The organism is Photorhabdus sp. HUG-39, assembly GCF_963878365.1.
GTDB classification, from domain to species: domain Bacteria; phylum Pseudomonadota; class Gammaproteobacteria; order Enterobacterales; family Enterobacteriaceae; genus Photorhabdus; species Photorhabdus kayaii.
The window spans coordinates 1-57,671 of sequence record NZ_CAWNWY010000027.1 but is presented as its reverse complement, the minus strand read 5'-3'; the positions used below and the strand labels follow the sequence as shown (position 1 = coordinate 57,671).

Here is a 57,671-nt window from a genome sequence, read left to right as displayed (position 1 = left end):
GTTGAATCTAAAGGTTCCGAATATTTTGACCTAGTAAGCCCGATCACAGGTGAAATCTATGCGCGTTCTCCTAACGCGACTGTAGCGGATGTTGATGAAGCTTATGCATCGGCTAAAGAGGCATTCAAGATCTGGGGGCGCAGCACACCGTCAGCACGTCAGCAGGCGTTGCTGGCATTAGCCGATGCGGTGGAAAAAAACTCTGAACGTCTGATCGAAGCGCAAAGCCGCAATACAGGGCAGCTCAAGCATCTGATTGCCTCTGAGGAAGTTGCGACGTCAGTGGATCATATCCGTTTCTTCGCTGGCGCCGCCCGTTTTCTGGAAGGTAAAGCGACTGCTGAATATCTTCCTGATATGACGACCAGCATCCGGCGCGAACCCCTGGGTGTGGTGGGGCAAGTTACACCGTGGAATTACCCGCTGATGATGGCAGTATGGAAGATAGCGCCTGCGCTGGCAGCGGGTAATACCGTGGTACTCAAACCGAGCGATACTACGCCGGAAAGTACTCTGTTGCTGGCTGAACTGGCCGCTCCGTTCTTCCCTACAGGTGCATTCAACGTGGTGTTGGGTAATGCCAGCGCGGGTGCTCTGGTCGTTTCACACAAAACGCCAGCCATGGTTTCCATCACGGGTTCCGTGCGCGCAGGTTTGCAGGTTGCCTCTTCGGCGGCGGCTAATCTCACCAGAGCACATTTGGAGCTAGGTGGCAAAGCGCCAGTGGTTGTTTTCGCCGATGCAGATATGGACAAAGCGGTGGAGACCATTGCTACCGCGGGGTATTTCAATGCGGGTCAGGATTGTACGGCAGCCTCGCGTGTGCTGGTGCATGAATCTGTTTACGATACCTTCGTCGCCAAACTGGTGACGGCAGCTAAAGCTATCCGCTTTGGCTATCCGGAAGATGAAGAGGCGCTGTATGGGCCGCTCAATAATGTTCGTCAGCTGGAACAGGTCAAAGGGTTCATTGCACGTTTACCCGCGCATGCCTGTATCGAAACCGGAGGCCGTCAGGCCGAACGTTCGGGTTATTACTTTGAACCTACGGTAATTACCGGTCTGGAACAGCACGACGAAGCAATCCAGACCGAGATTTTCGGCCCGGTTATCACGGTGCAGAAGTTCCACGATGAACAGGATGCCATAGAGAAAGCTAACGACGTGAAATACGGACTAGCCTCCAGTGTCTGGACCCGCGACCATGGCCGAGCATTGCGCCTGTCACGTGAACTCGATTTCGGTACCGTCTGGATTAACACCCATATTCCTCTTACGGCAGAAGCGCCGCACGGCGGCTTCAAGAATTCCGGATATGGTAAAGATCTGTCGGCTTATGGCTTCGACGAATATACGCGTATCAAACACGTGATGAGTTCCAACGACTGACACAGGACATCCGTAATGATTCAGAATAGATCTCCACGCGACTTGGTGTCGCGTGCGCACCACGAGCTGTTTACTAACCGTGATGTAGGGGCACTTGAGCGTTATTTTGCGCCACATTTCATCGAACATTCCCCGTTGGTCAAAGATGGTCTTGCCGGATTACGTGAGCTGGTTTGGACACATCCTGAACTGCACCACGAAACGTATCGTGTATTGCAAGATGGTGATCTGGTCGCCATCCACGGTCGTTTTACGGGATTAGACGACTGGCCGTTGGTTGGTTTCGATCTGTACCGGGTTGCCAGCGGCTTAATCGTAGAGCACTGGGACGGCTTGGTGCCGCAGGCTGCACCCAACGTCAGTGGCCGGACTCAGTTAGACGGCCCGACTGAAGCAGGCGATGACCATGACCGAGAGAAGAATCGCGAGCTGGTGGTCAACTTTTTTACACGTACCCTGATCGAGGGTCACTACGAAGAGTTTGGAAACTACACTAATGGTGAATTGTTTCGCCAGCACAGCCCCGATATTCCCGATGGTACGGCGGCACTCATCTCGTTTCTTAAGCAACTCAGGGATGAAGGGCAGGGGCTGCATTACACTAAAATTCACCGTACGGTAGCCGATGGGCAGTTTGTTCTGACCCATTCGGAGGGAAGTATCGTCGGAGCGCGTCACAGCTACTTCGAGCTATGGCGCATTGAAAACGGCAAAGTGGCTGAACTTTGGGATGCTATCACCCCGGTACCGGAGGATGCGAAAGCGCTGCATCGCCACGGTATTTTTTAGCGTTGATCGATACCCGGCGCGAAGCTTGTGGTCGCGCCGCAACCGGATGCCCATACACAGGAAGATATGCTGGTTTCGACGCTGGATCGGTTACTTCTACCAGCTCTGGGAGCTATTCACATCGGGTGTTTGTCTGTTGAAGCTCGCTTATTTCAGATTGCTGTTCGGCCCGCTGGTTAGCGACGTTTACCGTGTTCCCGCTGACCATGATACTCACAAGAGGGGATAACAATGCACTGGTATTTAAATGTATTAAAGAACTATGCATGTTTCAAAGGGCGAGCCAGGCGTAAGGAATTCTGGTATTTCTTTTTGTTCCAGATATTGGCTGTATTTATTATCTCTTTCCTTGAAAGCTACTTTGCCGTTGCCAATCCTGAAATTTATATGGGCTGGTTCAGCGCTGTCTATCTGCTGCTCACGTTTTTGCCCGCGCTAGCAGTGAATGCCCGCCGCCTGCACGACATCAACTGTAGCGCTTGGTGGTTACTGTTGCATTTCATACCGTTTATCGGCACTGTTATTCTGCTGATTCTAGCCGGTCTGAAAGGGAACTCTGGCAGCAATAAATACAGCTCAGATAGCCGGACTCACTCATAGGGAAACTCTCCAGACCAAGCCAGCAGGTGATTTCAAGATCATGACAGGAGTGTTGAAATGACAATGAATAGAAGAGACTTTATTTCTACCGTCGCGACGCTCGCGGGGGCAGGAGTGCTTTCATCCGTACTTCCCAACTTATCCCTGCTCGCCCAGACCTTAACCGCAGCCGATGCTCCGGCCGTCAATGTTGATAAGCTCCGGCCTACACTATTGGAGGATGCACAGCATAGAGCCAGCCGGTTGGGGCTGGATCCGCGCATCTGGAGCTGGCATAAAGACGCTGCTGCTGGCGCCATGCCAGCCAATTATTATGAAGCTTCTTTGGCTGATTGGCCAACTTTTGGAAGCCTGCCTGAAGACCAGAATTGCGAAGTTGTGGTTATCGGCGGTGGGTTGCTGGGTGCTTCCACGGCATTACATCTTGCTGAAGCGGGAGTGGACGTGATTCTGGTTGAAAAGGATAACATTGGTTCAGGCGCTTCTGGCCGCAACGGGGGACAGATAACCCCTGGGCTCGCACGCTGGGAAGCTAAAACCATACTGGAAAAACTTTCATTCGATGAGGCTAAACGCTTATGGCGTTTTGCCTCTGTTGAAGCGATGAATCTCGTGGATGAACTCCGTGAGCGTTATAGTTTCGAATGTGACCGCAAATATGGTCATATCACTGTTGCGGTGCGCGCAGGTCACATGGGGCCGCTGGTGGCTAATGCCGATGCCCGGCGTCAACTGGGAGACACGGCGATGAAGGTTATCGGACCGCACGAATTGCAGGAAAGGTATGTGCGCTCGAACATCTACCATGGAGCAAATATCGACAGTATCGGTGGGCAGGTTCATCCTCTGGCACTGTTGCGTGGCCTGGTTTATGGTTTCGCCAGACTGGGTGGGCGAATCTATGACAGCACGAAAGTGAAGGGCATCAGGCAGGATGCTGGTGGTACAGTCGTAGAAACTGAGCGGGGGGTTATCAGGGCAAGTAAAGCTGTGGTGTTGGGTGTGCATGTCTCCACGGGTGAGTTTATCTCCGGCCCTTCCACCACAGTGCCTTTTTTCTCCTACGTGGCGGTAACGCCGCCGTTGCCAGTGGATGTCAAAGATCTGATCCCGTCGAATCTGCCGGTCTACGATACACAGTTACAGGTTGACTACTATCGTGCAGTGCGCAACAACCGCCTGCTGTTCGGTGGGCAGGGTACTGGCAATTCTTGGTCACCGCGTGATGTGAACAACTATCTGCTTGAGCGTATCAGAACCGTGTTCCCGCAGTTGGAAAAAGCCGAACTAGAATATTCTTGGGGCGGGATTAGCGATCTGACCCTAAACGGTGCCACCGATGCCCGTAAGAGCGGCGACAGAGTACCCGTGTATATGGTACATGGCTGGAGTGGTCATGGAGTGGCGCAGACGGTGCGCATTGGCAAAGCTATCAGCGACGATCTTACCGGACGCAACGACGACTTTACCATGCTTACCTCCATTAACCACACGAGTATCCCGCTGGGTTCCTATCTCTCTCCGGTAGCCATTCCGTTGGCTAAAGGTATTCTGGGAGTGATAAGCACGCTTAATCCGGCAGACATAGTTTCGTTCTGAGCAACGGGGCGTAGGGTTTCGGGAGCCAAATGAGGAACATCAAATGGACCGTATGCTAGAAGGTAAGGTTGTTATTGTCACTGGCGGCGCAAGTGGCATCGGAGCAGGCATTGCTTTAGCTGCGGCGCGTCATGGCGCAGCAACCGTAATTATTGGCGATATCACTGATCAACCTAGAGAGGGCGGAACACCAGTGCTCCAGCGTCTTAATTCGCTTGGTACAAAAGCCATATTCCACCGATGTGATGTTACCTCACGGAGCAATATGGACGCATTGGTCGATGTCGCTACACCGTTCGGCGGTGTTGATTTGATGGCTTGCAATGCAGGAATTGCATTAGCTACCGATGGCCCACAGATTAGTGCAGATGATTTTCACAAGCTGCTTACGGTCAACTTGGATGGCGTTCTATTTGGCGCACAGGCTGCTGCTGAACAGATGATAAAACTAGGTAAACGCGGAAGTATTGTGGCAACGTCAAGTATGGGGTCCATTAGAACAGGACAACTTACAACCGCCTATTCCACTAGCAAAGCTGGCGTGAATATGATGGTGGCTGCACTGGCCGATGCCTTCGGGCCGTCAGGTATTCGTGTTAATGCAGTCTGCCCAGGTCTGATCAATACAGCACTTCCTCTTTCCTCGCCGGAAGTGGCGAAAATGTTTGATGGGTTACGGGAAAGGATGCCTCTCCGAAGATTGGGAGAGCCGGAAGAGGTAGGAAATGCGGTCGTATGGTTAGGATCGGATCTCGCATCGTTTATAACCGGCGTATCACTGCTAGTCGATGGCGGACAAACGGTAGTACTGTGAGAACACGCATTTTTGAGCAGTTGATATATTCCAAAGGAGGGTAGGGTAAAATGGCTGTTTTTTAATTATATGCTGGAATTTTTTATATAGAATCAACAGAACCGAACATTTTCGCCAATTTTATCAATTGAGCAATTTCATCATTGGAGGCGCCATTTCTGAGGATATCCAGTACCATCGTGGATTCAGCCAGATCGATACCAAGATTAAATGTCTTGATTTTACGCAAGAAAAAGCCGCACTTTTTTACACCACTGACTGGACCTAGATTAGCCAGTATTTCTGGGACACCTTTTAAATATCCTTTATTGCTAGTTTTTTTATTTACTGAAAACTGAAATACAGGATATAAATTCTCTATTCCCCAATTTAATACAATGAGTTTATGATTTTCACCATACTTATTTACTGTCGGGCGGGTCACTCCTAATATATCAGCAACCTTACTGGACTTATAAACACCACCATATTCCCCAAGATGGGCAAGAAAAGCATTTCTAGTTTCGATAAATTCTTCGTGTTCCTTCTTTTCCGGTGTGATATTTGCCACTATTTCAATGTAGTTAGCTCGTCCTTTGACTTCTGTCCAAAATTCATCATCAGAGAGGGTTAATAACTGGGAAATACTTTCTGAATCTTTATTTTTAAGCACATTAATAAAATGATCAGCAAGATTGATGATGCGTGCTTTGACCAGTTCAGACTGATCAAATCCGCTTTTCAGTTTTGCTGTCCGGTCATTGGGTTGTTTTGCTGATGTTTCCATTAGCACCTCAATGGTATTTTACAATTTTGAAAATTAGCTTATAGGAAATTGTAAGATAGGAAAGCTTTTTCACCAATCTCTTTTTAAACAGTCATATTAGTTGGTGATGTGGTTCAATTCTTCTAACTCAGTACGGTTTTCCTTTTACCACTTTGATATTTCTATACGAAAACATACTCTATGGGAAAAAGCATAATAATTTAATCAATTCCAGACTGAAAACAACTTGCAGGTAAATTATAGTTGACTTGGGCAAGGTTACAACTGATCCTTAAAATGCCAAGTTATCTGGCAAAATGGAAAAACCGGTTTAAATCTCACTTATCATATTAAACATAACCCAATAAAAAGGATCGTCAAAAGAAATAAGAGGTATATATGCATAGCCAAATTAATTCATTGCCCCAATATATGTTAGCGATCAGCATTATCAAGCCCGGAGGCCCGGAGAAATTGCATCTGGTTCAGGTTCCGCTGCCGCGGCCAGGAAAAGGCTACTTGTTGGTAAAAGTAGCTGCGGCAGGTGTTAATCGGCCTGATATATTTCAGAGAATGGGTTCTTATCCACCACCCCCTGATGCATCACCATTACCGGGTTTGGAGATTGCAGGAGAGGTGGTTGCCAAAGGTGAAGGTTGTGAACGCTGGAACCTTGGTGATAAAGTTTGTGCCCTTGTTGCCGGAGGCGGTTATGCCGAGTATTGTCTGGTACATGACTCCATTGCCTTACCCATCTATAGCTTGGATTTTGTTCAGGCAGCCGCATTGCCAGAAAACTTTTTTACCGTCTGGGCTAATGTTTTTCAGACTGGCAAACTGAAACAAGGAGAAAATTTGCTGATTCATGGTGGTACTTCTGGGATAGGCAGTGTCACAATTATGTTAGCAAAAGCCTTTGGCGCCAAAGTTATTACTACCGTCGGCTCTGATGAGAAAGCTAAAGTTGCACACAGTTTAGGTGCTGACTTTGTTATTAATTACCATAAAGAAGATTTTGTTGATCGAGTATTGAAAATCACAGGTAATCATGGGGTTGATATGGTTGTTGATTTAATCGGTGGTGATTATGTCAATAAAAACTATAAGGTTGCTGCTAAATTCGGGAGAATTATTCAGATTGGTATGATGAAAGGAGACCCTGAAAATCTTAATCTGATGCCCTTAATGCGAAAACGTCTGACTCACACAGGTTCTACATTACGTTCTCGCAGTGTAGAGGAAAAAGCGGAGATAGCCAGGGAATTGGAAAAACAGGTCTGGCCATTATTGAAATCAGGAAAAGTCAGTCCACTAATTTGTAAAGTATTTGATCTGAAAGATGCTGCTGATGCGCATCGAATGATGGAAGCCGGTGATGTTATCGGCAAGGTTATGCTGGTAAATGTATCATCTTAATAGTACTTCTGCTTAAATCAGGGCTATTTTAACTTGTAGCCCTGCATTCTATCTATTAACCTCTTCATGTTAGAATAAACACTTATATTTAATAAGGTTAATGACCAATAAATCTCTATTTTTTGATTGGTTTTTATTCGTTCTTTGTCCTTGCGCACAAAATTAGAATTTATATTTAACGTCATTGTTAATATTTTAACAAATATAGTCTATATCTATTAACAAATGATCGTTTATAGATATGTTAATGATTAATCTATTACACCTGATGGATTTTTCTGAATATCTAGAATAATGAGGTATGACCAACTATTGATAAGTTAGGTGGCATACAATTTTCTGTCTGCCTATCAGAGGATGATAGTGATTTCATTAACAAATAAAGAATTTCAGAATCTCTCTGTTGCTGACAGCCGTTTTTGTTAGTTGGAAAAGGGTATGTGATTATGACCAAACAGTTTACTTCGCACTTAAACATTGATGCGTTGTTTTTAGGCCCTAAATCAGAAAATGCAGTTTTTTTTAGAGAAATGATGGAATATGCCGTAAGTGAGCACATGCACTGGCGTTCTGATTTTCACCCAGAAGATCCCGCCTTAGTAACCTCAGTTGATCGTTACGCACCTGATTATAGAGAAACCCTTTATCGGACAGAGGGTATTCTGAACCAGCTATCTGCCAAACTGAAAAACACCTCTGTTCCCTGGTTTTCTCCTCGTTATATGGGGCATATGAATGCCGATACCTTGATGGTTTCCAATCTCGCTTATGTTATGGCTATGATGTACAACCCGAACAATTGTGCCCACGAGTCATCACCGACAACAACGGAGCTAGAAATTGAAGCAGGGCTAGATTTATGTCAGATGTTTGGTTATGACCCTCGCCGAGCTTGGGGACATATCACATCGGGAGGAACTGTCGCCAATTATGAAGGGCTATGGGTTGCGCGTAATTTAAAAACCATTCCTCTTGCCATTGCACAGCACCCGCAATCCAGGGATTTGGTTGCAAATAAATCAGAACAACAACTGTTGAATATATCGCCATCAGACATTCTGGATTTAACGGATGAATTAAAAAAGCGGGGCATTTTCGAAGAAGTTCGTGAACTTTCTTGCCGTGGTGTTGGGATAAAACAGGGAATGTTTGGCAAAGTCTTGGTGCCACAGTCGAAACATTATTCATGGATGAAAGCAATGGATGTTCTAGGGATTGGTCAACAGCATATTGTGCCATTGCCGGTCGATGCAAATTATCGTACCGATGTTGAAAAAATGCGTGAAATTACGTTCAGTCTGATAGAGCAAGGAGAACCTATTCTAGCTATGGTAACCGTAGTTGGAACTACGGAAGTGGGTGCCATTGATCGAGTTGATGAAGTTATTGCGTTGCGTAAAGAGTGTGAAGAGCGTTATGGCGTCTCATTTTATGTGCATATTGATGCTGCTTATGCAGGTTATGCCAGCGCAATGTTCCTTAACGAGCGGGGAGAGTTTATGGAATATGATGAACTTATCCGCCGTTATCGTGAATTGGCAATCATTCCGGAAGATATTATTTGGCCTAAACCTGAAATTTATCAAAGTTTCCGGGCCATGTGTCAGGCTGATTCAATCACCGTAGATCCTCACAAAGTTGGATTTATTCAATATGCAGCCGGTGCAATATGTATGAAAGATAGGCGTATTATTGACCTAATTTCCTACCGTGCAGCTTATGTTTTTGAAGATGTTGATACTCAACAGGATCAAGCCGTTAACCGGCGTGTCGTGCTCGGTGCATCTATTATGGAGGGATCTAAAGCCGGAGCTATCGCCGCCGCAATTTGGGCTGCGCATCGATTGGTTCCACTTAATATCAGTGGCTACGGAAAAGTCATTGCTGCCGGTATTGTGACGGCCAATTGGATGGTTAAAAAACTTTTAACCACAGAACCTTTGGTTGTTGATAAACGCCGGTTTGAAATTCATGCTATGCCGAATCCTGATTTCCATATGGTCAATTTTACTTTTAAAGAGCAAGGAAATGATGACTTAATGCATCATAACCGTCTTAATAAACGGATGTACGAACTTTGTTCATATGCCTCTGGACGCACTTACACCAATGATTTTTTGACTTCTTCCACCTCTCTTAATTATGAAGAGTATGGTGATACTCCCTGGCATTATGTTGAACGTTGCGGTTTTGCCCAAGAAGAATGGCAGAAAGTCCACAGTTTATATGTCTTACGTGCTGCTGTGATGACTCACTGTTTACATAATGCTGACGATTTTGACGAGTATTGGGAAAGGCTCCAGAAAATTTTCATTCAAAAACTGACTCAAATTGTTGATGAAGAAGAAAAAAAGAAAGTAGCCTGATTTTCTATTATTAAATATTTGCTGTTAATTCGAAGGGAAAAAACGTGAAGAACCGTACTTTTGGCAGTACTTTTATCATAGCAGGAACAACCATCGGCGCTGGTATGTTGGCCATGCCATTAGCAACCGCCGGTGTAGGATTTGGCGTAAGTTTGATCATGTTGGTTGGCTTGTGGGTTTTGATGAGTTACACCGCGTTATTGCTGGTTGAAACTTACCAATATGAATCCCCTGATACGGGATTAGGGACACTTGCTCAACGTTATCTTGGCAACAGTGGCAAAATGTTAGCCGGTCTCAGCATGATGTTTCTAATGTATGCATTAACATCAGCCTATATTAGTGGCGCCGGGGAATTACTGACAGTCAGCCTCAACAAATGGCTGAATCTATCTCTTCCTGCCTCAATAGGTGTTATCCTGTTTACAGTGATTGGCGGAGGAATTGTTTGTATTGGCACCAGTTCAGTAGATATGGTTAATCGGGTTATTTTCAGTGCAAAAATTATTTTCTTAGTATTGATGTTGGGGATGATGATGCCATATGTTCAGCATATTAACTTACTGACCATGCCATTAGAACAAGGATTAATACTATCTTCAATTCCTGTGATATTCACATCGTTTGGTTTTCACGGTAGTGTTCCCAGTATTGTGAAATATATGGATGGCGATATTCGTCGACTCCGCTGGGTGTTTATCATCGGCAGCGCAATTCCGCTATTTGCTTATATTCTCTGGCAATTGGCGACACTCGGAAGTATTAATTCCAGCACATTCGTCGATATCTTAGCTGAAAACGCAGGGTTGAATGGCTTATTACACAGCATTCGCGAAGTTGTTGCTTCACCGAAAACTGAGCTTGCAGTACAAATGTTTGCCAACCTGGCGCTCGCAACCTCATTCCTCGGTGTCACACTTGGCTTGTTTGATTTTCTGGGTGATCTGTTTAAACGCAAAAATAGCGTAGCCGGGCGTATGCAAACTGGTTTGTTAACTTTCGTTCCGCCGTTGATTTTCGCGCTATTTTACCCAAAAGGATTTGTGATGGCGTTGGGATATGCCGCGATCGCGCTATCAATTTTGGCGTTAGTATTGCCTAGTCTCCTGGCCTATAAATCCCGTCAACAAAATGAACGTCGATATCGGGTACCTGGCGGTAAACCTGTACTCTTGCTGGTATTTACCTGCGGTATTGCAGTAATAGCAATCCAGATTGGCATAGTGAGTGGAATGTTGCCGGAAGTAGGGTAAACATTCACAGTAAAAAAACTCAGGTCCCGGTCATGTTACAGATAAGCATTTTAAAAACAGAATAAAGAAAAATTAAAAGTTATGATAACTCTCTCTGTTAACCCTGTAAAAAACTAATATTGATTATAAGGAGTTAAATCATGGCGAAAGAATTATTTACTGCCACAGTAAAATCTGTAGCTGGATTGAAAGTTGAATGTACATCAAGAGATTTCTCCTTTTATTTAGATGAACCTCGTCATTTAGGTGGTACTGATCAGGGGATGAATCCAGTTGAAGCTTTACTCTGTTCTCTTGGGGCCTGTAAATGTATCGTAGCAAAGGCTTTTGCTAAACTGCACAAAATTAACTTAATTGATATTCACGTTGATCTGGAAGGTGAGCTTGATACTGATGGTTTCACTGGTAGAAATAAACAAGCGAAATTAGGTTTCTCCAAAATAGTGACAAAATTTCATATTAAAGCTGATAATAGTGAAGAAGAAATTCATGCCTTTGTCGACTTTATTAATAGAACCTGCCCGGTTCATGATACTATCGAAAATGCACCAAGTTTTGTCACTGAAATATATTGTGAATAATCGGCATGTGTTGAAATAATTCAACAAAGTAAAAGTTATTTAAGTTAATTTAAAAATCCCTCTATTTTCCAGTAGAGGGATTCGTCATAAAGTTAGGTAAATCAATGTTTATCTATCTCTTTATCCCATTGATAACAGCATAAGAAATAATTACTATTGTTTAGTGACGTAAACTGTAGTTATATTACAACTTACATTTTCTATACCAACTTTAATATTTAAACCCTGTGCATAAGCCTGGCTTAATAGCTTGTTAATGTTTTCAGCGCTTGATCCTGACCAAATATAACCTGGTTTTCCACAGTTACCAGCTAAGCTTCCGTTGAATGTATAAAAATAATGTGCAGGATTGTTCCAATCAGCTTTAATTTCTGCGACTCTGACAATGCCACTATTCGTTTCCGCAGAGAATGCAGGGGCGCTAATCATACCAACGAGAATAAATAACATAGATATCAATTTTTTCATAAATAACTCCTGATTAATAATAAAGAAACTTTAGTGTGTTTGGAGTGTAAATTATGAAAACAATATTTGCATTAGTTTTGTGTCACTATAAAAGGTGTTCTGTCTGATAAATAATATCTGGATATTTCCTCATTTACAATCGTGAACTATATGTAATTAATCATTACCATTTATGAGCAAATAATTTTTCGAAGTCGCATTTATGGATTACTTGAAGAGAACACCGTCCGATTTTTTCGATCTGAAAATTTATTATATAATCTCAATCACCAATATCTCCATGCCGAGACACTCAATATAATATTTTGTTTTTATTGGTTTATTCTCCTTTGCCGAATAAAATATAATTCTTGCAATAATGTTGATATGAAACTATAACATGCAATCATTATTGTTAGTTTATATGGCATCTACTCTAATAAATGAAGTTTTTGACAGTCACTTCGGTTAATAACTTTTTTAAATTAAAAGTATATGTTTCAGGAGCATCCCATTACACTATTAGATAGTTAATATACATATTGTTATTCTATTAAAGGGTTTCATCGATATTATGAATAAATCATCGTTCAATTCAGAGTCAAAATTAAAATCTTGTTTAGCCATAGGAGATACAGGAGTATCTGATAACCTTTTAGCAATACTTAAAAGCAATTGTGGCAATTACCTGTCATCAGTAAAAAAATTCATAGAACTTCTTAAATATATTCAAAATAATAATATTCATACGAAATCATTTAATGAATTAGTTGCGCTTCATGAACTTGTAGCTCCACATGATTGCGCTGTAGTTTCTATGCTATCAATTCATTTTAATTTAGCCATCGGAACTATCACTAACTTAGGAGTGCAAACTCCATATGTGGAAGATCTTTACCAAAAACTTTGTTCAGGTCGTGCCATTGGAGTATATCTGGCGACTGAGCTAGCTCACGGGAATGATCTAATCGCAATCGAAACACAGGCTAATTATCTGCCGGAAAAAGGCGTATTCATGTTGAATTCACCTGGCCCAAATGCATATAAATTTATGCCTAATACCATGCCTTGTGAATTACCTAAAGTGGCTGTAATTTTAGCTCAGTTAAATGTATCAGGAAAGAAATATGGTATTTTCCCATTTATTCTTCCTCTATCTGCAAATGGAAAATTAACTCCTGGAGTTAAAATTGCATTATACTTAAAAGAATTAACAAGAAAAGTTTCATCTATATTATCAGAATCAGTTAAAAACTTTAAGTTTTCAGATGAACTACTTATTGAAATCATTACTAGCAAGTCCCTGTGCACATGGCGTACACAAGAAATATTAATTAATTGTCGTGAGCGTTGCGGCGCACAGGGATTATTTTCTGTTAACAAGATATCCCCTTATTTAATATCTAATTTTGGTACGATTACTTCGGAAGGTGATAACCTTGTATTATCACTAAAAGCCGGAGGGATGATCATTCTCAATAAGATGAAAGAAATAGACAAAACATTTTTCCAACATAACCTATTTCCCATTTTAAATAATTATATGAACTTTTTATATAAAAAACTAAATGGATTAATAGTGAGTAACAATAAAAAAATAAATTTAGATATGCTTAATAAACATAGTAGGGATTTTTTAGAACTAAGCCAAACATATGCCGTTTTATCCGTGGTGACGACAACTATTGATACATATCATGATAATAATAATGATGATCTTGGTATGATCATCGAAGGTTATCTTCTCGACTGGATTCATCGTAGCATGAGCAATCTCCTGAGAAGTGAAGTGATCAATTTACAAGAATCTAAAAAAATAGACGAGAGACGCATTGAGTATATACGTCAGCATGCAGACAGAATAAATAATTATATTTCCAGTTTTGGCGTGGATAAAATTGGAATCGAGACACCAATATCAAGTAATGATTATATTTCCTGGTATGCAGATAATCACCATCAGTTAAAAAACAATTAACCATAGGCATGGGAAAACAAGCAGAAATGCGGGGTGAGCGAGTGCAGCCAACAAAGAGGCAACTTAAAAGATAACGGGTATAAAATATGTTGTACATTGATTGCGGATATTATAACTTTGGCAATGAATGGCGATGACTAACTGATAAGATAGAGAAACAGATTGTGGCAAAGAAAGAAAAACGGCCTCACCATGACGCGTTATTCAAGCATTTTTTAACGCAGCCCGAAACGGCCAGGGAATTCTTATCCCTTTATCTGCCCGAAGAAATCCAGTTGTTGTGTGATTTAGCCACATTGAAACTGGAGCCCGGCAGTTTTGTGGATGAGCATTTACGTCAACTGCACAGTGATGTGCTGTATTCGGTTGAAACGGCCCGGGGGCAAGGTTATATCTATTGCCTGATTGAACATCAATCCACCCCTGACCCATTGATGGCCTGGCGGCTGATGTATTATGCCATGTTAGCCATGGCGGCTCACCTGAAAAAAGGCCATACTGAACTCCCTTTGGTGGCGCCTCTGCTGTTTTATCATGGTGAGGTTCGGCCGTATCCTTACTCAAACCGGTGGCTGGATTGTTTTACGCTCCCTGAACAGGCTGCTCGCTTATACCGCCAGGCGTTTCCGTTGGTGGACGTCAGTGTGCTCAGCGATGAAGAGATCCTGACACATAAAGGGGTTGCCCTGATGGAGCTGGTGCAAAAACACATCCGCTGCCGGGATATGCAGGAATGGCTCCTCCAATTGGTGGAACTGTTGAATGCAGGGTATAATACAACCGAGCAGCGCAATGTGGTGTTACGCTATATTTTACTGAATGGACATACGCTGGATCTCTCACACTTTGTCCATCAACTGATTGAACAATCTCCGGAGCATGAAACGATGTTGATGACTATTGCAGAACAGCTTGAACAAAAAGGGCGCGAGCAAGGTATCAAGCAAGGTATTGAGCAAGGTATTGAGCAAGGTATTGAGCAAGGTATTGAGCGAGGTATTGAGCAAGGCCGAGAGGAAGGCCGAGAGGAAGGTAAACTGGAAACGGCTCGTGCTTTATTACGGCATGGCGTGAGTTTGGACATTATTGCCACCAGTACCGGACTGAGCCGGGATAAAATTGGTGCATTAAAGCATTAAATTAATCTTCTGTTTCATAGCAAAATGCCGATATTCAAGATCGGCATTTTTGTTATTAAACTCAGGTGGTCAGTAACTCAATATTATGTTTCAGATCCATTTTTCTCCTCAGCTAATTTATCAGGCACTTCTTTAGCAAACTAATTATCACTATCAGCACTTTTTAGTACCTGATCAATAATTTGTTTATGATCACCAATCCATATTTCTGTCATGAGTGTATACGATTAAAGGGGCATAAAAGGGGTTGATATCGTACTATTTATATGAGACAACTTCATTCGAGATCCAACCGCAGTGACGAAATTCATTTTCACTGTCCGGTCAGCGATCTTCATACGGACATGATTTGCATGGAATCAGGATGATGACTCATCATATAGACCAAACTGCCAATAAAAGTAAAAGACTCTCTGCCTTAACGGATGCGAAGCAATTCGCCCTGTATGCGCTTCCTGATTTTGATGAATGCCTACAGTTGGAATTTCTGTCGCTGTCAGCAAGAGAACTGGAGCCCACTACAAACCGGTCGGGTTTGTATTCCCAAATTTACTGTGTCCTGCAAAGCGGTTATTTCAAAGTTAAACACGCTTTTTTCTGTTTCGCCAAATGTCCGGACACTACGCTATCGAAATGCCTGCGTCCGTTCCAGCTGACATTCGATACTGATAAAAAACCAGTCGGTCTACATGTTATTTTTAGAAGGATAAAAGTAAATGTCTTATATTCAATCGCATTTGAAGGGAGGGTGTTGGTTTACCCTCGGTGACAGTATAACTGAAAGAGGGTGGTATCAACCAATAGTGACTAAACATTTAGATCTAAAAGAATGGAAAAACTACGGAATAGGAGGAACATGCATAGCCCAAAAAGATAAAAATGACAATTCAGCCATGTGCTTAAGATATGAAAAAATGGCAAGCAATCCAGATATTATTACAATATGGGGAGGGGTAAATGATTTTGGATTTGATTTTGGCTCCAATGGAGGAGTGGAAATAGGTGATTATAAAGACAAAACCCCTTTAACATTTATTGGCGGCATGAAATTATTAATGACTGGAATTACAAAAAAATACCCATCAACGAGAATAGGGTTTATTATAACAACGCCAATATCAGTACAAAGAGGCATGAACAGTAAAAACGCCAAAGGGTATTACTTGTCTGACTATTGCAGCGTTTGTCGGGAAATTTGCGAAAAATACTCCATCCCATATCTGGATTTGTTAAAACAATCTGGATTCAATGAAGGAAATATCGATATTATGACCAGCAATAGCTTGGGCACAGTGTCCGATGGTTTGCATCCATCAAAACTAGGTATGACCAGGCTTGCCCCAAAAATTTCAAACTTCATTTTATCTATTTAAGAGACAAAAAATGAGAATATTAACCATAGATTTATTAAAGATCGTTTCTATATTTTTCGTTGTAATTTCTCACGTTACTTTATTTTTCTTGTTGCGCAATGATAATGACGTGGTTTTGTATTTTCTTAGGCAGGCCGGTCAGTTGGGGGTCTCGTTGTTTTTTATGTGCAGTGGCTATTTCTTACTAAACAACAAGCATGAAAAGCAGGTGGATTACATCATTAATAAATCAAAAGGGATATTAACTGTATTGTTGTTTTGGCTTATATTTTATTATCTGTATGACACATATTTTATCAGTAAATTTACAACAGTGCCTGATATTGATTTTTTAAATTATGTTAATGTTAGTATAACCACATCAGATGCTACCCATTTATGGTTTATATTTGCAATTGTCTCTCTCTATATATTAACACCACTAATGCGTAACACATTTAATGAAACAAATGCAAAGGGGATTAAGAAAATACTCGTTATAATGCTTATAATTTCTAATCTTACATTGCTGAATGCACTAACAGATTACAAATTCTCTTTTTCCCTAATCCCATTCAATATTTTGTTTCCGTTCCAATCTGAGGGTTTGATTAGTTTCTTGATAGGTGGATATATAGGGCTAACGAAACCTAAAATAAAGGCTTTTTCCTGTAAACATATAATACTTCTGGTGTTTTTTATTATATCATTGATATCTTTATCAATCATTTCATCCAAGACGGGGATGACTTTCTTTTATGGGAAGTTTTATAATGTATTCCTTCAAGCTTCTTCGGTGTGCCTGTTTTTATTCTTGGTTAATTTGAATGTCAGAGAAATACCATTCTTAATAGATGACATTAGCAAGAATATACTAGGAATATATCTTGTTCACAATATTTTTGTTATTGAAATCCATAACGAATTTATCCATAATTTCTTATTAAAAAAATTTAATTATATAAATGTATATGTTTACATAATAGCCTATTCTTTGCTGGCTTTTATCCTGTCATATATATTATGCGTTTTGTTACGGAAATCAAAAATAACCTCAAAAATTATAACCATCTAACATTATTGTCAGGGAGAGCCGGTTTCTCCTAGCTATATTTTCTTGTTAGTAAAGTGTATTAGCTAAATGGAAGGCGTTTTACAATTATCACAGACCACAACAGTGGTTTGAAAGGTAAAACGCCTTATGAAACTCCCGTTGAAAAAATGAGAGCTTAAAAATGTTCTGTCAATCAAAGCCAGAGATCACACATCATATATTTTTATAATGAGTTCCAACACTATGAATCGTCATTGTACTGTCAGTATTATTTAGATTGAAGGTTACCCTGTCTTTTTGGCTTAGCCTCACACTATATAAATTATTCGGCAGTTTTTCCAAGTTACTGCCGCTTGCTGTACCAATACTTTTTGCTGCTGTCAGTGGATCGTTCCCCTTTTGCACCTCTTTTATAAATGAGCTATACTTTTGTTTTGCAGCACCTTCCATATTAGTAAATCCATTCCTGGATTTGTTATTTTTAAGTTCTTGCAAACTAACTCTCCATTTAGGCGGTTCTGTTGGGCTGGCCAAGTAACCTATTCTGCCATCAGGTAATTTCTGCGGTGGTCGAAAGAAAGGTTTAGAAAGCTTTTTTCTCTCAATATAATTCTCTAATGATTTAGACTCTAACCCATTGTAAAAGTTTTTTGAAAAAATCCTCCTTCCTAGTGAAGTTACAGCAGATAAGATAAATAATAAATCAATTAATTTAAAAAATCTTGCGGTATTTGATTGTTGATTTTCCTCCAGTGGAATTTCCTGTGCAGCAAAAAAATATAGTGCTAATAATTTATCGTCATCTGAATAAGCACTCAATGGTTTATTTTCAAGATCAGGAATATTCCAAATGTTTTGAGGATATTCACCTTCAAAATCCAGTTCATTCTTGTAAAAACCATCTGCCATATCTTTAGAAATTTGATCACCATTTTCACCTAATAGTGCAGATGAAAGATTAGACATATATTCTTGATAAATTCTTTCAGCAGTCTCTTTATTCTTATAATAGTCACCAGGAAGATGAGATACATCATGAATACCACTTACAGCTAAAGCGTACGCTAATATTATTTTCTTAGCTCGATATTCAATTCCATGTGATGCAGTATAACCCTCATCTGTTTGCTTAAAGTTTAGTACACGTATTATATCTCCTGCTATTTGCGTTTCAACGGGTGGATATCCACTTCTATCATCAGGTGTTAATTGTATTAGACTAGAAGCTGTTGCAGATTTTATATCCATTATATTTCTCCATCATGTTAGTGTTTATTGAACTATGAATCTTCTGGCAGAGAGCGCCTAAATTTATCGCTACCAATATAAATTTAAGCTTTAAATATAGGGTTTTCTCTGTCTTTTTAATCATTAATTTCAATATAAAATTACTTTACATGAGAATTATTAGCAAGCTTTTATTTTCACATCTTATGTTGATATTTTTCTATTTAAATCATTATGTTAAGATTAGTTAAATAAATAATGGAATAAGTGAAAGAAAAAAGATAACGCACTAAAGCCAAACGAACTTGGAGAATAGGATAACTTTATGTTAACAAAACGTTTTTAAATGGTCACGGCAGGTTGTATAAGTGTAAAATAAACATTAAACATGACAGGGAATAAGGCGCTTATTCTTTTAACCCTTGGCTGACCTAATTACCGATAAAAAGGTGGTTTTCGATTACCGAAAAAGGGAAACAAAAGTAATAAGAGAAAGTTAATCATATGAAAAAATGATTAACCTGTAAAACGATTATCATTTACAAGATTTTATATTCTTTTAATTAAACTAACATATACCCTATGGATTTCAAGATGCATCGCGACGGCAAGGGAGCGAATCCCCGGGAGCATAGATAACGATGAGACCGGGGTGAGTAAGTGCAGCCAACAAAGAGGCAACTTGAAAGATGACGGGTAATAGGTTTTCAATACACCACAAAGTGTAATATCTCAAGCCCTACGGCGCGATATAACTAGCTTATCCTTAGGACGGTCCACCCAATCGGAGGGATTATTGTTGAAGTTATCCGCAAGCAGATAAGACGGCGTTTTAGCTAACCAATCAGAAAGTGAAATATCTTGGTAGATACCGTTATCTAATACAACCAGTACTTTAAGGTCATCGTTGCCAATATTTTCGATATAGTGACCAAATCCCTGAAGAACGTAACCGACGTCGGTCGGCCCATATTTTGCAGTTTGTGCGTGTCCATGAGAACTAAACACGGTCATACGTCCTTTACCTGAAATGTAGTATTGCCACTCGTTGGCATTAGGATGCCAATGTAGCTCACGTACTGCGCCAGGTTTGATGATCTCGATGAGACCAGTGATAGTTGTAGAAATGGGAAATTCCTTCGATGATGCCCGATAAATACTCCCAGAGTCGTTCTCGAAGAAAGGTTTATTTTTCAAGAGCTCATAACGGTGGGTGAGTGGAGCATCGTTCAATCCGCCATCGTCAGCAGGTAGGGGAAGTTTTGGCGGGATAGCTCCACCGACAATGTAAGCTTCACCCTGTTTGATTTTAGAAAAAACGGATGCTGGCATGTTGACACTTTTCTCAAGCACCTCTTTCGGCATATGTGTTATCCAATCAGTGATGCTGAAAGTGCCAAATTCCGAGAAGTGTCCGTCATCAAAAGTCAGAATAAAATGCGCACCATCTTCAAGTGCCTGAATGGAATGACCATGACCTTTGGGAAAATACCATACATCGCCGGGACCAAAATCAGCTACTTCACTTTTGCCCTCCGGATCGATAATGGTAATACGTGCGTGCCCTTCAAGCATATATGCCCATTCAGCGGCAACAGCATGCCAATGGAGTTCACGCACGCCACCCGGTTCAAGCATCATATCAACACCCGCAATCCCTTCAGATATCGGGAATTGTTCTATCGTAGCTTCCCGTGCCCATCCATTTTCCAATACCCGTTTTTTACTATCTGTGAATTTATATTTATACAAACTTTTAGTATTTATTGGCTGTTTATTCTTGCCAGTAGTGACTGTATTGTGCTGTTCATCAGCAACAGCGGATTTAATCATACTGCCCATACTAGCCGCCGCCGCGCCAATTGCGGATGCCTTCAAGATATCACGACGAGAAAACATATTTATTGCCTCCAAGTAAAATGGGTACCAGCAAGATATAGTTGCAAGCTGATATCTATTTGTTTGGTTTTTTTAAGTTAATGGTTGTCACGGAAGGAAAAATTAGAGGTGACTAATTAAGCATAGTAGAAAATTAGTCGTCTAGGGAAAATCAGAGACAACTCTGGTTTTCCCTGAAATGTTATTACTTCATTTACTCTTTTTTGCCAGAGCAAGGGCGAACGTATTTCATAATGCAGTCAAGTTTTTCACAAGTTTCCTGCCATTCTCTTTCTGGTTTTGAATCTCTGACCAATCCTGCACCAGCCTGGAGCCAACAGCGCCCTTGATGCTGATAGAGAGAACGTAATACCAGCGCTGCATCCAGTTTGCCTGAGCTATCCAATAACATGACACAACCACTATAAAGCCGGCGTGGTTCATCTTCATAACGTGAAATTGCCTGTAAAGAAGGTTTTTTCGGTATTCCCGAAGCGGTTACGGCCGGGAATAGGGCGATGAACGCATCCCAACGATTTTTGTCTGTTTGTAGTAATCCTTTTACTCGTGATGCCAAATGTTGTACTGAACCTCGTTCACGAATCGCCATAAACTCTGATACACAAAGTGTGTCAGCCTGACAAATCGGTGCCAGTTCCTCTAATGCTAATTTAGCCGAAACAGCATGTTCAGAGATCTCCTTCGGGTCAGAAAGCAAATCTGCTCTCAATCGTTGATCCTGATCTTTATCATGTGTCAATGCTCTGGTACCAGCCAATGGTTGCGTGCTAATCCAGCCTGAACCATCCGCTTCAACTACGGTTTCCGGGCTAAAACCATAAACAGAGAAATCTTCATCACGTAAGAAGAAGGAGCGAGCAGGTGTGTTAGCTTGGCGGCCTAACCAGTAACTGTGTGGCATATCAATATCCGAGCCAAGTTCAACCCGACGTGACAGGATCACTTTTTGATAGTGGCCAGAAGCAATGTCCTTAACCGCATTAGCGACATTATCCTGATAACGTTTCGCGGCGTCTGATGTACTGATAATTTCCATATCTTTTATCCACGGGAAAACAGGTGTACTTAATTGATCAACCCGGCTAATTTTTTCCTTCAATATGGTGAGTTGACTCTCTTCAAGAGTTCGTATCAGAACCTGTCCTGGAGTTATACGAAATTCATGCTGTGGAATAGTGATTTTTATTAATGCTTCGTTTTGCTGTGCTAATGGCAACCCATATGTCATATGGGAGAATTCAAATAAAGTTCTGCCATAAGCCCGCCAATCCTGAATAGGAAGAGCATTGAGCGCCTGTTCAAGTTTTTGACTTAATGTGCTGATATCGTATGGATGACGATTACCTTGTGGATCAATTAATTGTCCCGATGCATCTGCACTAATGGTTGCTGCACAGCCTATCCCCAATGACCACTCACCTTTTGTTTCATAGAGCATATAAGGTTGTGCATCGTCGTCTGAAAGCAAATGTGTGATCAAATCTAACGGAGTGCTGGTAATAACAACAGTTTGTTCATGATATTGCTGCATTGGGCGGCTATGTTCTGCTTGTGCCATCTGTACCAAGCGGCGTTTATCAATTTTTCCCACGGTGGTAAGTGGCCAATATGGGACAAACAACCATTGGTCAGGAATTTTATGACGCTGAACCCCTTTCTGTTGTAGAAATTCCGCTATCTGCATCGGTTCCGGTTGATTGCCGTTGTTAGGTAAACAGGCGCAGGTTCGTTCACCCAACAGTTCATCAGGCACAGAAATGACAACGGCATCATCAATGTCAGGGTGTTGCAGCAGCAAGGTCTCAACTTCTTGGGTCGAAATTTTCTCACCACTGCGGTTAATCTGCTCTTTAATTCTGCCCTCAACGATCAGGTTGCCATCTGAGGTCATACGAACCAGATCGCCGGTGCGATAGAACCCATCGGCGGTGAAAGCCACGGTATTATGCAGCTCTGCACGGTAATATCCCGTAATGGTGTAGGGACCACGTGTAATCAGTTCTCCTACCTCACCGGGTACTACAGGTTGTAAATTGGCATCAACAATTTTGATCTCATCTTCTTCTGATAACGGACGCCCTTGGGTATTAATGATGACCTCGTGGGGATCATCCAATCGGGTATAACAGAGTAATCCTTCCGCTGTACCAAACACCTGCTGCAAAGGCCCAAGGCGTGCTATTACTTGTTCCGCTAGTTCTGGTGTTAACCTGCCACCACCCACTTGCAAACAGCGTAAGGATGAAAGATCGCTTTGTTCCCAGTCGCGAGCCTGTTCCCAGAGCCGAGCCAGAGCCGGTACTAATGCCAGATGGGTCACTTTGTATTGCTCGATTAGCGGCATGGCCTCGTCAAAACTGGCGGTATCACTCAGAAGGACACTTCCGCCTTGGGAAAGGGTACCCAAAATACCTGGGCTTCCTAGTGTGAAGTTATGTGCCACAGGCAGTACGGCTAGATAAACACTTTCTGTATTTACCGTACATAGACGGGCTGACAGCACAAAATCATAGGTATAAGCATCGTGAGTACGGGGAATGAGTTTCGGTGTACCGGTTGTTCCGCCCGAAAGCAGCAATACAGCAATATCACCATAACTTGGGCCGGGAATATTTACCGGTTCATCATCAATGGATGCCAATGCGGTAAATTCTTCCGCTTCTCCATCAACAATAATGTGTTTTAGATCGGGGCAAGATGCCACAATTTCTCGTGCCATTTTTCGGTAGTCAAAATCATGGAAGCAATCGGAGATAATGTAAGCAACCGGGCGTGCAATCTGGCAAAGGGCATGAACATCATGAGTCCGCTGTGTCGGCATTAATAACACCGGATGAGCGCCTAGCCTAAACAGGGCAAAACAGGTAACGACAAAGGAGATACGGTTAGGCAGTTGTACCATAATGTTATCCCCACGACGGATCCCACGACGAAACAATCCGCTGGCCAATCTCTCTGCGGATTGGTGCAATTCACGGTAAGTTAGTTGTTGTTCTTGATAGATCAGCGCTGTTTTATCGCCCCAAATACCAGCCCACCCGGCAAGTTGTTGGTCCAGCGTTTTGCCATTCCAAAGGTAGTCTGGCGTCATAGTAATTGTTTTCCCTAGAATAGAAAAAGGTGCCATTATGCGGACTCCTGTAAACAAACATATTGTATAAATTGTGTAACGTGACGAATAAAATTCTCAGGTTCTTGAGTAATATAAAAATGGTCGCCTACAATCTCCTTGTAGCGATATGAAAGGTGTTGCTCTCCGTCTGCAAGCCATTGTTGCCACTGCTGAACTTCTATCGCAGAAGCCTCTTTATCTTCACTGCCATAAAGCAGTAATGTTGGTGTTTGCAGTTTTACCGCGTCAGTCTGAACGAGCCGGTGATAATGTTCCGTAGCAAGAAAATCAGCCCGTAGCATTGGTAAGAACAGCGCAAGCAAGCCGGGGTCTTCTCGCAAAATCGGGCTACAACCGCCGATATCAATCAATTGTTCAATAAACTCATGATCAGGTAATCCGCTAAGTTGGCGGCGGGATTGAAGATGAGGTGCATGGCACCCCGAAAGCACCAGTGCCTTGGGTGAACAATTTTGTTGTTCAAGACGTTGGCAAGTTTCAAAAGCAACTTGGGCCCCCATACTATGACCGACAAGTATCAGATTCTCTCTCTGTACGGGGGTGAATGACACCATCAGGTCAGAAAGTGATTGCGCCAATGGCGCAATATTGGTAGCTGCCTTTTCCGCCATACGGCTGTCTCGTCCGGGGTAAATCACTAGTGAAACCGCTATATCTGAATTTTCTAGCGTGGCCCAGTGGCGGAATGCACTGGTACTGCCCCCGGCAAAGGGGCAGATTAACAGCGTGTATTTGGGTTTACCGTGAGTCGTCAGGCAAGGACGAATCATCGGGTGTGCAGGGAGTGCCCACGTCATCAACATTCTTCCTTAGTTAACATCAATTTTGCTGGCTCAATCCAAACAGGGGCCGATAAATCCTGAGTAACAGGTTCTCCCATGATACGCAAAATTTGTTGCCATAAACCTGCTAACCGCAGTTGGTAATCGTAAGCAAAAGCAGGTGGGCAGAGGGCACCGTTTAATACAGAACCTAAGGTATTGAGCAGAAATGCCACACCTTTAGCACCATCACATTCAAATGCTGTCATCCAGTTTTTGGTTGCCGGACAAAGAATTTGTGATGTTGCTTGGTGCAGATAGTTATCATCCGGCTGACTGGCATTCAGGTAGAGGCTTTGCTCGTTGTTCAGATGATCAGGTGCATGAAGGACGGGTGTCCAGATGACCGGCCCGTAACTGGCTTCCTGCGTAAGATAACCGACAGGCCAGATCAGCGTCATTTTATGCATGACCAGATTGTGCATATCGGGATCTCTCGGGTCCAGATAGGATTGTACATTTAATGTTACTGTTGTCCCTGCGAAGCTAAGTTCAAAGCAATGAAATGCACAGCTTCGCTGACCGACATAGACTATCTCCATCTGTTCCGGACAGTGACATGCCTGTAACAACAGATCGAGCGCGGAAAATAGCAATTGGCGACTGGTTGTCAGATAACCACTTACCGGACGTTGCTGTGATAAGTGAGTGATTTGCCGCGCTGCATGTAACCAACTTCTTCCAGCATGACATTGGCTATAAAAGCTATTTACCCAAAACATTGCATCATGTTTGTTTGCGGTTAATTGATGTCTTTTAATGGCTTCGGCATCAAGGGGGTGTTCCTGAATGACAGAAATTCCACGCGCCAAAAGTGCCTGAGTGAGCTGATCGCCTTTGCCGCCAATAACCTCCGCCCGTATTACCACGCAGGCAATATCAATATCATCTGGTAGTTCATCCAGTGAGCGGAATAGGGGCACATTAAAATCACAGGCAAGTTGCTGCGAGCGAGCACTGCCCTGTGCCAAAATACCGGCTAATTCCAAACCAGACTGAGGTTGTAAGAACGCATTAAGATATAATTCGCCAAATTTCGAACCGACAATCAGAACCCGCCGTGGCTTTATCATATGTTCTCCTTAACAAGATTAGTGGTTGGTACTGAATTCAAGATATCTTTCAGACAAGTCACCAATGAGCCAACATGTTCATGTTGGAACAAGGTGTAATGATCGCCCGCAAGTTGTGTCACATTGACTGGCCCAAAAGCCTGCCAGCCAAGATCGATTGAGGCGATAGTGGTTGGATCGAGATAATCCATAAAATCAGGTAGTTCCTGTGCTGCCCGTATAAGCCAGAAAGGCTGTGAAGTCTGCGGCGGACAATAGTCAAGCAACGCGTTCAGGTTATGGCGCCACACGTCATAAAGTGCGGTCAGCGAGCTATCAATCTGGGCAGATTGCGGTAAGGCATCGTGCAACGCATTAAGGAAAGTCTTAGTATCAGCAGTGATAACATGATTATTCAGCGTCAAACCAGGGAATTGCCCCTGCAAATCGAGCAAGAAATGACGATGACAAAATGTTTCATTCAGCGTCAAATCGGTGCGCACATTTGGCGCAAAGCTGTCAATCAGGATACATTGAGAAACTCTTTCACCCACCGCACGTAATTGATGAGCCATTTCATAAGCCACCAATCCACCGAACGACCATCCTGCCAAGGCATAAGGTCCTTGTGGCTGGAACGCTCGGATTTGACTGATATAGTCAGCCGCCAACGCTGCCACAGAAGGAGTATCTGTATTTAAATTATCTGGCGAAAATGCCAACCCAATCATGCGTTGGTCACCAAAATTGGCTGCTAAATGACGATACCCCAACAGATGTCCACCAATAGGATGGACGATAAACAGGGCAGGTTGTTCAACGCTTCCCTCATTCAATATCACCCCTTGGCAAGGGTTTTCTGGCTGATGTTCAATGAATTCAGCCAAAGAGTGTACGGTATCGTAAGTTTGTAACAGGCTGAGTGGATATTGACGGTCAAAAGTCTGATTGATTTTCACCATTAACCGTACCGCTGCTAGAGAGTCTCCACCTAACGTAAAGAAACTCTCATGCACACTGATAGCTTGTTGTTCCAATACTGATTGCCAAAGGTTCAACACAGCTTGTTCTATCACACTGCAAGCAACTGATATTGGATTGATATCCTGTGTCGCTTCCTCAACCAAAGCTGCCAACGCGCGTCGGTCAATTTTGCCGTTGTCGGATACAGGGATCGCATCAAGAATGATAAATCGCTGTGGACACATCCAGACGGGCAAGGTCTGTTGCAACCAATGAGGCAGAACCGGTAAAAGTTCTGTAGATAGCGGGGCTTCGTCAGATAAACGCAAACCTGCGACAAGTTGCAATGCACCGGTTGACGTAGTATGTGCAAATGCTAATGCTTGTTGTATATCCGGATGCTCGCATAAGCGATGTTCGATCTCGCCTAACTCAATCCGATAGCCACGAATCTTAATCTGATGATCATTGCGTCCCAGAAACTCAATATTACCGTCTGGCCGCCAACGCCCTAAATCACCAGTGCGGTATAACCGTTCACCGGTTTGAGGATGGGTAATAAAGGCTTGTGCAGTTTTTTCTAAATCAGCCCAGTAGCCTAGCGCTAACCCTTGTCCACCAATATAGAGTTCCCCCGTTACCCAAACCGGGCAGGGGGAAAGCGTTGCATTAAGCACATAGAAAGTCTGATTAGCCAGTGGTTTTCCATATGGAATGCTGCGCCAGTTTGGATCAACTTGAACGATAGGATAGGCAATAGACCAGATTGACGCTTCAGTTGCACCGCCCAAACTAAGAATATTCAGGGCAGGGTGAAGGGCAGATAATCTTTCTGGCAAACTGGTTGGTATCCAATCACCACTCATCAATATCCAGCGCAGATTCTCTAAGGAGTGCGGATAATCTCTGGCGTACTCCTCAAGCAGTTGTACAAATGCCGGAACAGAGTTCCAAACTGTGACTGATTCTTGTTGTAACCACGTTAATAACTTGTCAGGTTGTCGTCTGTCACCAGAAAAAGGAATAACTAGTTTTGCCCCACAACTTAAAGTACCGAACAGATCATAAACTGAAAGATCGAATGTTAATTCTGATATTGCCAGTACGCTATCGTGTTCATTGAGAGCAATGCGTTGGTTAATATCAAGAATGGTATTAACCGCACCTTGATGATCTATCATCACCCCTTTCGGTTTGCCGGTAGAACCTGATGTGAAGATCACATAAGCCAAATCCTCAGGATGGGCAGACAAACGCTGTCCACCGGTATTTTTCGGCAAGCGGTTAAGTAATATTTCATCCAGAGAGATAACCTGTACACCATCAGGCCAACTCAGCTGTTGAGCAAACTTAGGTTGAGTTAATACAATATCAACTTCCCCTGATGCCAATAGCTGATGGATGCGTTGTTGCGGGTAGCTGGCATCAATAGGTAGATAAGCCCGTCCCGCCAATAAAATCGCTATAACCGCGATAATCTGTTCCCAACCTTTTTCCATCACCACGCCAATCAGAGGCGAATGCTGATTTTCTTGTGCTTGTAGATGGGCAGCCAGCGTCAGGCTTTGTGACCACAAAGTGCGGTAATCGATTTGACGATAAACATCGACTACAGCGGTACGTTGTGGGTAGCGATTTACCGCCTGCTCAATTAACGAACAGAGCGTATGGGGCGGAAACACATTCTTTGTCGCATTACTATCTTGGCACAAAATCTGATCACTTACCGGGAGCCACTCTGGAAGTAAGGCGCTCCATTGGTAATCGGGTTCAAGCAGGGAGACGACACTAGCCTGATAATGCGCAAACATGTTTTCTGCAACTTGTGGCTGGAACAGTTGCGGCAAAATTGCCCATTGAATGATAACGCCACCATCTGAACCGGAAATCAGCATACAGTCGAGATAAACATGCGGTGTTTGCGCACCAAAGAGATTCAGCGTTCCCAATCCTGCCGGCCCTTGACCCGCTGTACCGGTTGTATCGTTGAACACAATCGGCATACCGGCGTTTAGATTGTGACGGTGCTGATTTTTCTCTCGGAGTACCAGTTGTCCGTCAAATAGAGCATGTTGCAGATCAGCTAACCACTGTTTCTGTATCCGACTTAGCGCATCACTGAATCCTGTGCTATTGCGTAAATCCACTTCCAACAATGATGTAGTAGACAGATTTCCGACCAGCGTATCGCAATGTTGCGGCATTAACAGTCGGTTGCCATGCAGAACATTGATGGTGAAATGCTCGCTGTTGCTCCATACCGCTAGAATATGGGTGAATAACGTCAGCATAACCTGTGATGGTGAAGCTCGGTATTCTGCTGCACGTTGTTGCAAACGCTGCCATTGTTGCGGACTGATATATCCCGTCAGACATTGTTGATTAAGTTCTTGTGACTGATGATCTTTTAACGGTAACACTGGAGCATCAGGCAGATAAGGTAAGCGATTAAGCCAATATTGCCGGCTTTGTTGCCAGGCTTCCCCCGTTTTCTCATCCTCCAGTGCTTGAATATAGTCACTAATAGTCGCTGCCGGTGGTTCTGGCTGCCAGTTAGGTTCCTGATATCCGCGTTGCAAATCGCGTAGGATTAACGTCAGACTTTTGCCATCAGCAACCAGTAGGTCGATAGTCAAATGCAATAAACATACCCGGTCATCAGTACGATATAGCGTCAAATCAAACAGCGGCCAGTTATCGCTAGGAACACCTTTAGTGCGCAAGATATCGCGGGCATCAGCGAGTTTTGTCTCGCGTTGAGCCGGCGTCATGTTACGACAGTCAATTACCGTCGGGGTATAGCAGGGCACTTCCGGCAGAATATGATATTGCCCATCCTTCACATAACCACGTAATTGCGCATGATGACTCACCACACGGTTCCAAGCTGTGGTAAAACGTGGCAGATCAAGATCGTTGATAGCCAGTTCAGCGTAGAAATGCGCAATACCGTTACCAAATTGGAATAGCTGGCTTTCGCCTAACCAATAGGCATATTGCAACGCAGTAAGTGGAAGCGTCTGCTCCGATGCTGGCTTAGTCTCAAGTGGAACAGCCTGTGTAGCGGGTGTTGTTTCAACTGTTTCAACTATTCGCAAGGTGCGACAAAACTCACTCAACTTAGGATGTTCAAAAAGCTGTTGTAGATTTGCCTGTTCGTAACCTTGTCGACGCAATTGCACCACCATTCGGGTAGCAATTAAGCTGTCACCGCCACTTTGGAAAAAGTCACTGTGGCGCTGTATCGGCTGAGGAAGCAGTAAACACCAGAGCGCGATTACCTGCTGCTCTATATCATGGAGCTGGTTATCCTCTGTTTCCGGTTGTACTGCTTCCGGAATTGATCGCTGTGCTACGCTCTCTTTAGCGGTCATGATCAATGGTAATTGTTCTTGCTGTTGAACATGCAATGAATAAGGCAAAGTGGAAAATTGTGCCGCTATTTCACTGATATTGAGCCGTGCTTGCCGTTCAGCCCGCGCCAGAATCAGTTGTTGATGCAGTTCTGGCCCATCTTGCCCCGGCCATTCCAATGAAACCCGATAGCCGGATTTCTCCAAGCACTTACGCCAGTCCGCAAGCGCCATCAATGCACTATCGCCGCGATCATCACTCCAGGCATTAATGCCTTCAATAAAACCAACACTGGCGAGTTGCATCGCACTTTCGCGTTTCGTCGATTCAATAATCAGCAACCATCCACCGGTTTTTAGTAACCGTGACAGGCGTTGCAAGGTGTTTCGCAGATGAGTTGCATCATGTAACACGTTAACCGCCATAATCAGGTCATAACCGGATTCAGGATGCTGGCTAAAATCAATACGCTGATTAATATCGAACAGCGCAAATTTTACAGTTTCGCCATAGTGATTAAGCAACTGGCGTGCATCATCCAGAAATAGCGGCGAAACATCGGTAAAGTGATAGCGTTCAATCGATTGTGCATTATGCTCAAGTACCTTCGCTGAGGTTGCTCCAGTTCCTGCACCGACTTCCAGTACAGTGAAATGATCAGATACTTGACTCAATTGCCGGACAATTTCAGCGGCAGTTTGGTTCAGGCATCGTAACGCTGGATTCTCACTATAGAGGCTGGCAGTGGTCTGTTTATCGGCAAACAGCAGTTCCAACGCATTACCTCGCCCGGCAAGCAGGACATCATGTTGCTCGATACATGTTGCAACATAACGGCTAATCGTTTGACACCATACGGCATCGTCCAGTTTTGCTGTAGGAGCAAGAACACGATTAAGCGGTTGCAGACAACGGTATCCATCAGCGGTTTTCTCAATCAATCCTTGGTTGTTTAATAACGCCAACCATTGAGTAAGAAGACGCTGATACTGTGGCGCCAGTTGTACACGTTGTTCAATTTCTGCACGAGTGTGACATTGCTGAGGATAAGTGAACAGATTATGACGCAGTAATGTCTGGCTCAGGCCAAATAACGCTTGCTGCTCAATATGTTGCCAAGAGCGCTCAAATGCCTGTTGTTCAGTTAACTCAGGCAGCGGTAGCTGATCGGTGTTTATTGCCAATGGTTCTGGTAGCGATAATGGCAAATTGTCCTCTGCCACCAGCCATAAGTTATAACCTTGCGTGTCGTCCTGACGTGGCTGAATTTCTGCCAACCGTATTTCAGGTTTATCACGCAAATATTGTTCAGCTTGATGCAATTCAGGTTGTTGCGGCCAGAAGTTATAACGGGTATGACCGGAAGGGGGAATATGAAGATCATAATGTTCTATGCAGTCAGGCTGATGGCAAATTTGCACTAACAGCGCATTATAAGCGGTAAACAGTGCCTCAATAACCCCCGGCGCTAATACATCATCCATGCAGTACCAGTTAAACAGTAGATCGCCATCTACTTCCATGACTTGATGATCCAGCCAGACTTGCGGAGTTTGACTCAGAACAAAGATGGGATCACCCAGTAACTGAGTGATGGATTGTTTGATGGCGACGCCTTCTTGTGCCATTCCCAACATGCTGGTGAAAACCACCGGCGTCAGCGGTTGTCTGCTTTGTGATTCACCATTTTGGTGGCGGCCAAGTTCTCGCAACACCTCAACACCATTGACATAGTTGTGGCTCAGTCGTTGCCACAGCAAAGCTTGTGTTTTCTCCATGCTGGCACGCAAGGAGGTTATTTTGCGTAAATCAAAATCCATCAACATGACTGAGGTAAAATCACCAATCAGATCTTGAACCTCTGGATGGAAAGGTTGCCGGTTAAAGAATGTCAGGTTGAGAGTAAACAACGGATGACGGCTATACCATTCCAGAGTATGAGCAAACAGCGTCAACAGACCGGCAGAAGGAGTCACGCCCCATTGTTGCCAGCGTTGTTTAAGCATTTGCCAATCAAATTGTGCTAATCGACCTTCATAAGTTGTGAATTGTGGTTGACTACGCTGAGGCAGTTGTGGATTCAGCGGTAATCTTGGCGCCGGAGGCAACGAAGGTAATTGTTCCTGCCAATATGCCCATGATGCCTGCCACTCTTTACTTGCCCGTTGAGCTTGTTCCGCCATCACATAGTCACGGAAAGTAAACACCTGCGGGATCAGTAGTTGCTGGTGGTAAGCGCGTTGCAAATCGTCCATCATGATCCGGAAACTCTGTACGTCAAACTGCAACAGATCCAGATTCATATGTAAGCGACAGCGTGCATTCGGTAGCAGAGAAACAGAAACTTCAAACAACGGCCACTGTTCTGCTGGCGGGACCTGGTAAGAAAGCGTATGACGACGCTGAACCAGCGCCTGTTGGTAAGCGGTTTCATCCAGCATACGCAAATCATCTTGTGATAACACATACCAAGGCGTTTCAGGCAAAATTCTTTGTTGCCCGTCTTCATCCACTACCATGCGCAACATGCCATGACGCTGAATTAAAGCATTCCATGCCTGTTCAAAACGCGGAATATCAAAACTATCCATATCAAAACCATCCAGTGTCAAATCCCATTCAAATAGGACGTGACACGCGACACCGCCAAAATCAATGGCCTGAGTACGACCAATCCAGTAAGCGTGCTGAATGGGTGTTAACGGGAATGGAGCATGACGTTGGGCGCTGTCAATAATGATCTCAGGCTGAGAACAGGTTACTGGTTGTTCAGGTAATGCGTCGCCAATAAGCCGATTAAGCCCCACTAAAGTCATATTCTGATAAGCCAACTCGGCAGTTAATCTGAAACCAAATTGCTGGTGGATCACCGCATTTAGCTCCAGGAACAATAGGGAATCCAAACCAAGTTGCAGTAAATCCTGTTGCGGTGCCAAACATTCAGGCTGTTCTAATCGTAGCAATGCAGCAATACGTTGACGCAACCAATTAAGCCGTTCTTCACTGTCCTGATACAGCCTGTTATCGACAGAGTGTGAAGGAGCTGGGGTTGCCACTGGATGGATATGAGCAATGTCAGCCTGTAAACGTCGCGAAATATCAGGATGATGCTCATCTAACCGTATTGCCAGATAGCAAGGAGATGCGGTACGCAGAGATTGATTAAAATGCCAAATACCTTCATTGACGCTGAACGGTAACATGCCATCTTGTGCCAATTTTTCCACTAATCGCCGCTCGCGGGCCATACCAACGCCACCCCAAACACCCCAAACCAGTGTTTTTACCATCAACGGACTCGGTGCTGTCAGCGCCAAAGATTCCAGGTAAGCATTGGCAACGGCATAAGCACCTTGCCCTTGGGCACCTAACATTGATGCGGCAGAAGAATGAAGCAACAGATAGTGTGCATTATGTTGCTTAAGAGCAATTTGCAATGCCGATGCACTTAGGGCTTTTATCGATAACATTTGTGACAGACGTTGAGGTTCAAGTTCTGCCAACCGGGTGTGATCAGCGATACCCGCCGCATGAATTGCCCCGGCGATACCATCCTCTTGTGCCAGCGTCTGCACTGCATTTAACAAAGCTGGCGTATCAGTAACATCAACGTTAATCCAGCGGATCTCACATTCAATATTCAGTGATAACTCTTGAACAAAAGCGTCCCAATCCGCATGCTGACGACGAGCAAATACCGCGATTCTACGTGCACCTTGGGCCAACAACCAACGGATGGAAATCTGACCAATTCCGCCCATTCCCCCAGTCACGATATGCCAACCCTGATGAGGAATCGACATCGGCTGTTGAGAAAGCAGTAAGGATTGACGTTGTAAAACGGGTACCGAGAGTTGGTTGCCACGTATTCTCAGCCAACGGTTATGTTCACTTAAATATCCGAGCGCTAATGACAAAGCGTTAGCATCGTTGATATCAGCAATATCAATCGCTTGAATACGACGATGGGGATATTCTTCAACTGCGACACGTAACAATGCCCAGACAGCATATTGAGCTGGATTGATATTCTCTGGTGATAAGGTGGTTTCCGGTTGAGCACCACAGGTGACAACGGTTAATGGTATTTCTTCATCACGTTTTAGTTCGGTAATAACTTGATTGCATAATTCAAGTACATCACTGCCAGTAAGCAGCAATAAGATATTTCCGCTTTCTGGCTGTAAATGAATACCCGCCTGACACCAATGATTAACTATCTCGTCATTCGCAGTTGAAGAACGAAGAATATATGCCGTTGAAGATCTTGGGTTATCTGTGATGTTTATTGTACGCCAGTGTAGGGCATAGTGGGTGTCGGGACACGGTTGTGGTGCGGGAAGCCATGAGTTGGTCGCAGCTTGTGTTGATACAAACTGACGCGGCAGATCGCAACGATCGCTTAACAGGGCAAATAGACGCTCACCCGCATAAATCAAAGCGGGGAAAGCAGTGAGTAAACGTGTCTCTAATAATCTGCGTTTGGCATATGGCAGGGGACGATCAGGACGATACATTTTACTTGTTGTTGGCCCAGAAACTTCCCGGTAATAACCTTGCTGGACGCAATAGGTTAGCAATTGTTCCAACAAAGGGCGCCAACGAGGTTGCAGACGGCCAGCTCGAATAGTGTCGATAGCACTGAAACCTTGTTCAATATCACGCCCATGACATTGATATACCAATGCATCGGTATACAACTCACGTAGTGTTGCAGCATCGGGGTTTTGCTCAATGGCAGGATCGAGCAGAGCATTTACATCAAGTCCAGCATTGATATTGGTTGTGGGCTGCACAGATTTGGTTGCAGGGAAGCGATAATGCTGCTCATCAAATGGATAGAGCGGAGCATGACATTTTCCCCCAGTAAGCGAGAAAAGATGCGGCCAGTCAAGATGCACACCAGCACAGTAAAGTTGCATAAGAGCCGTTTGCTGAGCTGTCTCTGGAGAGCTTTGACGCTGTACGCTAGTAATCCAGATTTCCTGTGGCAGACTGACACGCCGCCCGATGCCTGTTAGTTGTGCATCAGCCCCCATCTCCATAAATAATGCCACCCCTTGCTGGCGGGCAAATTCAACCGCCGGGTAATAGCGTACGGTCTGACGCATATGGTTACGCCAGTAGTCCGGTGAACCTAATTGTTCAACCGTTGCAATATTGGCTGTCAGGGTAGAAATCAGCGGAATTTCCCCCAATGTAGGTTGCAACTGGCTACAACGCAGAGAAAATGCCTCCAGTACACCATCAAGCATGGCTGAATGTGCTGCACAGGCAACGTTTAGACGTTGGCAACGAATCTGCTGTTGTTCCAGGCGTTGTGCCAAGGTAGCAATTTCCGTCTCTGTACCGGCCCAAACCCAGTGTTGTGGGCCATTGCAAACCGCCAAATCTAATGCCAGCGAATGAACGAACGGAAGTACTTCTTCTTCATTGGCAAAAACCGCCAGCATTGCGCCCCCTTGGGAGCAGCTTTGCATTAGTTTGCCTCGTACCGCAACGAGCGGCATCACCTGTTCAGGTGTGAGAATCCCGGCAACAACGGCAGCGGCAAATTCACCAACCGAGTGCCCCAATACATAATCAGGCTTCAATCCAAGCGCCCGCCAATGTGCCGCCAGTGCAATCTGATGCGCCACAATTGCCGGTTGTGCGTATTCGGTGGTGGCTAATGCGGCATCATGCTCTCCGAACATCACGGCTTTTAATGGCAATGCCAGCTCTGATGCACAGGCTGCACAGCAACGATCCAACATAGCGGAAAAAACAGGAGAGCTGGCATACATTGCTTTTCCCATGCCAGACCATTGGCAACCTTGGCCGCTAAATTGCCAAAGTTGCTTACTTTCGCTATTGATTTGCCCACTGAAAACATTTTGTGTTGGTTTCTTGTTGGCAAAAGCGGATAAATTTTCAGCACTCTGTGGTGTTAGCGTCAACGCTAAACGCCAAGGTAATGAAAAATCACGCCCCTGTAATGCGGTCCATGCCAAATCTGCATGATGCTCTGGTGCACCATTGAGTGCAGCCGCATAACGTTGGGCCAATTGACGTAATGAAAATTCAGAAGCAGCGGAAAGCAATAAAGGCGAAGTCTGCGCATGATGGACACGGTGACGACGTAATTCCTCTGGCAATGATTGCACGACGACATGACAGTTAGTACCACCAATACCAAACGAAGAGACGCCTGCGGTACGTAATGCTTGTGTCCAGCGTTGCCCTTGTGTTGCCAGCTTGAATGGACTTTGTTCCAACCGTAAAGCTGGGTTGGGTTGCTGAACATTGATTGTCGGTGGAATATGTCCATGCCAAACAGACAGAACCGCTTTAATCAAGCTAGCAATGCCGGCAGCCGTATCAAGATGGCCCATATTGCTTTTCACTGAGCCAAGATAACAAGGCGGTACCGCCACACTACGGTCAGAAAATATGCTGCGTAACGCGTCAACTTCTATCGGATCGCCAAGAGGCGTTCCTGTGCCATGTGTCTCGATCATACCAACATCATCAACACTGACATCCGCCAGTTGAAGTGCTTCGATAATAACGTTGCGCTGACCGTTAACCGAAGGGGCAGTAAAGCCAACTTTCTCATTGCCATCATTATTAATTGCACTGCCACGTAGCACAGCCATGATGGGATCGCCATCGCGCAGAGCATCACTCAGACGTTTTAGCGTGACAACACCAACGCCATTGCCACCATAGGTGCCATTTGCTTGGCTATCAAAAGGGCGGCAATGCCCATCAGGGGAGAAGATCATTCCCGGCTGATACAAGTAACCACTTTCTTGCGGGAAAGAAACTGCCACACCACCAGCCAACGCCATGTCACACTCACCGGCACGCAGGTTTTCACAAGCTATATGTACGGCAACCAGTGAACTTGAACACGCTGTTTGTACCGTCAGTGCCGGGCCTTTTAGGTTTAATTTATAAGCGGTACGTGTCGCAAGATAATCTTTATCGTTACTGATTAACGCTTGAAGCCCTTTAACTTTGCCAACATCAGTCATGGAAAATTGTGACCATGAAAGCCAAGTACTGACTCGGCTACTACCAAAAACACCGGTTTTCAACGGGACATGGCGTGGCGCATAACCGGCATGCTCAAGGGCATGCCAGGCAGTCTGGAGAAAAAGACGCTGTTGAGGATCGAGCATCTCCGCTTCCTGACGTGAATAACCAAACAGCGAGGCGTCAAATTGTTCCGCCTTCTCTAATATTGCTGCCCGATTGACAAAATTTTCACTCTCAATAACTTCAGGAGGAATACCTGCATCTAATAATGTTTGACGGGAGAGTGGAACAGTACACTCAACTCCGTGTTGCAGGTTATGCCAGAAAGTATCGCTATCTGGCGCCTGCGGAAAGCGGCAGGCAAGGCCAATCACTGCAATAGGATCGCAATTATCATAGTGAGGTGTTAAATCAGTCATTATGCAGCTCCTTTATGACGTTTTTCCCGTTGTTGCAAACGCTTTTGTTGTTGACGCTGACGAGGGGTAATCGACTGGCGATTTCCGTCGTGGGGAGCCTTCCGGCAGCGCAAACTGAGCGTCTCTGCTGTTGGATAAGCAAATAAATCAGTCACGGCAAGATGATGAAAACCCGCATGTTGTAATTTGCTATGCAATTGAATTAGCTGTAGTGAGCTGGCTCCTGCCTCAAAAAAGTTTTGTTGTGTGTTAATAGGATGATTTGTTATGGACAAGAACAGGCGTTGAATTTCGCTGCATATTTGTGGGTCATATCCCGCTGAACGCAGTGATGGCGCAATGGCAACAGCAGTATTTTCAACCATCACGGATTGCTGCCGCGGCATCAATTGCTCCAGTGCTGCATGCCAACTTTCTGGTTGTGCCGCAAGGGTACGCAACAGCGTCATGTAGCTATTGAACATGTTTTGCAACTGACGCGGTTCAAACAATTCTTCGACAGCATCCCAATTTAGACAAAGTTCATTATCAGATTCATAAACCTGATGATCCAACCAGATTTGTGGCGTTTGGGAAATACCCCAAACGGGTTTCATCCATGATGAATGCGAAAGAAATTGCCCTTGGTGTGTTCCCAACGCACTGGTGAAAACGACCGGCATAATGGCCGCATCGGGGCTACGACTCTGTGCCAATTCACGCATCACTCTAATTGCTGAAATGTGACGGTGATCCAGATCCTGCCAGAGCTGTTGTTGCAATCTACGGGCACTCGATAACCAATTTTCCTCCGGACGCCAAGCCAGTAATGACAGAGAAGTGAAATCACCCAGAATGTGATTAATATCTTCATGCCAGTGCGGACGATCGAAAAGGGTAAGGTTGAGCGTTAGCTCCGGTTTAGTACTGAATGCAGAAAGAACCGCTGCATAAGCCGCAATTAATAGCGCGGAAGGCGTTATCTGATAAGGCGCTGCATGTTGTTTTAACTGGCTCCATTCATATGCAGATAACCGATCGCTATAGCGCACAAAACGTGGGGATTGAACCTTTTCCGGGGCAATACGCAGTGGCAATTGTGGTGCCAGTGGTAATGTTTTCACTTGCTCCTGCCAATATTGCAGCGAATGCTGGTGCGTCGGCATTTGCTGCTGGCGTAACACACAATCCCGGAATGTCACTTTCAATGGTGGCAATTCATGTTGCTCGTCGAGATAGAGCTGTTCTAATTCGGCCAGCAATATCTGCATGCTCAACCCGTCTAATAGCAGATTATCCAGACTGACAAATAGCCGGGAGATAATTCCATCATCTTGCGCAAGCTGGAAATCGAATACCGGCCAGTTGCCGGCATCTAATACCTGATGTGAAAGCTGTTCACGTAATGTGTCGGCCTGCGTAATATTGGTGAATTGATGTTGTTTGACGGAGAACTGCGGGACATTTTCTAATACCTGTTGCTGCCCATTAACAACCACGGTTCTGAGCATTGGATGACGCTGGATAAGACGATTTAACACCCGATTTAAACGTTGAACATTTAATTGCTCTATCCGGTATTCAATAAAGAAATGCGCACCAACACCACTTAAAGCGAAACCCGGATGGCGCCCGACCAAATAAGCCTGCTGAACTTCCGTGAGTGGGAAAGGGTGGTATTCATTTTGCTCTTTCGGCAGAGCACACGCTGCTGATGAGGTTTCAGCCAGAGGAACCAGCGTAGCCGCAAATGCAGCTAATTGTGGGTTACGGAAAAGATGGCCCAGTTCACCTTTGAAGCCTTGTTGTGTCAGTTCACCAACTAAGCGTGTAGCCAGAAGACTGTCTCCACCAAGTTGGAAAAAGTCACTGTCACGGCCCAGTTGCTCTGTATTGAGCAAGCGTTGCCAAATGTCAACCACGGTTTGTTCAACTGCATTTAACAAAACCACTTCATTCCGGCGTGATGATGTCTCTGTTTTTGTCGCAGACTGTAGTTCTTGCGACAACGCCTTACGATCAATTTTGCCGTTAGGTGTCAGTGGCAGGCGAGGAATGATATGCAAGCGCTGTGGAATCATATATCCCGGCAAATGTTGTGCCAGCACCGATTTAATCTTTTCCCGATCGGGGATGGTGACACTGTCACCTGATTGCATCAATAATACATTAAGGTTACCGATGGTAATTGGCGTTTCAGCCTGTAATGGCAATCGTTGTGGTAATAGCGATAACCACTGTGACGCAGAGCGTAATTGAATACCTTGAGGTGAAAGCAATTCAGTCGTAATCAGGGAAAGAGACGATGCCTGTTGTAACTCCATTGCCAATATCAACGCGCCAGGTTGAGCAAGTGGTACCAATTCCTTGACACAACATGCGGGATCTTCTTCCCGGTGTAATACGTTATTCAGCAGAATAATATCAGCCTGATGTTGCAGCGATTCAGGAACTTGTTCAGGCCAACGTTGTTCAGACCAATATTGTACTGATGCATGAGCATAACCGCTCAGCCGTGTTCGCGCCTGATTGACCAGTGCTTGAGAACGTTCAAAGCCGAGATAACAGAGGTGCTGATCAGTAATATGCTCTGCCAACCACTGCGCACAACGACCGCTGCGAGCATCAAACTCCATCAAAGTCACGGGGCGTTGTAATCGCTGAGAAAGGGCAGTGATGACCTGTTGCAACCCTGCCAACCACTGCTGGGTTTCTGGCAACACAAACAATTGTTGTTCCGGTGCGAATTGCGGATCGTCAAGTAATGCGATCGCCGTCTGTTGCCCGGTAAGAACATCATGTAGCACCGCATGCCAACGTTCCGGGATACCTATCGCCTCATTATCGGATGTAACAGGTAACCATCCGGCCTGATATATATGCTGTGTAGATTCAACCAGTACCTTACATTGGCAAAGATATGCCAACATACGGGCAAACCAGTCATGGTATTCCGGTTGGGGCTGATAACGTTTCAAGCAATCTGTCAATGATTGCGGTGAAGTAAAGGTAATACCGTGACGAGATAGATGTTCCAGCAGGAACATTGCAACTTGAGGTCCACTGTTATCCGTGGTTATTGCGTGCATTGCAGGGAACAGCTCACGATAGCCAGTGGGTAACTGAGGCGCACGATTTACCCGTTGGCATAAAGAATCACCTTCCAATTCAAGGAACGCCACTAGCGACTTCTCTTTTTCGCCACTGGCGAGTGCCACCCCTTTACTGATTCCGATTACCTGATTAAGGGCCGCATCAATTTCTCCCAACTCAATTCGATAACCACCAATTTTTACCTGACTATCACGACGTCCCAGAAATTCAAGCCAGCCCTCAGGATGGTAACAACCCAGATCACCAGTGCGGTACCAGCGTTCCCCTTGATCGACAACAAATTGAGCGGAAGTGCGTTCTTCATCATTAAAGTAGCCTAATGCGACCCCGGCACCACCAATCCAAAGCTCACCGACAACCCAGTCAGGACAATCACGGCCATCTTCACCTACGACACGGTAACGCTGGTTAGCTAAAGGATAGCCATACGGAATGGAGCGCCACTGTGCTTCAACTTCTTTGATAATATATTCGTTTGACCAAATAGCCGCTTCTGTTGCACCACCCATTGCACTCAAAACACCATCAGGATTGAAGGCGCGGTAACGTTCAGGCAGTGACAAGCCAATCCAGTCCCCGGACAACATCACAGTACGAAGTGCTTTCGGCGCATCGACCTCCATGCCTTCGCAATAGGTCAGTAACATATCGAACAGTGCGGGCACACTATTCCACAACGTCACATGATGACGCACGATCAACATTTCCCAGGTTGATGGGTCACTACGCTGTGCTTCATTAATTAATACCAGCGCACCTCCCGCGGTGAGAATACCGAAAATGTCATAAACGGAGAGGTCGAAATGTAGAGCAGAGAGTGCCAATAACCGGTCGCTACTTTGGACCTGATGACGGCGATTGATATCCAAACAGGTATTGAGTGCGCTCTGGTGGCTGATAACGACTCCTTTTGGCATACCGGTTGAACCAGAGGTATAGATGATATAAGCCGGATCAGTAACCGCACGCTTAACCATGTTTGCCAAAGGCGGCCATTGCTCATCCTGATGCCAGGAAACACAGTGTACATCTTGTGACCAGTCATCACTTTGTTTTTCAAAATCAATGTGTTTTTCAAGGTCAATGTGTTGTTCAGGATCAATGATAACGACACGAATTCCAGCACTTTCACAGATAGCACGACGTCGGTTTACTGGCTGATCAACAGGAACCGGTACATAAACGCCGCCGATATAAAGTATCGCCAATACCGCAACAATTTGTCCGACGCCTTTTTCCATGCTAATGGCAACCCGATCTCCCGGTATAACCGACATTTTTTGCAACACGGTTGCTAACCGGCGAGCGGCCAAACTTAATTCACCATAACTGATTTCCTTATTATTAGTCACCAAAGCAACAATATTTGGTGTACGTTCTGCTTGCAAAAACACACCTTCATGCAGAAGGGCATCCGGCAAAGGTTCAGTTGTGTCATTGATCTGATACCGAAGCTGGTATTGCGATTTAGGCATCAGATCCGGTAATTCTTTACTCCACTGTGTGGCGTTTTCCGTTAGATTTCCAATGAACCCCTGATAAGCGGTAAATAAGGTATCCATTAACCCATCAGGGAAGAGTTCATCGTTACTATCCCACTGAATATTCAGCGTGTTTTCATGTTCAAATGCGACGAAATCCAGCCATACCTGAGGTGTTTGTGATATTCCCCAACTTGATTTTCCCAGAACATCACGGGTATTTTCACCATATAAAGGTCGGCCTAAATTGCTGGTAAACACAATTGGCGCACCATATGGATGACTACCGCGTTTTTTAAGTTCACGTAAAACTTCTACACCAGACCAATAGCGGTGTTCGTAAGCTTCGGCAAATGTTGCCTGCGCATCTTTAGCGAGTTGGCAGAACGGCAAATTATCAGCGGGAATATCTAATAGCAGAATATTAGTAAAGTCGGCCAGCAGGTTATCAACTGCGGTGTGCAACGGCGCTCTATCAAACAATGTCAGGTTAAACAACAGGCGGGGGGCATGATTCCAGCGAGATAATAAACCGGCAAATGCGGTCGCCAATGCCATCGTTGGCGTAACACCGTTTTGTTGAGCAAGTTGTTTAAAACGTTGCCAATGTTCAGGAGCCAAGCGGAAACATCTGCGCTGAATGCGGACGTTTTTTATTAGGGAAGGTTCCTTAGTCAGAGGGAGTTGTGGGACAGGGGGAAGGGTATCTAACCGGTTACGCCAGAATATCTCAGCTTCTTGTCGAGCCTGAGCAAATTGCGCCTGATATTGCGCCAAATAGCTGCAAAAATCATAGTCAGAAGGGATAACAGGCAGGTTACGTTTAACAATTAATGCCGCCAGTTCGGTAAAGAACAGGCTAAAACTGGCGGCATCCATGATCAGCAAATCAATATTAGCGTGCAACCGGTGCTGATTCTCACCAAGCAGACTTAGCTGAATATCGAATGTCTCCCCTTGTTCAACCTGTAATACCCGATGGCTTAATTGTTCACGTATACTACTCAGCGCTTGTTGCTGTTCGTCTGCTGTAAAGCTGCGCAGGTCATGAACCGTTAATTTTTTCCAATAAGCATTAGCCATCCCTTGCTGGCGACCATCGGGCAAAAACCGCACTCGTAACATCGGATGTCGCTGAATCAACCTATGAATTGCCGTTTCCAGTTGTTCAGGTTCCAACCCGATACCGTCAAATTCTTGATATAAATGGCAACCCACTCCTCCCAACGTCTGCTCTGGCGAACGCCCAACAAAATAAGCATGTTGTACCGCGGTCAGCGGGAACGGACGAGCATCTGTAATCAGTGGCTGCGCCACATCAGGCTTAAGTGCTGTGTGAGTAACAGGCGCATGACGTTGCAGAAGCTGGCTCCAAGCATACAGTGTGGGTTTTTGATACAGTTCACGAAGGGTGACGCGATATCCTTGACGCCTCAACTGGTTTAACAATGCCATCATTTGCATTGAGTCCAGCCCTTTGCGAATTAAATCATCATTATCATCCACCAGTGTATTTTTTTGAGTAAACAGGCCAGATATGATCTGACGCAGTGAATCTGGAGAGACAAGATCCGTGTGCATGAAGATATCCTATAAATAATGACGGTTATAAAACGGGGGGTTACACCTTATTTGGCTTATTTGGGTATAGATGCCAGTGCTCCTCTGAGCCGAGATGGTTTTCCCAAAGGGATTGATAAAGTGAACAACGTCCTAACAATTCGTTGTGAGTTCCACTATCACAAAGGGTTCCATGATCCATCACCAATATCTGGTCAGCGCGGGTTATCGTGCTCAGCCGATGAGCGATAACAAAAACCGTTTTATTCTGGGTAAGAGAATCAAACGCCTGTTGTATCAACTGTTCGTTTTCGGGATCGAGAGAAGCCGTCGCTTCGTCGAGGAATAAAACCGGAGATTGCTTTAAGATGGCACGGGCAATGGCAAGGCGCTGACGCTCGCCACCAGACAGCGTACCGCCATCCACCCCTAGCGGTGTATCGTACCCTTGCGGTAATGCCATAATCGTATCGTGAATATTGGCAAGGCGAGCAGCCTGCTCCAGTTCTAACTGGGTTGCACCGGGATCACCCAACCGGAGATTGTTAGCGACGGTATCCTGAAATAGTGCGGTTTCCTGAAATACCATAGTAACGGTGTCATACAGTGCCTGGGTTTGGTAATGATGAATATTATTCCCCCCCAGACGGATTTCTCCCTTATCCAGTTGATAGAAAGAGAGCAGCAGATAAGCCAGTGTGGATTTCCCACTGCCACTGAGCCCGACAATAGCGGTCATACTGCCTTGCGGCGCATAAAATGACACATTTTGGATAGCGGGTTGATTCGTACCTGGATAGCTAAATGAGATGTTATTAACTTCAACATCATATTTGTCTGGCGCGGCTAGTGGCCCGGAAGCTTGCGTTGCAACGGCTTCTATCTCTGCAATATGGGTTTCACCTACTTGCGTTAAGGCCGTAATATTGAGTAAGGGGATGATCCCACGTAGAGGGGTAATCGTGGCAAACAACAACAGAATCGTGATAAGTATTTCTGAGAGTGTTAATGCTTCTGGTGAATTAAAGCGCAGAGCGCCAGCCAGAATGCCAACGACCACGCTGGTATCAATGATGATGTAAAACAGGCTCAGTAGCGGAATACTTCTGAATACCCCGCGGCGGAATGCGACACGTAATTGGTCGATTTCGCGGTCAAAACGCTGTTCTACCGTCGTGGTCGCTGCCGCAGCACGAATAAAGGACATACCTTGGGCGTACTCGACGATAGCTTCGGATACATCAGCCATCATAGTGGCACGCAAGCGCAATATTTCATCCAGTTTTTTACGGATAGCCCCCAAGATGAACATCCCAACCATCAGCACTAATAATGCACTACCGGCAACCACCCAATCGAACCAGAATAAAGCCAGGTAGATGAGAGTCAGCATCATCACCTGACAAGCGATTTGCGGTGTGGTATAGGCTGACTGATTTTCCTGCCATTGCACATCTTCAGATAACGTCAACGCTATTTTTCCAGCACTCAATCCCCGAATAGTGGCGACAGACATACTGACAAGGCGTTGTAGCAGAGAGCGACGAATTTCTATGCCTAAACCATAGGCGGCAATGGTGAGTTTACATAATGCGCGAGCCATAAAAGTAAATCGCAGCAACAGTAAAATAACCAGTAATCCCAAAGTGATAAGCGGCAACATAGGATTGTCACTTTCCCCTAGATGGGTAATAGCCCAAGCAGCAATAGCAAGTTGAGCCATAATCGCAACGGTATCAAACTGTTTATATAACAACCCCTTAAACCAAACTCTTTGCTGTTTTGGTGATAGATGTTGCTGGAGACGATTAAATAGCCCCATGATAATTTGCTCCTGTCCCGGTTTTTTCTCCCCGCCAAGCAGCCCACTGTCTGGCGTATGCACCTTGCTGCGCGACCAGTTCTTCATGGGTTCCTTGTTCGATAATCTGTCCTTTATCTAAAACCATTATTTGATCAAGATGACGGATAGTCGGTAGACGATGGGCAATGACAATCACTGTCTTATTACGGCATAGAGCATTGAGCGCTTGTTGCATCTCTTTTTCACATTCTGGATCGGCATAGGCTGTAGCTTCGTCCAATACAAGGATTGGGACATTTTTCAGAATAGCGGCGGCAACGGCAATACGCTGTTTTTCACCTACCGATAAACTCACGCCACCGTTCAGTACGGTGTCGTAGCCTTGCGGTAATTGCTGAATAAATTGATGTGCTTGCGCTGCGATAGCAGCCGTTTCAACTTCGGCCTGTGAGGCATTAGGACGGGCTAATCGTATGTTATTAGCCACCGTATCGTTGAACAGAAACACACGCTGGAAAACAAAAGAGACGTTATTGCGTAGCGTCGGTTCATCCATATTACGGATATCAACACCGCCAATAGTAACCTGACCATGCTGAGGGTCCCAAAGACGTGCGATAAGACTCGCTACAGTAGATTTACCCGAACCACTGGCACCGACTAAAGCTAATGAACTGCCCGCCGGTATAGAAAATGAAATGTGATTTAATGCATTCTCCTGATTATCCTGGTAGGAGAAACTGACATTGTGCAGAGCGACGCTGTGATCGGCTGGTGTTTGGCTTTGGGTACAAGGCGCCAGTTCAGGTTGATTCATTAACCAACGATAGCGTGTGATCAACGCCTCTTGCTGTTGCAAACGTGTCATCACAGCGAACATAGATGAGGCAATATTGCCGAATGCCATTGCCGCCAAAATAAAGAAAGTGAATTCGAATAAAGTGATCTCTTGTCGGTTCCATAACCAGACCGCCAAAGGGAGGACAAACAGCAGGTTAGCACTGGATAACACGAAAAACCGGCTAGATTTGACCTGCACTTTCTCAACCCAAACATCAATAATCCGAGTCAGGGCAGTAAACGCTTTCTCAGCGCGTTGCAACGCAACCTTGCCGCCTGAATAGGTTTTGACCACAGGAATCGCATTAATAACTTCACCCATTGTTGAAGCAATACGGTTTTGGGCGGCATAAAAACGCTGAGTTGTCGCTTGAACTTTTATCTGAATATAGACGAATAACAGGCAGGCACCCAAAGTTGGCGCGAAGGCTGCGAAGGCTAACCGCCAATCAATGGCTAACATGACACTCAATGCAATCAATGGACCGAATAAGGTAGCAGACATCTCTGGAATGATATGGGCAATGCCATCTTCAAGCTGTTCGACGTCATCTAGCATCATCTTTTTTATTTCAGTGCTGTCGGTCAGCATGAAAAAGCCCAAAGGGACAGACTTCAACTTACTGCTGATATTGCGGCGAACATCAGCTTGCACATCGGCAGCGATCAAATGAGCAAAAAACGTTGAACCACTAAAGGCCAACATAGCGGCAAATGTAAATCCCAATAACATAGCGCCATAATTCAATAGCGTATCATATTGCCCGTCATAGATAGATTGGGTGATGAGCCCGGCAACCGCCGCTGGCAACATTTGCAGGCCGGCGGAAAGAATGGCAAGTGCAATAGCAACGTAACTCAACGTGCGGTATGGGCGCATCAAATACCATAACTCTTTAATAACGCCGGCATCAGCCGCACGCTGCTCTGGCGAACTCTGAACAGAAGTATCATGATTACGCATTCACGCTCTCCTTGTGGAAATTATGGAATTTACGCAATGTCCAGAACAAGGCAATGAAGGTGAAGAGAAGTGCGAGAACGAAAAGGGCAGAATAGCCTGCTTTAGTAACAATCAATCCACCCAACACTGAACAGATAATTGCAATACCCATATCTGCGGATTGCATCAACGCAAAATCCACACCGGACTGAGCACCCGCAGCGAGCGACATCATCTGGGTATACAGCGCAACAAATTTGGCGGCGGTGATTAAGGTGATGAAGACATATGCGGCTGAAAGCAGGGATAACGGCGCTTCTGGTTGCCGGGCAAGCCAGAAGATACAGGCTAATACGATAGATTCAAGCAGCATGACAGACAGTAAAGTCTGGATAGCACCGAATTTACGTACAATGATGCCACCAAGCAGAACACCAGATAATCCAGCTAATGCACCACCACTGGCGGCAATGATACCAAGTTGAGTTAAATCCACACCGCGATCGATCAAAAACGGCGAAAGCATACCAAGTGAAAGGCGCGTACCGATCATACACAGCAATATCAAAACCAGTGCTTGTCTAACCGGTGCCCGACGGAGTGCATTTTTGAGAGAAGGGGCAACCGGGGCTTTTAAAACCGTTGGTGCTTTTTCTACCTGTGTTTCCCGTAAAAATAGGGCAGGCAGTGACATCAATAGAATCACTATGGCTAACACCCCGGCGCCAATGTGCCAACCATACAGCGAAACAAGGTATAGAAACAGACCGCTGCCGATGATAGAACCCAAATAACCGCCGCCAACTTGCATAACATTGCACCAAGGGCGATGTTTTGGTGATAACCGGTCAATAGCGTGGCCATCGGTGGTGGTATCCACCACGGTCAAACAAATGGTGATCAGAAACAGACCGACGATAATCAGCGGCATATGTTCGGCAGGTTTTGCCAGTGACATTGAACAAAAAAGCAAGGTAATTAACAGATTACCGCAAATCATGATACGACGGGGGTTTGTATCCCCCGAACCAGATTTACGATAGCGCTCTATAATAGGCGCCCAAAGGAATTTGAATGCCCAAGGCAGCATCAACAAGTAGAGCAAGCCGATTTTATCCGGGGTTACGCCGTGGCTACGCAAAAACGCTGGCATACTTTGTAACGTTAACATGCCGATAGTACTTTGGAGGGTGTAAACCCCCGCCAAAGTCAACAATAGTAACGATATATGGCGGGGATGGGAGATATTATGCGTCATAGTGAGACACTCACATCCAGCCCAACATTCAAGCCCTTATTGATCATACTGAGCGTATTTGGCCCCACGGTGAAACTGGAGACACGATACTTTTTATCACCCAGATTTTCGCCATAGAGTTTTACATTAACCCCATGTGCCATTTCTAAACTTAATGAAGCGTCATAGAGGGTGTATCCTCCCTGTTCAAGGGTATTCGCTTCATTAAAGTAGCTTTTTGAATAGTAGCGGGCACCGGCATTTAAATAGAGGTTACCGGGTAACAACGTTTGATCAATCAAGTAGTCAAAACTTGCATTGAGCATGACATCTGGCGCATAAGGCAGGCGTTTATCGTTATAACTTATGCCATTCTCTATATCGGTTGCATCAGTGAAGTTTGATTTGCCTACACTTCCCCCGAGAGAAAATTTCAGCCCTTTCATTGGCTTAATTTGGCTACTCAACTCAATGCCTTTGCTCTCTGCTTTACCCACATTGCGTATAAACTGTGCACCGATCGGACCAACATAAATTTGTTTATCTTTCGAACGAATGTAGTAAACAGCGCTGTCTAATGTCACTACGTTATCAAAGAACGAGGTATGCCAGCCAAATTCATAATTATCTGAGGTTTCGGTATCGTAGGGTTTTCTATCATTGGTGGAGTAAACAATGTTATTGAATCCACCGGGTTTGTATCCTTTCGTAGCAGAGAGATAGAAACGGGTATCTGGCGTCAATTGCCAACCCAATGCGGCTTTAGGCGTAAACTCATTGCTGGAAACTTGGTTATCAAAAGCTTCAATTGCTGCCATGCCAGAACGACCCGCATAGTCTATCTGCGATTTTTCATGGGACAAACGGCCACCCAGGGTCAGATCCCACTGAGAAGCAAAGGGCAATTTCACTTCACCAAACAGTGCCAGCGATTTTCCTTTTATTGTGTTAGCCGCATTACCATAATAACCGGGGTAACCACTGGTATGATGTTTATTCTTTTCATCTGAAAACCAACCGCCGAGAACGCTGGTAATTCCATTTGAGAAATTGGAGTTCAAACGCAGCTCTTGCGTGGTGGCATGGTGTTTCTCTTTCCATTTACCACCAATGAAATCACGGTAAATATCGCGATCCTGATAAGAAGTCACACTGGTTAATACACTGTCGCCAAAATCATATTCAGCCTTGAATGCATAACTGTTAACCCGACGGGTTAAATCAGGGATAGGGCCATCATATTCTTTCCGACGAAATTGTTCGTCGTTTAGATAGACTTCTTCATGGGAATCGAGATCTTCATGAGCAAAGCTAAGTTCAGCACTGAACGAAGAATCTTCTGGTGCAAATGTCAGTTGCCCTCGACCAAGCCAGGTTTTGCTGGAATCAATATTTTTATCGCCACGATTTGGTGCATCAATTTGCCCAGGCTCTTTTACCCAACGCAGGCTGGTACTACCATAAAGGAGATCTTCAATAAGCGGTATTGATCCGCTGAAAGAACCACCTTGTTTCAGCTTGGAGTAATTACCGGAAAGGTTAAGCCAAGGGCCTTCTTGCGGTGAACGAGTGATGATATTAATAACACCCGCTTGTGCATTTCCGCCATATAAAGTCCCTTGCGGACCGCGTAATAGTTCTACACGTTCCACGTTGATTAATTCTTGTGTTAGGAATTGGTGATCTTGAGGAACGCCATCGACATAAATTCGAACAGAAGGCGAATAGAAATCCGGTGAACTAATACCGCGAATGGTGGTTGCTGAATAGGTTCTATTACCTCGTGAGCGGATTTGTAAACCAGGGAAAGCGCGCTCAAGATCTTGTACTTGAGTGATACCGGCCTGTACAAGTTCTTCGCCTGTTTTAACTAGAACGCTGCCATCCACTTTATTTAACGCTTCTTCCCGTTTATTGGCCGTCACAATCAAAGCATCTTCTGTCGCGCCAGACGAATGTTCCGCCCATACTACAGGCGAAATTAAACAACATAAAACAGACGCCTTAGCGTATTTTTTTCTCATATAAATAACTCGTTATGCACTGTTTAAATCATGTTTTACAAAAATTAGGTATGGTAAAACAAAAAACATAACGGGAGACTATCGATAGTATTCCATCAGGGCTAACGGAATAGGGACAAAAGTAGCGCATTACGTACTATTGATAATGATTCTTATTAATGATAAATTGCGTGATATTCACAATCCAATATATATATACACAGTAAAAATATAATGGCTATGATATGTAAGTAAAAACTACTATTTTAAGTACGGAAATAATTTTTAACTGGTGTCTGATGCTAATTTTACAGGGGATCTCATGAAGACAATCTATAGCAAAAAATTAGAAGTTTTCACGGCTGACCATTGCAATTGCGTACATTCACATGCAGATAAAAAGAATACAAATACTCCCTTATTGATTGAGGAATTATCTGACGGAATTCACATAAATCGGCTATGCTTTGAACTCAACAAAGATGTCACAGAATATTGTGAAGGACCGCCAACGGTGTCAATCGCGTTTATTTTAAACGGGAGAGGAAAAATGGCGATTGAAAATGGTGATGAATTAGATATTCATCCGGGAATGATGATATTTTTCTATTCACCGAAAATGACGCGAGGCATGAACTTCTTTAGCTGCGGATCATGGCATATACTCGACATTCGTTTTTCATTGAACGAAATTGCAGCTCAGGAATTGCCACCTTTTACTCAATTAGCAGCAGGTTTTGAAAAGAACGCCAGCTACAGTGATGTATTGATGATGGCATGTCCTATCTACCCACCATTTATGCAAATAGTGAACCAAATAGAAGAGTGCCAATTAAGTGGCAATGTAAGAAAGGTTTATTTAAAGGCAAAAGCGTTAGAAATACTCGCTTGTGTGGCGTCTCAAGTTTATGATTGTCAATATAATATGGTCAGCGGGTTGCAACGCCGCGCCGTTTATAATGCAATAAAAATAATTAACAGTGATTATCATTACCCTTGGACAATAAAATCATTATCAAGAGCGGTTGGTTTAAATGAACGGAAATTAAAAGAGGGATTTCGTGCGGTTGTTTTTCGCACTTTCCATCAATATCTGGAAAATGTCCGCATGACGACCGCAGAAGATTTATTGAAAAAAGGCATGAGTGTCATTGATGTTTCTACCGCGGTGGGTTACTCCAGTCCAAGCCATTTTTCTAAACGCTTCCGGCAACATTATTTGATCAACCCTAAAGCATGGCAGGCGAAATATGCCGTTGGTCACACTTTATTAACAGAAAATATCGTGGTCGGAAAATAAATGAAAATCTCTGTTTTGCAATGCTGACTATTCAGTTAATTCTAAAAAATATGGCCATTTTGACATAGCCCCTTCATGAATAGGGGTATCGCATGATTTATACCCGTCATCTTTCAAGTTGCCTCTTTGTTGGCTGCACTCGCTCACCCCGGTCACATAGTTCACTATGCTCCCGGGGATTCACTCCCTTGCCGCCGCGATCCATCTTGAAATCCATTGGGTATATATGTTATGCCAGTATTATGTTATCTACCGATAAGCTATCCATGCTGACGCCAACCAGAGTGACTGAGTTTTGCCCGAAGGTAAACACCAGATCATTGTCCACCATAGAAGCATGATCCAGATAATGACTTTTATCACTACTGCCTTCGGTACCCAAAAACACCAGTTTATCCGTCTTGTTGTAACCATAGATGATGTCTTGTCCAAAATCACCGCTGAACAGGAAAGTATTGTTATTACCCTGACTTTTCAGAACATCATTACCTTCACCACCGACGAAGACATTATTGTTGCCGAAACCGATCAACGTATCATCGCCATCCAGACCGAACAACCAGCTACCGGAGGTTTTAGACGTCAGAGTATCATTCCCATCGTTGCCTGTGACTGAATTGGCGTATTTCGTCAATCCATTGCTAGAATACAAACCATCGGCCCTGACTTGAGAATCCACCTGTTTAGTCAGAAACAGCCAGGTACTTTCCTTACTTCTTATAGCCGAGATATCCGTAGCAATGGTGATGCCGCCTTGTGCATCACGCATATACAATGTACCTGCCTGGTCATAAGCTATTTCTGCATTTTTTAGTGACTTCTGTAAATCAAAGGTATTATGGCCTTTCCCGCCGGCAACAATGTTAAATCCGCCATCATCACGGAAGATATCATTGCCGTCGCGTCCTTCCAGATAATCGTTTCCTTTACCACCTTTAATTAGGTCGTTGCCGTCGGTACCGATAATAAAAGTACTACCAGTGTGTTTCTCAGCATTCCGGTTCAAATCCTGCACCCAAGTATTTTCACGGGTAACGTTGGAAAGATTACTGACAACAATAGTAGAGTCTTTATGAGTCAGATCGTAGAACGTTGACTCCATAATACGTTGCATGCCGCTCTGGTAAAATGGCGTCACATGCGAAACCCAGGTTGACGCATTAGCAATGGAGAAGGGCAACACATTCCACCAGTTTGATGCATAGTGATCGTTAAAATTAACAATATTATTTGTCGCAGAATCCCTTGGTGTATCGTGAACTCCCGCAGATGATGAATCAATACTAGTGCCGTTTAATACGCGGAATACGGGATCATTCTCGTATCCCACGTTCAGCACTTTATTACCTTTCTCATACTGTGATGGCGAAGCGAAAGAGATATAGTTCGACTGGGAGTAGAATCCCCCCCATTTCGTATCGCTAGACTCCGCCATACTATTCACAGCTAACCCACCCAAACTATGGCCGCTGACCACAACGTCACTGCCCGTCAAACCGTGAGCTTTGGCATAATTAGCTACATGGTCCAGCAGCCGACCGAAAGCGTTTGGCGTGTAGTCATTCGAATAGTCTTTCTTACCTAAAGCGACCAACATATTATTCATAATGTCGCCAAATGTATCGGTAATAATTGACTCTCGGGGACCACTCGTACCGCGAAACGCAATGCCGATAGAAATCAAATTACCATCAGCATCATATTTTCCCATTACCTCTGCCTGAGCAGTGGAATGACTTGATTTTTCGCCGAAAAAAGTACCGCGAGCATCAGTTTTTCCCTGATAACCTAACTCATCAGCACTGATAGTAAACCATCCTGCGTCATTGAGTTTATCTTGTGCCTGTTTTTCTGCGTCCGGATTCCAAGGCAATTTAGGTGTGATGCCCTGCGATGTTGTGCTACCGAGAATTGCAGTCAACAACGTTAATGGCATCCCTAAACCAAAACCATAGTTGTAATACCCCTCGGCAAATCCGCTGCCCAGATTATGATAAGCATACCCGGCGATAGTTTTTGCGTCGGAAAATAACTCTTTGGAAGTAGTGTCATCAAAGTCTTTGTACTGAAAAACACCCATGATGCATATCCTTATTAAGTTAATATAAAGTTAAAAAAGTGTTCTAAAAATATTAACCAGCTAGGTAAGTATAGATTGATGGAGATAATTTAAAGAGTAATTATCTAAAAATTTATAAATTAGTGAGCCATCATGAAAATTTAATATTTTTACAAATTTCAAATTGAAAAAATTAAGTTTATATGCTAAAAGATTGCGCGGATGATAATAAATACACTGACATATTTATTATCATTGTTTATAGTTTTATAAAGTGACTAAATTGATGAAGAGCTATAGTCCACAACATTATAAAGAGAGATTGGTTAATTCCATTTCATACATACAAAATAAGTATGGGTATGTAAATTAAGAGAAAAAACTTTCATCACTGATTCACTTAATTGGTTAGAAAAAGAAAATTAAAACCCGTTATTCTCTATAAATACCTTATTGATTAGAATAGATGTTTAATATAATTTCTTTAATAAGAAACTCACAAATACAATATATTGACTTTTTATTTAACAACGAACTTTATAATTACCATCGCATTAAATTAAAGATTATTTAACATTATATCGCAGATTAAACACAGTACTTATAATGATAAAAATCGCCATAATAAAATTTTATTAAAAATAGTGCGACATTAATTTTTTCTCTCTATAATGCGTTTTTTTATTATCTATATTACGAGTTACGAGAACCAAATATGAAACATTCCCCGTTGCGGCGTTCGTTGTTATTAGCCGGTATCACCATTCCATTGGTCAACTTTGCTTTTCCGGCATGGGCTGGCAGCGGCCAGAGCAAGAAGACGTGAAGGCGGACGTTCTTTTAAACTCACAAAATCTCAGGTTCGCTTGGCACAAGCTTCCATGAAGAGTAGAGATTGTAGCGTATCTGAATTATGTGAAGAGCTTGGGATTAGCAGACAGACTCTTTATAAGTATGTAGGGCCAGATGGGGAACTCAGGGAACAATAGACGACCAAATCGATATTCTCACTCTGAAAGCGACTGGCGATTTGCGATAAGTAATCCACTGAACGCGCGAGTCTGTCTAACTTTGTCACGATTAACGTATCTGATGTGGCACACAATAAAGGGGCATTTTCTGCCCCTTTATTGTGTCAGATATATTTGACGATAAGGAAATATGGCGTATACTTTAATTATCGAAGTATAAGGGGCAAAGGAATGATAACTGTATTAAGTACAGAAACATTTGATAACTGGATTGATGCCCTGAAAGACATCAGGGTAAAAACAAAGATTCAGGCACGAATTCGCAGACTGAAAAACGGTAATTCTGGCGATATAGAGCCAGTAGGGGAAGGGTTTTCAGAAACGCGGATTCATGAAGGTAAAGGCTACAGGGTTTATCTAAAAAATCACGGAAAAGTAATCGTTGTTTTGTTGTGTGGGGGAGATAAAAGTACACAGCAAAAAGATATAGCCAGAGCAAAAGCCATTTACAAAGAGATTGAGGGGGAGCTATGAAACTGAAAGAATATGATATTGCAGAACACTTAAACAGTGAAGAAGAAATGCAAATGTATCTTAATGAAATTATGGAAGATGGTGATCCGGCATTGGTACTGTCTGCGCTGGGTGATATTGCCAGAGCCAGAAACATGAGCCAGCTTTCAAGAGAGGTCGGTATGTCCAGAGAAGGGCTATATCATGCTCTTTCAGGAAAAGGTAATCCAACATTCAGCGCTATGATGAAAATAACAAAAGCGTTAGGGCTGAAACTTCACTTCACAGGGGCTTAATTGATCTGCCCCCCAAAAGTTGGACGCTATACTTCAACTTTTGGGGCTCTTTAGCCAACGGGTAAGTTCCCCGGTCTTAAACCCTTTCACAACGCTGAAACGCATGAACATAGGGTGGCCCTTTTCATTCATTGAAACCGCCGCAACGAAAGGGCATTTCCCTTTTGCCCCTCGCCCTCGGGGGCCGTGCTGAGCCCCGCCCCAGTATGGCTGTGGCTCAGCGGTGTGCCCGGTTGCATGTTCCAGCTCCATGCTCAGAGCGTGATGCACTTATCGCCGCAACTGCGCTGGTTCATGGTATGACTGTCGTCACACGAAATGTGATTGATTTTGAATTGACCGGTATGCCAATACTAAATCCTTAGGTTTAAGGACATGTATGCTTATATTAAATAAGAAATAAACATGCATATTGAGATATTTATTGAAAATAAAATCAAAGCAGAACATTGAAATATTATTTCACAAATTTGAAAAAATATTTACCAAATCATTGCCATCTATTTTTTTATTTCCGTCATTATTCAAATAAAATCATTTTCATATTTTAACTTTATTGTCATATAGATTTACTTTTCAGTGAAATAATAATTCACATGCATTAATTTTTTATTTAATTCTTATACAAAAATAATCAATCCTGTAAGTTATAAAAATAGTCCATTATTATTTTTTTGAACTAGACTATGATTGGCGCAAATGGATAGAGTTATCTATACGATAATTTAATACATTGATTACATAAGAAAACAATTTAATTAAAGAGGGGAATATGAGCCAAAAAAATGATTTTAAAGCTTTTTCCATTAGTAATAATGCTAATGTAGTGAGTCAAGAAAAATATGAAGAAAATCAGAGTTTACAGGTGGGGTTTCCGCCAGATAATATTTCTACTCACGTATTAAATAAGGCGTTACGCCAATCATCAACAATAGCTACTGTTATCGCTAACTTTATTGCAACACAATCTGGCGATGATGTTTTGGATGATGGTGATATCGCTAAACTCACCTCAAAATTAAATCAAGCGTTAAAACAAAAAGTCACAGCAGAAATTCCTGATGCCTCATTGACACAAAAAGGCGTTGTCCAACTGACCAATGAAATTGGCAACAATGACACACTGGCAGTGACACAAAAGCTGGTGCAGGAAATCATCAATTCATTGCGTGGAAATATTGATGGTAAAGTCTCCAATAGCCGGAAAATAAATGGTAAGGCGTTGATTGAGGATATTAATCTGAATGCGAGTGATGTAGGGGCATATACTCGAACAGAAGTAGATAAACTGATTAAAACAACCAGTGAAATTCCTGTTGGTGCTCCTATTCCTTGGCCGTTAGCGCATCCACCTATAGGCTATTTCACTTGTAATGGTTCAACTTTTAATAAATTACAGTACCCAAAGTTAGCAGAAGCTTATCCTAATGGTAGATTGCCCGATTTAAGAGGCGAGTTTATTCGTGGCTGGGATGATGGTAGAGGGGTAGATCCCGGTAGAATACTTCTAACAAACCAGAGTGATGCACTACAAGATTTAAAAGGCTCATTTAAAGGAGATGGTGAAATAGCAGTCACCACTGAAGGTGTTTTTGCTAATGGCGGCGCTGTAAGTGGTAAATATGGAGCCCAGAACGATAACGTTAGTTATAAAACCCTATTTGATGCGTCACGAGTAGCCAGAACGAGCCATGAAACCCGCCCTCGAAATATTGCATTCAACTACATCGTAAAGGCTGAATAATGATGACCTAAAAATAATCTTAGATATTGAAATTGCCATAGCCATAATTTGTTATGAAGAATATCAGCGTTTATCATGACATTTGGCTCTGGCAAAATCATTTTCACGGATAATAAAAGCTCATCAGATAAGATGAGCTTACTTGTGTTATTGATGAGCAAGTTCATCATCAGAACGAGGCGCTTCTCCCAGGGCGCGAGCATACTTTTTTACCCCCCCCTTGAATGAACCGTAATTATATGATCTCATTCTCCTTATTTTTCTTTTTAATACTCGCCCATGAATCCGAACCAGACCCTGATTGAACATTTAACCGTTGTGAAAGAAACTCGTTCTGACATCAATCGTCAATACGAGCTGATTGATGTTATTTTTCTTGTCATCAGCGCCATTCTCGCTGGCGCTGAAGGTTGG

The 57,671-nt window shown here is 43.9% G+C and carries 34 protein-coding genes and 4 pseudogenes (1 of these 38 running past the window's edge); 21 read left to right on the top strand and 17 right to left on the bottom strand.

All coding sequences use genetic code 11. The annotated features are described in order from the left end of the window. The 6 genes in view from AAC155_RS16720 to AAC155_RS16695 are tightly spaced (at most 57 nt apart) and all read left to right on the top strand, a layout consistent with a single transcriptional unit that may run on beyond the window. On the top strand, positions 1-1,389 hold the 3' portion of the coding sequence (locus tag AAC155_RS16720) for a gamma-aminobutyraldehyde dehydrogenase (RefSeq protein WP_113043398.1). 42 nt of this gene lie to the left of the window's left edge; 1,389 of the gene's 1,431 nt are visible here — the last part of the coding sequence; its start codon lies off the left edge, out of view; the stop codon is at positions 1,387-1,389. A gap of 15 nt (positions 1,390-1,404) precedes the next feature. After that, entirely contained in the window at positions 1,405-2,178 is a 774-nt protein-coding gene (locus AAC155_RS16715) for a nuclear transport factor 2 family protein (RefSeq protein ID WP_113043397.1), read from the top strand. 27 nt (positions 2,179-2,205) lie between these two features. Further along, on the top strand, positions 2,206-2,358 hold the full coding sequence (locus AAC155_RS16710) for a hypothetical protein (protein WP_158536585.1): 153 nt from the start codon (positions 2,206-2,208) through the stop codon (positions 2,356-2,358). A gap of 51 nt (positions 2,359-2,409) precedes the next feature. Beyond that, positions 2,410-2,778 (top strand): DUF805 domain-containing protein, encoded by a 369-nt coding sequence (locus tag AAC155_RS16705; protein WP_113043396.1) that lies wholly within the window; start codon positions 2,410-2,412, stop codon positions 2,776-2,778. A gap of 57 nt (positions 2,779-2,835) precedes the next feature. Beyond that, entirely contained in the window at positions 2,836-4,377 is a 1,542-nt protein-coding gene (locus AAC155_RS16700; protein WP_113043395.1) for an NAD(P)/FAD-dependent oxidoreductase, read from the top strand. Between the two features lie 43 nt (positions 4,378-4,420). Then, the gene (locus AAC155_RS16695) at positions 4,421-5,191 is read left to right on the top strand and encodes a glucose 1-dehydrogenase (protein WP_113043394.1); all 771 of its coding nucleotides are present in this window, start codon (positions 4,421-4,423) and stop codon (positions 5,189-5,191) included. An 82-nt stretch (positions 5,192-5,273) separates the two neighbouring features. Here AAC155_RS16695 and AAC155_RS16690 read toward each other — a convergent pair whose 3' ends face one another. Further along, positions 5,274-5,957, bottom strand: coding sequence for a hypothetical protein (locus tag AAC155_RS16690; RefSeq protein ID WP_113043393.1), 684 nt, complete (start codon positions 5,955-5,957; stop codon positions 5,274-5,276). A 378-nt stretch (positions 5,958-6,335) separates the two neighbouring features. On the opposite strand from AAC155_RS16690, the gene AAC155_RS16685 reads away from it, so the two are divergent. From AAC155_RS16685 to AAC155_RS16670, 4 genes are all read left to right on the top strand, one after another. Next, positions 6,336-7,352, top strand: coding sequence for an NAD(P)H-quinone oxidoreductase (locus AAC155_RS16685; protein ID WP_113043392.1), 1,017 nt, complete (start codon positions 6,336-6,338; stop codon positions 7,350-7,352). Positions 7,353-7,798: 446 nt separating this feature from the next. After that, on the top strand, positions 7,799-9,718 hold the full coding sequence (locus AAC155_RS16680; RefSeq protein ID WP_113043391.1) for a pyridoxal phosphate-dependent decarboxylase family protein: 1,920 nt from the start codon (positions 7,799-7,801) through the stop codon (positions 9,716-9,718). 44 nt (positions 9,719-9,762) lie between these two features. Next, entirely contained in the window at positions 9,763-10,971 is a 1,209-nt protein-coding gene (gene tyrP, locus AAC155_RS16675) for a tyrosine transporter TyrP (RefSeq protein ID WP_113043390.1), read from the top strand. A gap of 140 nt (positions 10,972-11,111) precedes the next feature. Beyond that, the gene (locus AAC155_RS16670; RefSeq protein WP_113043389.1) at positions 11,112-11,552 is read left to right on the top strand and encodes an OsmC family protein; all 441 of its coding nucleotides are present in this window, start codon (positions 11,112-11,114) and stop codon (positions 11,550-11,552) included. Between the two features lie 153 nt (positions 11,553-11,705). On the opposite strand, the gene AAC155_RS16665 is transcribed toward AAC155_RS16670, so the two are convergent. Next, a complete protein-coding gene (locus AAC155_RS16665; protein ID WP_113043388.1) occupies positions 11,706-12,020 on the bottom strand; it encodes a hypothetical protein in 315 nt (104 codons plus the stop codon). A gap of 553 nt (positions 12,021-12,573) precedes the next feature. Here AAC155_RS16665 and AAC155_RS16660 point away from each other — a divergent pair. The 4 genes from AAC155_RS16660 (at position 12,574) to AAC155_RS16645 (ending at position 17,543) form a co-directional block, all read left to right on the top strand. Continuing rightward, positions 12,574-13,977 carry an acyl-CoA dehydrogenase family protein gene (locus AAC155_RS16660; protein WP_113043387.1) on the top strand — a complete coding sequence of 468 codons (1,404 nt, stop codon included), beginning with the start codon at positions 12,574-12,576 and terminating at the stop codon, positions 13,975-13,977. A gap of 164 nt (positions 13,978-14,141) precedes the next feature. Beyond that, a complete protein-coding gene (locus AAC155_RS16655) occupies positions 14,142-15,116 on the top strand; it encodes an Rpn family recombination-promoting nuclease/putative transposase (protein WP_113043386.1) in 975 nt (324 codons plus the stop codon). A gap of 716 nt (positions 15,117-15,832) precedes the next feature. Next, positions 15,833-16,489, top strand: coding sequence for an SGNH/GDSL hydrolase family protein (locus AAC155_RS16650; RefSeq protein ID WP_113043384.1), 657 nt, complete (start codon positions 15,833-15,835; stop codon positions 16,487-16,489). 10 nt (positions 16,490-16,499) lie between these two features. Beyond that, positions 16,500-17,543, top strand: a complete 1,044-nt coding sequence (locus AAC155_RS16645) for an acyltransferase (RefSeq protein WP_113043383.1) — start codon at positions 16,500-16,502, stop codon at positions 17,541-17,543. Between the two features lie 192 nt (positions 17,544-17,735). Here the strand turns inward: AAC155_RS16645 and AAC155_RS16640 are convergent, their stop codons facing one another. From AAC155_RS16640 to AAC155_RS16590, 11 genes are all read right to left on the bottom strand, one after another. Next, positions 17,736-18,770 carry a Txp40, insecticidal toxin (previously name A24tox) gene (locus AAC155_RS16640; protein ID WP_113043382.1) on the bottom strand — a complete coding sequence of 345 codons (1,035 nt, stop codon included), beginning with the start codon at positions 18,768-18,770 and terminating at the stop codon, positions 17,736-17,738. Positions 18,771-19,481: 711 nt separating this feature from the next. Continuing rightward, positions 19,482-20,648 (bottom strand): cupin domain-containing protein, encoded by a 1,167-nt coding sequence (locus AAC155_RS16635; RefSeq protein WP_113043381.1) that lies wholly within the window; start codon positions 20,646-20,648, stop codon positions 19,482-19,484. Positions 20,649-20,841: 193 nt separating this feature from the next. Further along, positions 20,842-23,739 carry a salicylate synthase gene (locus tag AAC155_RS16630; protein WP_229015631.1) on the bottom strand — a complete coding sequence of 966 codons (2,898 nt, stop codon included), beginning with the start codon at positions 23,737-23,739 and terminating at the stop codon, positions 20,842-20,844. 35 nt (positions 23,740-23,774) lie between these two features. Then, a complete protein-coding gene (locus AAC155_RS16625) occupies positions 23,775-24,578 on the bottom strand; it encodes a thioesterase II family protein (protein WP_229015630.1) in 804 nt (267 codons plus the stop codon). Beyond that, the gene (locus AAC155_RS16620) at positions 24,578-25,675 is read right to left on the bottom strand and encodes a Gfo/Idh/MocA family oxidoreductase (RefSeq protein ID WP_113043379.1); all 1,098 of its coding nucleotides are present in this window, start codon (positions 25,673-25,675) and stop codon (positions 24,578-24,580) included. Before AAC155_RS16620 ends, AAC155_RS16625 begins: the two co-directional genes overlap by 1 nt. Next, positions 25,672-37,413 carry a non-ribosomal peptide synthetase/type I polyketide synthase gene (locus AAC155_RS16615; RefSeq protein ID WP_113043378.1) on the bottom strand — a complete coding sequence of 3,914 codons (11,742 nt, stop codon included), beginning with the start codon at positions 37,411-37,413 and terminating at the stop codon, positions 25,672-25,674. The genes AAC155_RS16620 and AAC155_RS16615 overlap by 4 nt, the downstream gene beginning before the upstream one ends. After that, positions 37,413-43,568, bottom strand: coding sequence for a non-ribosomal peptide synthetase (locus AAC155_RS16610; protein WP_113043377.1), 6,156 nt, complete (start codon positions 43,566-43,568; stop codon positions 37,413-37,415). The genes AAC155_RS16615 and AAC155_RS16610 overlap by 1 nt, the downstream gene beginning before the upstream one ends. 40 nt (positions 43,569-43,608) lie before the next feature. Further along, the gene (locus AAC155_RS16605; RefSeq protein WP_229015629.1) at positions 43,609-45,456 is read right to left on the bottom strand and encodes an ABC transporter ATP-binding protein; all 1,848 of its coding nucleotides are present in this window, start codon (positions 45,454-45,456) and stop codon (positions 43,609-43,611) included. Beyond that, positions 45,356-47,155, bottom strand: a complete 1,800-nt coding sequence (locus AAC155_RS16600; RefSeq protein WP_229015628.1) for an ABC transporter ATP-binding protein — start codon at positions 47,153-47,155, stop codon at positions 45,356-45,358. The genes AAC155_RS16605 and AAC155_RS16600 overlap by 101 nt, the downstream gene beginning before the upstream one ends. Next, positions 47,148-48,392 carry an MFS transporter gene (locus AAC155_RS16595; protein ID WP_113043375.1) on the bottom strand — a complete coding sequence of 415 codons (1,245 nt, stop codon included), beginning with the start codon at positions 48,390-48,392 and terminating at the stop codon, positions 47,148-47,150. The genes AAC155_RS16600 and AAC155_RS16595 overlap by 8 nt, the downstream gene beginning before the upstream one ends. Beyond that, positions 48,389-50,395: a TonB-dependent receptor gene (locus tag AAC155_RS16590; protein WP_113043374.1), complete on the bottom strand. Its 2,007-nt coding sequence runs from the start codon at positions 50,393-50,395 to the stop codon at positions 48,389-48,391. Before AAC155_RS16590 ends, AAC155_RS16595 begins: the two co-directional genes overlap by 4 nt. A 271-nt stretch (positions 50,396-50,666) precedes the next feature. Between AAC155_RS16590 and AAC155_RS16585 the strand changes: the two genes are divergently transcribed. After that, a complete protein-coding gene (locus AAC155_RS16585; RefSeq protein WP_228900925.1) occupies positions 50,667-51,674 on the top strand; it encodes a helix-turn-helix transcriptional regulator in 1,008 nt (335 codons plus the stop codon). Between the two features lie 27 nt (positions 51,675-51,701). Here the strand turns inward: AAC155_RS16585 and AAC155_RS16580 are convergent, their stop codons facing one another. Both AAC155_RS16580 and AAC155_RS16575 read right to left on the bottom strand, forming a co-directional pair. Further along, positions 51,702-51,830 (bottom strand): hypothetical protein, encoded by a 129-nt coding sequence (locus AAC155_RS16580; protein WP_262405175.1) that lies wholly within the window; start codon positions 51,828-51,830, stop codon positions 51,702-51,704. 73 nt (positions 51,831-51,903) lie between these two features. Beyond that, positions 51,904-53,754 (bottom strand): polyurethane esterase, encoded by a 1,851-nt coding sequence (locus AAC155_RS16575; RefSeq protein WP_113043372.1) that lies wholly within the window; start codon positions 53,752-53,754, stop codon positions 51,904-51,906. Positions 53,755-54,448: 694 nt separating this feature from the next. Here AAC155_RS16575 and AAC155_RS16570 point away from each other — a divergent pair. After that, positions 54,449-54,538: pseudogene (locus AAC155_RS16570) on the top strand (class A beta-lactamase); the annotation flags it as partial. Positions 54,539-54,679: 141 nt separating this feature from the next. On the opposite strand, the gene AAC155_RS16560 reads toward AAC155_RS16570, so the two are convergent. Continuing rightward, positions 54,680-54,781, bottom strand: a complete 102-nt coding sequence (locus AAC155_RS16560) for a hypothetical protein (RefSeq protein ID WP_229015819.1) — start codon at positions 54,779-54,781, stop codon at positions 54,680-54,682. A gap of 154 nt (positions 54,782-54,935) precedes the next feature. Here AAC155_RS16560 and AAC155_RS16555 point away from each other — a divergent pair, with 154 nt between their 5' ends. Both AAC155_RS16555 and AAC155_RS16550 read left to right on the top strand, forming a co-directional pair. Continuing rightward, positions 54,936-55,238 (top strand): type II toxin-antitoxin system RelE/ParE family toxin, encoded by a 303-nt coding sequence (locus AAC155_RS16555; RefSeq protein ID WP_113043370.1) that lies wholly within the window; start codon positions 54,936-54,938, stop codon positions 55,236-55,238. Continuing rightward, complete coding sequence (locus tag AAC155_RS16550) at positions 55,235-55,513, top strand: addiction module antidote protein (protein WP_011146554.1); 279 nt, start codon at positions 55,235-55,237, stop codon at positions 55,511-55,513. Before AAC155_RS16555 ends, AAC155_RS16550 begins: the two co-directional genes overlap by 4 nt. 36 nt (positions 55,514-55,549) lie before the next feature. Here the strand turns inward: AAC155_RS16550 and AAC155_RS16545 are convergent. Then, positions 55,550-55,720, bottom strand: a pseudogene (locus AAC155_RS16545) (IS1595 family transposase); the annotation flags it as partial. Between the two features lie 2 nt (positions 55,721-55,722). Between AAC155_RS16545 and AAC155_RS16540 the strand changes: the two are divergent. The 3 genes and pseudogenes from AAC155_RS16540 to AAC155_RS16530 all read left to right on the top strand — a co-directional run. Next, positions 55,723-55,878, top strand: a pseudogene (locus AAC155_RS16540) (VapC toxin family PIN domain ribonuclease); the annotation flags it as partial. Between the two features lie 407 nt (positions 55,879-56,285). Further along, the gene (locus AAC155_RS16535; RefSeq protein ID WP_113043369.1) at positions 56,286-57,257 is read left to right on the top strand and encodes a tail fiber protein; all 972 of its coding nucleotides are present in this window, start codon (positions 56,286-56,288) and stop codon (positions 57,255-57,257) included. Positions 57,258-57,536: 279 nt separating this feature from the next. Next, positions 57,537-57,671, top strand: a pseudogene (locus AAC155_RS16530) (transposase family protein); the annotation flags it as partial.

Bases quoted from the DNA above. Each gene is read 5' to 3' on its own strand.
- AAC155_RS16715 (WP_113043397.1), top strand. From the start codon at position 1,405: ATGATTCAGAATAGATCTCCACGCGACTTGGTGTCGCGTGCGCACCAC.
- AAC155_RS16705 (WP_113043396.1), top strand. From the start codon at position 2,410: ATGCACTGGTATTTAAATGTATTAAAGAACTATGCATGTTTCAAAGGG.
- AAC155_RS16700 (WP_113043395.1), top strand. From the start codon at position 2,836: ATGACAATGAATAGAAGAGACTTTATTTCTACCGTCGCGACGCTCGCG.
- AAC155_RS16695 (WP_113043394.1), top strand. From the start codon at position 4,421: ATGGACCGTATGCTAGAAGGTAAGGTTGTTATTGTCACTGGCGGCGCA.
- AAC155_RS16690 (WP_113043393.1), bottom strand. From the start codon at position 5,957: ATGGAAACATCAGCAAAACAACCCAATGACCGGACAGCAAAACTGAAA.
- AAC155_RS16685 (WP_113043392.1), top strand. From the start codon at position 6,336: ATGCATAGCCAAATTAATTCATTGCCCCAATATATGTTAGCGATCAGC.
- AAC155_RS16680 (WP_113043391.1), top strand. From the start codon at position 7,799: ATGACCAAACAGTTTACTTCGCACTTAAACATTGATGCGTTGTTTTTA.
- AAC155_RS16670 (WP_113043389.1), top strand. From the start codon at position 11,112: ATGGCGAAAGAATTATTTACTGCCACAGTAAAATCTGTAGCTGGATTG.
- AAC155_RS16665 (WP_113043388.1), bottom strand. From the start codon at position 12,020: ATGAAAAAATTGATATCTATGTTATTTATTCTCGTTGGTATGATTAGC.
- AAC155_RS16660 (WP_113043387.1), top strand. From the start codon at position 12,574: ATGAATAAATCATCGTTCAATTCAGAGTCAAAATTAAAATCTTGTTTA.
- AAC155_RS16650 (WP_113043384.1), top strand. From the start codon at position 15,833: ATGTCTTATATTCAATCGCATTTGAAGGGAGGGTGTTGGTTTACCCTC.
- AAC155_RS16645 (WP_113043383.1), top strand. From the start codon at position 16,500: ATGAGAATATTAACCATAGATTTATTAAAGATCGTTTCTATATTTTTC.
- AAC155_RS16640 (WP_113043382.1), bottom strand. From the start codon at position 18,770: ATGGATATAAAATCTGCAACAGCTTCTAGTCTAATACAATTAACACCT.
- AAC155_RS16635 (WP_113043381.1), bottom strand. From the start codon at position 20,648: ATGTTTTCTCGTCGTGATATCTTGAAGGCATCCGCAATTGGCGCGGCG.
- AAC155_RS16630 (WP_229015631.1), bottom strand. From the start codon at position 23,739: ATGACGCCAGACTACCTTTGGAATGGCAAAACGCTGGACCAACAACTT.
- AAC155_RS16625 (WP_229015630.1), bottom strand. From the start codon at position 24,578: ATGACGTGGGCACTCCCTGCACACCCGATGATTCGTCCTTGCCTGACG.
- AAC155_RS16620 (WP_113043379.1), bottom strand. From the start codon at position 25,675: ATGATAAAGCCACGGCGGGTTCTGATTGTCGGTTCGAAATTTGGCGAA.
- AAC155_RS16615 (WP_113043378.1), bottom strand. From the start codon at position 37,413: ATGACTGATTTAACACCTCACTATGATAATTGCGATCCTATTGCAGTG.
- AAC155_RS16610 (WP_113043377.1), bottom strand. From the start codon at position 43,568: ATGCACACGGATCTTGTCTCTCCAGATTCACTGCGTCAGATCATATCT.
- AAC155_RS16605 (WP_229015629.1), bottom strand. From the start codon at position 45,456: ATGAAGAACTGGTCGCGCAGCAAGGTGCATACGCCAGACAGTGGGCTG.
- AAC155_RS16600 (WP_229015628.1), bottom strand. From the start codon at position 47,155: ATGCGTAATCATGATACTTCTGTTCAGAGTTCGCCAGAGCAGCGTGCG.
- AAC155_RS16595 (WP_113043375.1), bottom strand. From the start codon at position 48,392: ATGACGCATAATATCTCCCATCCCCGCCATATATCGTTACTATTGTTG.
- AAC155_RS16590 (WP_113043374.1), bottom strand. From the start codon at position 50,395: ATGAGAAAAAAATACGCTAAGGCGTCTGTTTTATGTTGTTTAATTTCG.
- AAC155_RS16575 (WP_113043372.1), bottom strand. From the start codon at position 53,754: ATGGGTGTTTTTCAGTACAAAGACTTTGATGACACTACTTCCAAAGAG.
- AAC155_RS16555 (WP_113043370.1), top strand. From the start codon at position 54,936: ATGATAACTGTATTAAGTACAGAAACATTTGATAACTGGATTGATGCC.
- AAC155_RS16550 (WP_011146554.1), top strand. From the start codon at position 55,235: ATGAAACTGAAAGAATATGATATTGCAGAACACTTAAACAGTGAAGAA.
- AAC155_RS16535 (WP_113043369.1), top strand. From the start codon at position 56,286: ATGAGCCAAAAAAATGATTTTAAAGCTTTTTCCATTAGTAATAATGCT.